Source organism: Staphylococcus lutrae (assembly GCF_002101335.1).
GTDB classification, from domain to species: domain Bacteria; phylum Bacillota; class Bacilli; order Staphylococcales; family Staphylococcaceae; genus Staphylococcus; species Staphylococcus lutrae.
Genome location: NZ_CP020773.1, coordinates 1,440,373 through 1,498,043, shown reverse-complemented (window position 1 = coordinate 1,498,043; position 57,671 = coordinate 1,440,373). Strand labels below are relative to the sequence as shown.

Annotated in this window: 45 protein-coding genes, 1 tRNA gene, 3 rRNA genes, 1 other RNA gene and 3 pseudogenes (2 of these 53 only partly in view); 4 read left to right on the top strand and 49 right to left on the bottom strand. The window is 40.9% G+C overall.

Features of this window, described 5'->3' with window-relative positions; all coding sequences use genetic code 11:
- The 46 genes and pseudogenes from hslO to gltB all read right to left on the bottom strand — a co-directional run.
- Window positions 1–442: the start of an Hsp33 family molecular chaperone HslO gene (hslO, locus tag B5P37_RS06860; protein ID WP_085237529.1), read on the bottom strand. It extends 443 nt beyond the left edge of the window; only the first 442 of its 885 coding nucleotides appear in the window; it begins with the start codon at window positions 440–442; its stop codon lies off the left edge, out of view.
- Between the two features lie 276 nt (window positions 443–718).
- A complete protein-coding gene (ftsH, locus tag B5P37_RS06855; protein ID WP_085237528.1) occupies window positions 719–2,830 on the bottom strand; it encodes an ATP-dependent zinc metalloprotease FtsH in 2,112 nt (703 codons plus the stop codon).
- Between the two features lie 178 nt (window positions 2,831–3,008).
- Window positions 3,009–3,548: a hypoxanthine phosphoribosyltransferase gene (gene hpt, locus B5P37_RS06850; protein ID WP_085237527.1), complete on the bottom strand. Its 540-nt coding sequence runs from the start codon at window positions 3,546–3,548 to the stop codon at window positions 3,009–3,011.
- On the bottom strand, window positions 3,538–4,827 hold the full coding sequence (gene tilS / locus B5P37_RS06845) for a tRNA lysidine(34) synthetase TilS (RefSeq protein WP_085237526.1): 1,290 nt from the start codon (window positions 4,825–4,827) through the stop codon (window positions 3,538–3,540). The genes hpt and tilS overlap by 11 nt, the downstream gene beginning before the upstream one ends.
- 84 nt (window positions 4,828–4,911) lie before the next feature.
- On the bottom strand, window positions 4,912–5,289 hold the full coding sequence (locus tag B5P37_RS06840; protein WP_085237525.1) for a S1 domain-containing RNA-binding protein: 378 nt from the start codon (window positions 5,287–5,289) through the stop codon (window positions 4,912–4,914).
- A gap of 134 nt (window positions 5,290–5,423) precedes the next feature.
- Entirely contained in the window at window positions 5,424–5,813 is a 390-nt protein-coding gene (locus tag B5P37_RS06835; protein ID WP_085237524.1) for an FtsB family cell division protein, read from the bottom strand.
- A 27-nt stretch (window positions 5,814–5,840) separates the two neighbouring features.
- Window positions 5,841–6,098 (bottom strand): RNA-binding S4 domain-containing protein, encoded by a 258-nt coding sequence (locus B5P37_RS06830; RefSeq protein WP_085237523.1) that lies wholly within the window; start codon window positions 6,096–6,098, stop codon window positions 5,841–5,843.
- Window positions 6,085–7,272 carry a MazG nucleotide pyrophosphohydrolase domain-containing protein gene (locus B5P37_RS06825; protein ID WP_085237522.1) on the bottom strand — a complete coding sequence of 396 codons (1,188 nt, stop codon included), beginning with the start codon at window positions 7,270–7,272 and terminating at the stop codon, window positions 6,085–6,087. Before B5P37_RS06825 ends, B5P37_RS06830 begins: the two co-directional genes overlap by 14 nt.
- The gene (locus B5P37_RS06820; RefSeq protein ID WP_085237521.1) at window positions 7,269–8,801 is read right to left on the bottom strand and encodes a polysaccharide biosynthesis protein; all 1,533 of its coding nucleotides are present in this window, start codon (window positions 8,799–8,801) and stop codon (window positions 7,269–7,271) included. The genes B5P37_RS06825 and B5P37_RS06820 overlap by 4 nt, the downstream gene beginning before the upstream one ends.
- Window positions 8,791–12,281, bottom strand: a pseudogene (gene mfd, locus B5P37_RS06815) (transcription-repair coupling factor). Before mfd ends, B5P37_RS06820 begins: the two are co-directional and overlap by 11 nt.
- 17 nt (window positions 12,282–12,298) lie before the next feature.
- The gene (pth, locus tag B5P37_RS06810) at window positions 12,299–12,871 is read right to left on the bottom strand and encodes an aminoacyl-tRNA hydrolase (RefSeq protein ID WP_085237520.1); all 573 of its coding nucleotides are present in this window, start codon (window positions 12,869–12,871) and stop codon (window positions 12,299–12,301) included.
- A gap of 468 nt (window positions 12,872–13,339) precedes the next feature.
- Entirely contained in the window at window positions 13,340–13,990 is a 651-nt protein-coding gene (locus B5P37_RS06805) for a 50S ribosomal protein L25/general stress protein Ctc (RefSeq protein ID WP_085237519.1), read from the bottom strand.
- A gap of 137 nt (window positions 13,991–14,127) precedes the next feature.
- Window positions 14,128–15,093 carry a ribose-phosphate diphosphokinase gene (locus B5P37_RS06800; RefSeq protein WP_085237518.1) on the bottom strand — a complete coding sequence of 322 codons (966 nt, stop codon included), beginning with the start codon at window positions 15,091–15,093 and terminating at the stop codon, window positions 14,128–14,130.
- A gap of 74 nt (window positions 15,094–15,167) precedes the next feature.
- Complete coding sequence (gene glmU / locus B5P37_RS06795) at window positions 15,168–16,532, bottom strand: bifunctional UDP-N-acetylglucosamine diphosphorylase/glucosamine-1-phosphate N-acetyltransferase GlmU (RefSeq protein ID WP_085237517.1); 1,365 nt, start codon at window positions 16,530–16,532, stop codon at window positions 15,168–15,170.
- Between the two features lie 335 nt (window positions 16,533–16,867).
- Window positions 16,868–17,188, bottom strand: a complete 321-nt coding sequence (gene spoVG, locus B5P37_RS06790; protein WP_085237516.1) for a septation regulator SpoVG — start codon at window positions 17,186–17,188, stop codon at window positions 16,868–16,870.
- Between the two features lie 75 nt (window positions 17,189–17,263).
- Complete coding sequence (locus B5P37_RS06785; protein ID WP_085237515.1) at window positions 17,264–17,644, bottom strand: RidA family protein; 381 nt, start codon at window positions 17,642–17,644, stop codon at window positions 17,264–17,266.
- A 23-nt stretch (window positions 17,645–17,667) separates the two neighbouring features.
- Window positions 17,668–18,489 carry a pur operon repressor gene (gene purR, locus B5P37_RS06780; protein WP_085237514.1) on the bottom strand — a complete coding sequence of 274 codons (822 nt, stop codon included), beginning with the start codon at window positions 18,487–18,489 and terminating at the stop codon, window positions 17,668–17,670.
- Window positions 18,490–18,510: 21 nt separating this feature from the next.
- Window positions 18,511–19,359 (bottom strand): 4-(cytidine 5'-diphospho)-2-C-methyl-D-erythritol kinase, encoded by an 849-nt coding sequence (gene ispE / locus B5P37_RS06775; RefSeq protein WP_085237513.1) that lies wholly within the window; start codon window positions 19,357–19,359, stop codon window positions 18,511–18,513.
- A 277-nt stretch (window positions 19,360–19,636) separates the two neighbouring features.
- A complete protein-coding gene (gene veg, locus B5P37_RS06770; RefSeq protein WP_085237512.1) occupies window positions 19,637–19,903 on the bottom strand; it encodes a biofilm formation stimulator Veg in 267 nt (88 codons plus the stop codon).
- 99 nt (window positions 19,904–20,002) lie between these two features.
- Complete coding sequence (rsmA, locus tag B5P37_RS06765; RefSeq protein ID WP_169710829.1) at window positions 20,003–20,896, bottom strand: 16S rRNA (adenine(1518)-N(6)/adenine(1519)-N(6))-dimethyltransferase RsmA; 894 nt, start codon at window positions 20,894–20,896, stop codon at window positions 20,003–20,005.
- A 1-nt stretch (window position 20,897) separates the two neighbouring features.
- Entirely contained in the window at window positions 20,898–21,434 is a 537-nt protein-coding gene (gene rnmV / locus B5P37_RS06760; RefSeq protein WP_085237510.1) for a ribonuclease M5, read from the bottom strand.
- A 38-nt stretch (window positions 21,435–21,472) separates the two neighbouring features.
- The gene (locus B5P37_RS06755; protein WP_085237509.1) at window positions 21,473–22,240 is read right to left on the bottom strand and encodes a TatD family hydrolase; all 768 of its coding nucleotides are present in this window, start codon (window positions 22,238–22,240) and stop codon (window positions 21,473–21,475) included.
- A gap of 201 nt (window positions 22,241–22,441) precedes the next feature.
- Window positions 22,442–24,412: a methionine--tRNA ligase gene (gene metG / locus B5P37_RS06750; RefSeq protein ID WP_085237508.1), complete on the bottom strand. Its 1,971-nt coding sequence runs from the start codon at window positions 24,410–24,412 to the stop codon at window positions 22,442–22,444.
- A gap of 91 nt (window positions 24,413–24,503) precedes the next feature.
- Window positions 24,504–25,337: a 16S rRNA (cytidine(1402)-2'-O)-methyltransferase gene (gene rsmI / locus B5P37_RS06745; RefSeq protein ID WP_085237507.1), complete on the bottom strand. Its 834-nt coding sequence runs from the start codon at window positions 25,335–25,337 to the stop codon at window positions 24,504–24,506.
- Between the two features lie 4 nt (window positions 25,338–25,341).
- Window positions 25,342–25,590, bottom strand: coding sequence for a GIY-YIG nuclease family protein (locus B5P37_RS06740; protein ID WP_085237506.1), 249 nt, complete (start codon window positions 25,588–25,590; stop codon window positions 25,342–25,344).
- Entirely contained in the window at window positions 25,583–26,308 is a 726-nt protein-coding gene (locus B5P37_RS06735; protein WP_085237505.1) for a tRNA1(Val) (adenine(37)-N6)-methyltransferase, read from the bottom strand. Before B5P37_RS06735 ends, B5P37_RS06740 begins: the two co-directional genes overlap by 8 nt.
- 10 nt (window positions 26,309–26,318) lie before the next feature.
- Window positions 26,319–26,684: a DNA replication initiation control protein YabA gene (gene yabA, locus B5P37_RS06730; RefSeq protein WP_085237504.1), complete on the bottom strand. Its 366-nt coding sequence runs from the start codon at window positions 26,682–26,684 to the stop codon at window positions 26,319–26,321.
- 12 nt (window positions 26,685–26,696) lie between these two features.
- On the bottom strand, window positions 26,697–27,500 hold the full coding sequence (locus tag B5P37_RS06725) for a PSP1 domain-containing protein (RefSeq protein ID WP_085237503.1): 804 nt from the start codon (window positions 27,498–27,500) through the stop codon (window positions 26,697–26,699).
- Between the two features lie 5 nt (window positions 27,501–27,505).
- A complete protein-coding gene (locus B5P37_RS06720; RefSeq protein WP_085237502.1) occupies window positions 27,506–28,438 on the bottom strand; it encodes a DNA polymerase III subunit delta' C-terminal domain-containing protein in 933 nt (310 codons plus the stop codon).
- A gap of 261 nt (window positions 28,439–28,699) precedes the next feature.
- On the bottom strand, window positions 28,700–29,029 hold the full coding sequence (locus B5P37_RS06715; RefSeq protein WP_085237501.1) for a cyclic-di-AMP receptor: 330 nt from the start codon (window positions 29,027–29,029) through the stop codon (window positions 28,700–28,702).
- Between the two features lie 38 nt (window positions 29,030–29,067).
- On the bottom strand, window positions 29,068–29,706 hold the full coding sequence (gene tmk / locus B5P37_RS06710; protein WP_085237500.1) for a dTMP kinase: 639 nt from the start codon (window positions 29,704–29,706) through the stop codon (window positions 29,068–29,070).
- A gap of 2 nt (window positions 29,707–29,708) precedes the next feature.
- Window positions 29,709–31,025, bottom strand: coding sequence for an Orn/Lys/Arg family decarboxylase (locus tag B5P37_RS06705; protein WP_085237499.1), 1,317 nt, complete (start codon window positions 31,023–31,025; stop codon window positions 29,709–29,711).
- 203 nt (window positions 31,026–31,228) lie between these two features.
- A 5S ribosomal RNA gene (gene rrf, locus B5P37_RS06700) occupies window positions 31,229–31,343 on the bottom strand.
- A gap of 79 nt (window positions 31,344–31,422) precedes the next feature.
- Window positions 31,423–34,344: ribosomal RNA gene (locus tag B5P37_RS06695) — 23S ribosomal RNA — on the bottom strand.
- Window positions 34,345–34,571: 227 nt separating this feature from the next.
- Window positions 34,572–36,123 (bottom strand): 16S ribosomal RNA (locus tag B5P37_RS06690).
- Together the 16S, 23S and 5S rRNA genes form the textbook arrangement of a ribosomal RNA operon.
- Before the next feature lie 862 nt (window positions 36,124–36,985).
- A complete protein-coding gene (gene recR, locus B5P37_RS06685) occupies window positions 36,986–37,582 on the bottom strand; it encodes a recombination mediator RecR (RefSeq protein WP_085237498.1) in 597 nt (198 codons plus the stop codon).
- 1 nt (window position 37,583) lies between these two features.
- Window positions 37,584–37,904, bottom strand: a complete 321-nt coding sequence (locus tag B5P37_RS06680; RefSeq protein WP_085237497.1) for a YbaB/EbfC family nucleoid-associated protein — start codon at window positions 37,902–37,904, stop codon at window positions 37,584–37,586.
- 94 nt (window positions 37,905–37,998) lie between these two features.
- Window positions 37,999–39,692: pseudogene (gene dnaX / locus B5P37_RS06675) on the bottom strand (DNA polymerase III subunit gamma/tau).
- 66 nt (window positions 39,693–39,758) lie between these two features.
- Window positions 39,759–40,292, bottom strand: a complete 534-nt coding sequence (locus B5P37_RS06670) for a GNAT family N-acetyltransferase (protein ID WP_085238437.1) — start codon at window positions 40,290–40,292, stop codon at window positions 39,759–39,761.
- Between the two features lie 104 nt (window positions 40,293–40,396).
- Window positions 40,397–40,666: signal recognition particle sRNA large type (gene ffs / locus B5P37_RS06665), an RNA gene on the bottom strand.
- 92 nt (window positions 40,667–40,758) lie between these two features.
- A complete protein-coding gene (treR, locus tag B5P37_RS06660) occupies window positions 40,759–41,487 on the bottom strand; it encodes a trehalose operon repressor (RefSeq protein ID WP_085237496.1) in 729 nt (242 codons plus the stop codon).
- A gap of 19 nt (window positions 41,488–41,506) precedes the next feature.
- A complete protein-coding gene (gene treC, locus B5P37_RS06655; RefSeq protein WP_085237495.1) occupies window positions 41,507–43,138 on the bottom strand; it encodes an alpha,alpha-phosphotrehalase in 1,632 nt (543 codons plus the stop codon).
- A gap of 40 nt (window positions 43,139–43,178) precedes the next feature.
- Window positions 43,179–44,618: a PTS system trehalose-specific EIIBC component gene (gene treP / locus B5P37_RS06650; RefSeq protein ID WP_085237494.1), complete on the bottom strand. Its 1,440-nt coding sequence runs from the start codon at window positions 44,616–44,618 to the stop codon at window positions 43,179–43,181.
- A 338-nt stretch (window positions 44,619–44,956) separates the two neighbouring features.
- Window positions 44,957–45,049, bottom strand: a tRNA-Ser gene (locus tag B5P37_RS06645).
- Window positions 45,050–45,115: 66 nt separating this feature from the next.
- Window positions 45,116–46,573 carry a glutamate synthase subunit beta gene (locus tag B5P37_RS06640; RefSeq protein ID WP_085237493.1) on the bottom strand — a complete coding sequence of 486 codons (1,458 nt, stop codon included), beginning with the start codon at window positions 46,571–46,573 and terminating at the stop codon, window positions 45,116–45,118.
- Window positions 46,574–46,585: 12 nt separating this feature from the next.
- Window positions 46,586–51,090: pseudogene (gene gltB, locus B5P37_RS06635) on the bottom strand (glutamate synthase large subunit).
- A 120-nt stretch (window positions 51,091–51,210) separates the two neighbouring features.
- Here gltB and gltC point away from each other — a divergent pair.
- The 3 genes from gltC to B5P37_RS06620 are packed head-to-tail and all read left to right on the top strand — an operon-like array spanning window position 51,211 to window position 53,982.
- Entirely contained in the window at window positions 51,211–52,089 is an 879-nt protein-coding gene (gene gltC, locus B5P37_RS06630; RefSeq protein ID WP_085237492.1) for a glutamate biosynthesis transcriptional regulator GltC, read from the top strand.
- Between the two features lie 13 nt (window positions 52,090–52,102).
- Window positions 52,103–53,212 carry a YibE/F family protein gene (locus B5P37_RS06625; RefSeq protein WP_085237491.1) on the top strand — a complete coding sequence of 370 codons (1,110 nt, stop codon included), beginning with the start codon at window positions 52,103–52,105 and terminating at the stop codon, window positions 53,210–53,212.
- Window positions 53,209–53,982: a YibE/F family protein gene (locus B5P37_RS06620; protein ID WP_085237490.1), complete on the top strand. Its 774-nt coding sequence runs from the start codon at window positions 53,209–53,211 to the stop codon at window positions 53,980–53,982. Before B5P37_RS06625 ends, B5P37_RS06620 begins: the two co-directional genes overlap by 4 nt.
- 278 nt (window positions 53,983–54,260) lie before the next feature.
- Here B5P37_RS06620 and isaB read toward each other — a convergent pair whose 3' ends face one another.
- Window positions 54,261–54,785, bottom strand: coding sequence for an immunodominant staphylococcal antigen IsaB family protein (gene isaB / locus B5P37_RS06615; RefSeq protein ID WP_240622379.1), 525 nt, complete (start codon window positions 54,783–54,785; stop codon window positions 54,261–54,263).
- A gap of 276 nt (window positions 54,786–55,061) precedes the next feature.
- Between isaB and B5P37_RS06610 the strand changes: the two genes are divergently transcribed.
- Window positions 55,062–55,349 (top strand): hypothetical protein, encoded by a 288-nt coding sequence (locus tag B5P37_RS06610; RefSeq protein ID WP_085237488.1) that lies wholly within the window; start codon window positions 55,062–55,064, stop codon window positions 55,347–55,349.
- Window positions 55,350–55,644: 295 nt separating this feature from the next.
- Here B5P37_RS06610 and B5P37_RS06605 read toward each other — a convergent pair whose 3' ends face one another.
- Both B5P37_RS06605 and B5P37_RS06600 read right to left on the bottom strand, forming a co-directional pair.
- Window positions 55,645–56,667, bottom strand: coding sequence for a LysM peptidoglycan-binding domain-containing protein (locus B5P37_RS06605; protein WP_085237487.1), 1,023 nt, complete (start codon window positions 56,665–56,667; stop codon window positions 55,645–55,647).
- Window positions 56,668–57,362: 695 nt separating this feature from the next.
- Window positions 57,363–57,671, bottom strand: partial view of a bifunctional cystathionine gamma-lyase/homocysteine desulfhydrase gene (locus B5P37_RS06600; RefSeq protein ID WP_085237486.1) — the end only. The gene runs 837 nt beyond the window's last position; 309 of the gene's 1,146 nt are visible here — the last part of the coding sequence; the start codon falls outside the window, past its right edge; the stop codon is at window positions 57,363–57,365.

The window sequence follows — 57,671 nt, the reverse complement described above, 5'->3', positions numbered from 1 at the left end:
AGTACGTAAAATCCTCGCCTAGCTCCCCAGAAATAATAGGGCTACTTCCCGTATAGTAATCACGTAGGCCAATGTCTTTGACTACGTTGATGGCACCGCTTGTTCCTACCGCCCGTCGCACATCGAGTTTGCCTTGTTCGTTTAATGGGAAGTGTGTTTGTGGCTGTGTGACATAGCCGCGTACTTTACCTGTCGCATCTGCGTCTGCAATAATTCTTCCAATAGGACCATCGCCATCAACTGTCACTGTTAACTTTTGGTCTCCTTTTAACATGGCACCCATCATCACAGTGGCTGTCATCGTTCTACCTAATGCTGCAGAGGCTGTCGGCCATGTGTAGTGCCTTGTTTGCGCTTCCTGAATCGTTTCGGTTGAATTGACGCTATATGCGCGAATTTCGCCATTAAAGGCGAGTGCTTTCACTAAATAATCATGTGTCATTTTTCTAGCTCACTCCTTAAAATCCCTTAAAGTAATCATATTGATGGATAGCAAAGATTTTGAAGTTCCATCTATGCGTTCTCTACTTTGCATCATCATACGCGTTAGTTAATGCGGACTCAACTAAAATGCCTTGCATACGATTGGCACAATTGAGTCATCGCGGTTTTTAGCGTTTACACGTTAGTGACGTGATCGGTGATGCCTAACATTCCATGAGAAAAGGACCTTTCCTAAAAGTCGATTACTTTCAAGAAAAGTCCTTTTGCTCAATGCCTATTGACGTGGTGATGGGTCGTCACCTGGGCGTTCAATGTTTGGCCCTTGCTCAAAACCTGTTGTATCATTTTGTTCCTCTTGTTTTGATTCTTCATGCCCTTCAGACGAATCATCTTTCGATGGTGCCTCCTGACGACGTTCAGATTGACCACGGTTTGCACGTTCTGTCAACGCTTCTTGCTCGCGTCGAATGTCATCATAAGACTTACCAAATTTGCCATCTTTAAATGCTTCATTTTCTGAATGATTCACCACTTTAGCTTCATCATAATTCACTTCTGGCAAATGCCCTTCATGGAATAATGACTGAATTTGTTCAGCAACTAATGTTTCTTCTGTTAATAGTGTCTCTGCAATTAATCGTAATTGTGATTCATGTTCCAATAAGATTTGTTTACAACGTTCATATTGTTCTTTGACGATACGTTGTACTTCTTTATCAATTTCAAATGCGATTTGACCAGAATATTCCGGCTCACCAGACATATCTTTACCTAAAAAGACTTGTCCGCCACCATGTGAAAATTGTAACGGTCCAAGTTTTTTACTCATACCGTATTTCGTCACCATATCACGTGCAATTTGTGTCGCACGCTCAAAGTCATTCGAAGCACCTGTCGACACTTCATTAAAGATGATATCTTCTGCAACACGTCCACCAAGCAAGCCACAAATTTTATCGAGCAATTCTGGCTCTGTCATTAAGAAACGATCTTGTTTCGGCAACATCATTGCGTAACCGCCGGCTTGACCTCGTGGAACAATCGTCACTTTGTGTACCACTTCTGCTTCATCAAGCACCATACCAATAATCGTATGACCTGCTTCGTGATGAGCGACAATGTTACGTTCTTTGTCAGAAATAACACGAGATTTTTTAGCTGGACCGGCAATGACACGATCGGTTGCTTCTTCAATATCACGCATGTCGATTTTTTTCTTACCACTACGCGCTGCAATTAATGACGCTTCGTTTAATAAGTTTTCCAAATCGGCACCTGAGAAACCAGGCGTACGTTGTGCAATCGCTTTAAGGTCTATTGTCTCATCTAAAGGTTTATTTTTAGCATGAACATGTAAAATTGCTTCACGACCTGTCACATCTGGACGTCCAACTTGAATTTGACGGTCAAATCGACCTGGACGTAATAAGGCAGGGTCCAAGATGTCTGGACGGTTCGTTGCAGCAATCATGATAATACCTTCATTTTCACCAAAACCATCCATCTCTACAAGAAGTTGGTTCAATGTTTGCTCACGTTCATCATGACCGCCACCGACACCCGCACCACGCTGGCGACCTACAGCATCGATCTCATCTATAAAAATGATACACGGCGCATTTTTCTTCGCATTTTCGAATAAATCACGGACACGGCTCGCACCAACACCGACAAACATTTCAACAAAGTCTGAACCACTGATTGAGAAAAATGGCACACCGGCTTCACCTGCAACAGCACGTGCAAGTAAGGTTTTCCCTGTCCCTGGTGGTCCAACCAACAAGACCCCTTTCGGAATACGAGATCCCATTTGCTTGAATTTTTTATTGTCTTTTAGGAAATCGACAATTTCAATGAGTTCTTGCTTCTCTTCATCTGCTCCGGCTACATCTGTGAAACGGACGCGACCTTTTTGACTATCGTACATCTTGGCTTTGGATTTACCAAAGTTCATCATACGACCGCCACCGCCACCACCTTGAGCCTGACTAAGGAAGAAGATAAAGAGTAAAGCAATGACTAAGACAGGAATTAATGTAGAAATAATACTTACAAATACACTCTGCCCCTCTTCTTCTTTAACTGTAAATTCTAATCCATTTTGTTCTTTGGCTGTTTTGGTAACTTTATTCAACTCTTGATCATCATTGAACAGAATTGTTGATGCATAATCGTCATTATTCTTTAACTTACCACTCACTTTATACACATTATTTTCGGGTTGAATTTCTAAAGATTTCAATTCTCCATCATCTAATTTTTGCATAAACTGCGTATAAGTTAACTCTTTAGGTACGTTGCCATTCCCATTAATCCATGAAAACAACCCAAAGATAACAACGCCGACAATGGCTATAAACAGCACATTACGAAAAGCTTTCTGCATGCGTCGTTTCCTCCTACTTCAAATATAAAACTAATAAAAATTTTACCATAATTGTTACATACATGGCTAGTAATTGACTTTTATCGATTCTTGCAACATGCCGCATTCATATGGATTCCACTGTAGGCGCCTCCATCGCATTGACGAAAACACCTGAATCAGATTCAATGTATACCGATTAATCGGCGTATATTTCTGGCTTCAGTGTTCCAATATAAGGCAAATTACGATATTTCTCTTGATAATCTAAACCGTATCCGATGACAAACTCATCAGGAATTTTCTTACCGACATATTTGGCCTCAATATCTGCTTTACGTCGATTCGGTTTATCCAATAATGTGACGATTTCTAAAGAACGTACGCGACGAGATTGTAGCAGCTCTGTAATAGATTTTAATGTTGTTCCCGTCTCAAGGATATCTTCAATAATGAGCACATCTTTATTTTCAATAGACGCACTCAAATCCTTTAAAATTTGAACTTCACCTGTCGACTCTGTTCCCCCGTGGTAACTTGAAACATCCATAAAATCAATCGCTAATGGCAAATCAATCCGCTTAATCAAATCTGTCATAAATAAAACGGACCCTTTTAAAATCCCTACACAGAACAACGTTTTCCCTCGATAATCCTCTGTGATTTGTTGACCTAATTTATGACAAATTTCCTGGATGTCGTCCTCAGTTAATAACACTGCTTTCAAATCATTTTCCATGTATGTCATCTCCCATAAACTGTATCTTGATTACATTTCTAAATTTTTGCTGAATAAACAAGGGACCTACCGCTAAAATATCGCCTTCCATCGTTTCGACAATAGGCATCTGCGCCCTCAAGTATGCAGGCACTTTCTCATCAATCATGAGTCGCGATACTTTTTTATGATGGCCGTGAAGCCACGGCACGCGATCACCTTGTTGGCGCGTCCGAATCCGTAACAAAGGTAAAGCTACATCTGGTGTAGCCGTCAACTGAACGTCATAAAGTCCAAAACGGTAATGACCTGCATCTGTGACTTGCATTGTATGCAGTGTGTGATGCGGTTGTAGCGGCGCCATTATTACTAATTTATCATACACAATATCCGCTTGCCATTGGTTTGTATGCAACAGCTCGGTTTGCGCAATTGGACTCGCTAACTTTTGGAACCAATCTTCGTACGTATGTGCACTCATCGTAACGCTATCCTCATATTCATGCAACAATCTATCCAAAGTCAACATTTTAACATGTGGCGTGAGTGCGTTAAAAGCGTTTCTCTCCAAGATGGTAGAATGTGCGTTTCTTGTCACAAATGATGTAATAAATGCGTCTACTTCACGTTCCATCAAATTCAACGCTTCGTCGTGAAACGCTTTTAATCTTAATAAATGCTGAGGTTGTAGCTGTTGATTCGATGCGATATAAGGCAATAAGCGGTTTCTAATCTGATTGCGTACGTAACTGTCGCTCGCATTGGACCGATCTTCAAAAAAAGGCACGTCATGTTGCTGTTGGTAGGCGCGAATTTGTGCTTTCGTCATATTTAACAGCGGCCTTAACACAGTATAGGACTGCCGATGTGCAACATCAGAAATACCTAAATGATTCCGCGTACTTTTTCCTGTAAACAAACGATAAAAAATGGTTTCAATTTGATCATCTTGATGGTGTGCTGTTAACAAACAATCCGCATGAAGTTGCATCATCATTTCATCAAACCACTTGTAGCGCATGACTCTTGCATCATTTTGTATGCTTCGATTTTGTGCAACTGCCTCAGACAAATCTAAATGTTTCACATAACAAGCAATCTGATGTGCTTCACAATAGTTTTGAATAAATGCCGCTTCTTCATCTGACGCCGTGCGTAAACCGTGATGGACATGCAAGCACGTCAACTGTCGATACGTTGCTGCATAATCATGTAATAAACGATGCAGTAAAACCATGCTGTCTACCCCTGTCGATACCGCAAGTACAAGATGATCGGTCATTTTCCAATTTTGTTGCATGTTCATTGTCACTCCCACATTAAAATAGAGGCTGAGAGTCAAAGTTAGCCTTCGTTTCTCAACCTCTAAGTCATCATGTAATGCTTAACGACGTGAACCTCTGCCACCACGTCTTGATTCTGTCTGACGTTTAATAGAAGTAAGTTTGTCTTCACTATCTTTCAAAAAGTTCGATAGTTTCTTCTCAAAGTCTTCTGGTTTTTGCGCCGGTTTTTGTTTACGTGGACGCTCTTTCGCTTTTTTAATTGATAAACTGATTTTACCATCATCTGCAATTGATAGTACTTTTACTTCTACTTCATCACCGACTGATAAATGGTCTTCTACATTCTCTACATAATTATCCGCTACTTCACTAATATGAACTAGCCCACTTTTTCCTTCAGGCAATTCCACGAATGCACCAAATTTTTTGATACCAGTGACTTTACCTTTTAACTTACTTCCTACTTCGATTGACATTGTTTTAATGCATCCTCCCGCTTTAGTTCAATATAGTTCTATTATACGTTTGTTTGTCTGTTTTCACAACGACAAATTGTAATTCGACTTTTTTATGCGACTTTATATCATCTTTTTCTATATTTAAAAGCACACTACTCTTTTTTAGATTGTTTATTTTGCTTATCATCATTCGGTAATTTAAAAATAATTTCACCGTCATTACTTAGGTAGTACTCGTCCCTCGCGATTTTCTCGACGTAGGCTTCATCATTTAAATTGTTCAGTTGTTCTTTCAATTCAATCTCTTTGTCTTGCAATTTTTGGTATTCTTCTTCTTTTGCTTGACGCTCAACAGAGGCATCGTGATTCCCTTTGAGTTGGAGCACCAACATCACTAACAACAAAATAATGATGCCTAGCAGTATACCACCAAACACTGACACACGTTTTTTAACGACCTTTTTTCGGCGTTCATGGTTCTTTTTCTTGGCATTTTTTTGACTTGTATACTGATTGCCGATATTTTGAATTTTTTCATTCATGAGGCGTCACCTTTCTTTGTATCCCCTTTACTGGATGCGCTCTTCTTTAACCAGTTCAAACATTCCTTTTGCATTTTCCTTTGTGGCATGTTCACTTAACCCCGTGACTTTTACTGTAACATTTTTTTGACCAAACTGAATGACTAATACATCATCAACTTTAACATCTGTACTTGCTTTTGCAGTATGGCCATTGATTGCAATACGCCCTTGATCGCTCAATGCTTTCGCAAGCGTACGTCGTTTAATCAAACGCGATACTTTTAAATATTTATCGAGTCTCATGAGAACCTCCCTTTTCTAAATATGCATATAAGGCTTCTTCCGTTAAGTCTTTATTTTTGACTTCATCATACAGTTTTAAGAAATGTGTCGCAAATACTTTCTCAAATTTCACACGTTCTTTTTTACCTTCTGCTTGTTTTTGCGCTTGCCATATCGTTTTTACATCTTCAACATCGCTTGCATCAGCATCTGCAAAAATGTGCGGGTGGCGTCGAATCATTTTCTCAGTCAAACTCGCGACAACCTCACGTGTATCCATAAAGCCTTCTTTACGCCCAATATTCGCATGAAGTAAGACTTGTAGCAAAATATCACCCAACTCCTCAATCATGTGCCAATCATCTTCATGATCAATCGCCTCAAATAATTCGAACGTTTCTTCTAATAAATAGCGTTTTAATGACTGATGGGTTTGAACTTTATCCCACGGACACCCTTGTACATCATCCACTAATTGGGCAATGACGTGGTCGACAAAATCAAAATCAGCGTAAAAGGCAGTGGCATCCTCTAGTTTAGGGACAAATACACTCGTTAAATTTGAATAGTTGATCTCATGATCCAGTGCATAAATCGGGCAACGGGTGACGTGCGCGCCTGCTTGATGCGCGCCATCTACGACCATCACTTCAAATGCATCGGGATAGCGCTCCATTAAACTTAACTTCAAATCTCCAGCGACCTTATCGCTATACACTTGCGTAATAAGTGTCGCCGTGCGAGGATTGAGCATTGCCACATCTAACGCAGTGGCATCTAACATTGTGAAACCATCATTAGGATCGACATCTACCGCTGCAAAGATGTCATCGATAAAACTTCGTCCCCCTAACACTGTTACGTTGATGTGATGTTTGGGTGCTTCTGCAAGTAATAATTGTGTTGTTGTTTCTGCAACGCGAGGATGGCCCGGCACAGCATACACCACATCCTCATGTTGTGCAGACTGAATGAGTCGTTCAGTTATTTCTGCATACACCGCTTCGAACGTGTCATGGGCTTCATACACCTCATCAAAGCTTTCAATTTCAATTCCATCTAATTGTTCAATGACCGGATGTGCTTGTGTACGGACATAAATCTTGTCTTGTTGTTGAATCAGACGATAAAGACTTACAGGCAATTCATCTAATCCGTAATTTCCTAATCCAATAATCGTAAGTTGTTGTGTCATGATTTCCTTCCTTTCTCCCATGAAATCACCTTATCTCCAAATGGTAAATGTCTCCATTCTTCAGCACTTAATATATTGAGATAAAGCAACATCAACACGATACTCCCTACACCTACTGCCGCAGTAACAAGTAGCGCGATGAGTCCTTCGATACGTGTGACATCAGGAATAAGGTAACGACTTAATTGTACACTAGCCGTCATCACGCATAAAGCCAGAGTCAATTTTAAGTAAAATTTTCTAAGTGCCTTGAGTTGATAAAACTGCATCACGCGGGCATGTAAGAAAATAACAAATACGACTAAAGACATCACAGTCGCGATACTTGCGCCTAAAATGCCAAGCCATGAAATCAACAAAACATTCAGACCCATTTTGGCAATGAATCCAATCATCAACCCTTTTATCACCATGGTGAACTGCTCATGAACTTCTAACAACGCAATATACATCATAATGAGCGACACACAAATAACGGTTAACATATAAATGGATAACGTCACCGTCAAATCATCCCGTTCAAAAAAAACACGATTCAATAACGGCAACAAGTTAACTAATCCAATTCCACTCGCACTGCTTATCACTATCGTCATTTTAAGCGAAGCATTGGCATAACTATGCATTTGTTGGAATTGCCCTTTATTTTTAGTGTCTGTCAATAACGGAATCAGTACAAAGCAAAAAGTCGTCGTTACAATCAACCCCATTTGAATCAATGAAGCGCCACGATCGAAAATACCTTTCTGCATAATCGCTTCACTAAAAGTAAGACCGGTTCCATAACGCAACATGTTGACAACGGTAAAACTATCAATGACTTGCCACAAAATTACGATTAAATGACTGATCGCAAAAATCGCTGTCGCAACGATGAAACGACGCCATGCAACCGTTGAAGGTGGCATGGTGATATCAGGAAGATGGCTCTTAAATCCAAGAAAAATTGTTGCGATAAAAAAGCCCGCTGTAGACGCAACTATCGCCCATGTTCCCGCTTGATAGATCGTTAAGTCCCCCTGTATAAACATCACGATTACGCATCCGATCAGACCGACGCGGACAACTTGTTCCAACACTTGTGAATACGCTGGCATATGCATTTCGTATTTGGATTGAAAATACCCCCGCAATAGTCCTAGTGCACCTATGCATAAGAAACTAAAGCTAGCTGCCCGAATCATCGGAGTGAGGTGAACATCCCCCATAGCCAAAGCGATGCCTTTTGCGCCGATAAGCATCGAAATGCAAATGATTCCACCTATCCCCGTTAAGCGACGGCTCAAACGCCATAAATAAGTTCTCGAAATCTGCTGATGCCCTAAAATTTGTGTATAAGCACTGGGTAAGGCATTGCTCGATAACACCACACCTAATGCAACAATAGGGTAAATTTGTTGGTAAGCATATAACCCTTCATCCCCTAATACATTCTGATAAGGCACACGATAAAGCGCACTTAATATTTTGACGATGATCAATCCTAACGTGAGCACGACGACCCCATTAAATGCTGATTTAGATTTCATGAGGGATTCTCAAACTTTCTTCTAATGTTTTCGCTAAAAATTTAAGTGCGTCTAGCCACTGTTTTCCTTTGGTTAAAGTGACTTTCATACAACCGTCTTGTACGCCCACTTTCATTGCACGGCCGAGCGCTAACGTATTTTTAAATAGGGCTTCACCATCGATATCATTCGTTCCTGCTGGCGTCAGCAAAATTTCTATCGCTTTCCCTGTATCTTTCACTGTTTGCACTCCGACATGTAGTAAATGGACTTTAATTTCTACCGTATCCAACAAGCGTTCGACTTCGATTGGATACGTATTGAAACGATCGAGCAACTCGTCTTTAATATCCATCAGTTGTTCCATTTTCTCTGTTGCTCTTAATTTTTTATAGATTTCGATTTTGGCTTGTTCGTTGCGTATATATGACGCTGGCAAGTATGCATCTAATTTTAAATCGATTTCTAATTGAGGGACGACCACTTCTTCTTTTATGCCCCGTTTTTCATTCACTGCTTCTTCCAACATTTGTGAGTACAAATCAAATCCTACAGAATCAATAAAGCCATGTTGTTGCTTACCGAGAAGATTTCCTGCACCACGAATATTTAAATCTCGCATCGCAATTTTGAAGCCACTACCAAGTTCGGTAAATTCTTTAATCGCCTGTAGACGTTCTTCAGCGACTTCGTTTAATACTTTATTTGCCGCGTGTAGAAAATAGGCATACCCAATTCGACTGGAACGACCGACACGCCCACGCAACTGATACAATTGACTCAAACCAAAACGATCTGCATCTTCAATAATGAGTGTGTTAGCATTCGGGACATCAACACCCGTTTCAATAATGGTCGTTGTCACTAAAATATCATATTCGCCATTAATAAAATCCAGCATCGTTTCTTCCAGTTCCCGCTCTGGCAACTGTCCGTGTGCAATGCCAATCGTTGCATCTGGCATCAACATTTGAAGTTGTTCACGTTTTTCATAAATCGAATCCACACGATTGTATAGATAAAAGACTTGTCCACCACGAGCCAACTCACGTTCGAGCGCCTCTTTAATAAAGTTACTATTTTGTTCCAGTACATAAGTTTGAACTGGAAAACGATTTTCTGGTGGGGTCTCAATCACCGACAAGTCTCGAACGCCCAGCATGCTCATGTGCAGCGTTCTTGGGATAGGTGTTGCCGTTAACGTTAAAACATCGACATTCGCTTTTAATGTTTTAATTTTTTCTTTATGACGCACACCAAAACGTTGTTCTTCATCGACAATCAGCAACCCTAAATCTTTGTATTCCACTGTTTTACCGAGCAATTTATGCGTACCGACAACGATGTCGACAAAACCCGATTTCAAACCTTCTTTCGTCTCACGAACTTCTTTTGCCGTTCGAAAACGACTCATCAAATGAATTTCTACCGGAAAATCACGCATTCTTTCAATCAACGTTTCATAGTGTTGTTGTGCCAAAATCGTAGTCGGCACTAAAAATGCGACTTGCTTCCCAGACATGATCGCTTTGAAAGCCGCTCTTACTGCAACTTCTGTTTTTCCGTAACCAACATCTCCACAAAGCAGTCGATCCATCGGTCTTTGGCTTTCCATATCACTTTTAATCTCTATGATGGACTTCGCTTGGTCATCCGTTAAATCATATGGGAAGTCCATTTCAAATGCATGCTGTTCGGCTGTGTCAGGAGCGAATTGATAGCCGACCGATTGTTCGCGTTCCTTGTATAATGCAATCAATTCATCAGCAATATCCTCGACACTACGTTGCACTTTTGCTTTTGTCTTTTTCCACTCACTTCCCCCTAATTTGTACAGTTTAGGGGTTTTATCTTCAGAGCCGACATACTTTTGTACTTGTTCCATTTGATCAACTGGCACAAACAATTGATCGGTCCCTTGGTACTGGATCTTAATGTAGTCACGATGGACATCTCCAACAGCCAATGTCTCTACACCAAGATAACGACCGACACCATGATGAACATGCACGACATAGTCACCCACATTCAATTCTTGATAAGATTTGATCTTTTCGGCATTGCTAATCATTTTGCGTCGCTTTTTAGATGTTTTTTTCTGTTTAGATTGGAACAATTCACGTTCCGTCACCACGACAAGAGACATGTGTGGAAGCTCAAAGCCTTCTGACAAACTCCCTTCTACAATAGCCGCATGCCCTGCTGCCATTGATGCAATCGTCGGATCGATTAATGTTGGGACATGCATCTCACTCAACATCGCTTGAATGCGTTCTTTTTTCGTTTCCGTTTCTACCATTACAACAATGCGTTCTTCTTGTTTCATATAACGTTGAAATTCCGACGTCATGATGTCGTACTGGCCATAAAATTGTTGAACAGGTTTGCACGAAAACTTGATGATGTCATCTAATTTCAAAGGCATCGACGTAGTGAATAATGTGAAAAAGGTGACTTTAAATTGTTGCAACATCCGTTCGAACGCCTCATCGTCCATGAATCGTTGACCAATAAAACCTCTACCACTTTCAATCAAGTTTTGTAAAAATTCTTCCGACTCTATTGTTAATGACTGTTCCGTCTCACGCACGCGCTGATATTCATCCACCAAAATCACCGCGTTCTCTTTCAAATAATCTAAAATGGTTGTCGTGTCTTCATACATTAATGCCACTAAACGGCGTAAAATTTGCGGATCAAAAGCGGTCTCCTCAACCAACTGAAAACTTTCATATGTCTCTTTCAAATCTTGGCGGACTGACTTATCAATTTTAGGACGTGTGTCCTCATACGCTAACTTCAATTGATGCATCATATTTTGACGTACTGATTCAGTGATGACATAATCGTGTGCCGTCGTAATCTCCGCACGTGTCATATTTTCCAAAGAACGTTGTGTTTCAATATCAAATTGACGAATCGAATCCACTTCTGTGTCAAATAGTTCGATTCTTATCGGTTCACCCAATAAAGGATAGATGTCAATGATTCCCCACGCAATGAAAATTCGCCTATATTAGATACAACAGATTCTCGTTGATAGCCCATACTGACTAATTTTTCTAAAAAGGCATCCACATCGATGTCATCCCCTACTTCGAATGCCATTTGATGTGTACGCCATATCTCTTTAGGGGTTAATAACTTTTTCAACCCATTTAAAGGGACGATAAATAACCCGCGACGTTCATTTGCAAGCGCAGTTAAAGTACGTACACGCTCACTCATTAATTCCGGGCTTTGAGTGGAAAATTCTTCAGTCATAATATCTTGCACAGGATATTTAAACACTTCATCATCTAGGACGAACTGCAACAAATCCGCTTCCAATTTGTCGACCTGATATAAGTTATTCGTAACTAGGACAACTTGACGATGATCAGACTGATACAGTTCCGCAATGATTGCTGCTTTTGCCGCGGGCGTGAGTCCTGTCACAAGCATATTGGATTGTCCCACTTGCGCTGCTAAATCTTTAAATCTTGAGTCTCTATTTATCATTTCATTGATTATTGATTTCACTTAGCCTCACCATTATATTGATTCATTACATTTTCAAATTTTTGATTGCCTATAAATGCTTCTACTGCATGAGCGACATGACGAACGACTGGATTCATTGTTTTCATCTCCTCAGCAGAAAAACGCTGTAACACGTAATCTCGCACAGCCATCCCATTTGATGGACGGTCGATGCCGATACGAATTCGCTTAAAGTCACTTGTCCCTAACATTTGAATGATAGATTTCATTCCATTATGACCACCCGCACTGCCCTTTTGACGCAAGCGCACTTGGCCTTGAGGTAAATCTAAATCATCGTATAAAACAAGGAGCTCATCAATGTTGATATCATAATAATCCATCAGAGGCGCAATCGCCTCACCCGATAAATTCATAAACGTTAGCGGTTCAATAAACATCACTTTTTCGCCTTGTACACGTTCTATCGTATACGCACCACGAAATTTTTGTTTATCTAATTTGATTTGATGTTTCTCTAATAGATAATCGATAACTTCAAAACCAATATTATGTCTCGTATCGTCATATTTTTTTCCTACATTACCTAAACCTACAATGCATTTCATCGTTGACCTCCGTATTATTTTTTAATGATACGATTATCATTGTCATTTGTGTTCAATATCCCTATATTAACACATTTATCCTGTTACTTGGTGAATTCTCCTACTCCTATTATAGTGGTGCCGCACTCTATTTTCTCAACTGATTGAAAATTCAAAACTTAGCAACTGGAAGCTGTGTGATCTATCCACATCTCATCAGCCCTGTGAAAATACGGCTATCACTCGTTATACCTCACTTTAACATCATATGAATGATATTATGCAAAAGCACAAATATTATTTTAATTATTTTTTATTTGTTATAATTCTTTATTTTTATACTTTTGATTGCAAACATAAATAAAGGCAGAGATATGGCACCCAAAAACATGATGCTTGGTTTCACCTATTAGCGCACGACAAAAAACATTGAAAAAGAGCCGAAACGCCTCAGGTTTCAGCTCTTTTTCAATGATGATATCATCATTTTTATTCTTCTTTTGCGTCCTCTTCAGAGTCTTCGCCCACAACTTTAGGCTCTTCTGTTGTAGATTCGCCTTCCATTGCTTGGATTTCTTCTTCAGTTGGCTCTTCTGTTGGTGCAACGACTGAAACGATTGTGTCTTCAGCGTTGTTTTCAATTGTGAAGTCACCAGAAAGTTTAACATCTGCTACAGATAAGCTGTCATTGATGTTTAATTCGCTGATGTCCACTTCAACAAATTCAGGGATGCTGTCTGGTGTTGCAGTAATTTCTAAGTTGAACAATGGTTGTTCCACTACGCCACCTTCTTTAGCACCTGGTGCTTCACCAATTAAATGAACAGGTACTTCTACAGTACGTGCTTCAGACATATTGATTGCTAAGAAGTCAATATGCGTAATTTGGTTTTTAAGTGGATCAAATTGATAATCTGAAACCATGACTTTGATTTCTTTTGAACCGACACCTAATTCGATGACACCGTTACGTCCCACTTCACGAATCAATTTGATGAATTCAACTTCATCTACTTTAACTGAAACATTTTTTGTACCGTAACCGTATACGACTGCAGGAACTTTACCTGCTTCACGGATTTTACGTAAATCACCGCGTGTTTGTTTACCTTGACGAATAATAGACTTTAATGAAGCCATATTCATTTTCCACCTTTCCATTGCACACATTTGTGCAGCACTTGCCCATCAACCTAAGTTGCTTGCAAGTGTGTATTTGTCCGCATTCACACGAACAGACCCATTTTACACGAACCCTTATGAGAAGTCAACACGTTTTAGTCGAACAATACGCTGACTGACTCTCGTTCATATACACGAATAATCGCTTGCGCCAATAACTCCGCAACAGAAAGCTCAGTAATGTTATTTGGCTTTTGTTCTTCTTTAAGTTGAATTGAGTTTGTAACGACTAACTCTTTAATCGCTGAATTTTCGATACGTTCTTTTGCTGGACCTGATAAGACAGGATGCGTACAACAAGCAAATACTTCCGTCGCACCTTTATCTTTCAATGCTTGTGCCGCTAATGTAATCGTTCCCGCTGTATCAATGATATCGTCAATAATAATTGCTGTGCGTCCTTCAATCTCACCGACAATGTTCATCACTTCTGCCACATTAGGTTTTGGACGTCGTTTGTCAATAATGGCAATCGGTGTTTTAAGAATATCTGCTAATTTACGTGCACGTGTCACCCCACCATGGTCCGGTGAAACGACAACGCATTTTTCTGGGTCAATTTCTTTATTTTTTAAGAAATAATCTGCTAAAATAGGTACTCCCATTAAATGATCAATTGGAATATCAAAAAAGCCTTGAATTTGAGGCGCATGTAAATCTAATGCAATCATGCGGTCCGCACCAGCCGTCTCAAATAAATCTGCAACTAATTTTGCAGTAATCGGCTCACGACTACGCGCTTTACGATCTTGACGTGCATAACCATAATATGGAACAACAATTGAAATATTCGCTGCGGATGCGCGTTTACATGCGTCAATCATAATAAGTAGTTCCATTAAATGTACATTCACTGGGTTAGATGTCGGTTGAATAATAAAGACATCACATCCACGAATACTTTCTTCAATATTGATTTGAATTTCACCGTCACTAAAACGTTTTACTGTACATTTACCTAACTCAACACCTACGTGATCTGCAACTTCTTTTGCAAGTGGTTCATTACCTTTCAATGAGAAAATTTTCAAAGACGAATTTTTATATTCGGTGTTTAACATTATTATGAATCCTCCAATTTTGTTTTAATCGCTTAATTTGATGACAACAGACTTTGTCAGTCTTTTTTATGAAACTACTTTTCTTTTTTATTCATGTATCCCGGTTTTGTCACTTGTTTTGAACGTGCGACCGCTAAACTATCTACTGGAATATCATCTGTAATGGTTGAACCTGCTGCGATTAGCGTCCCATCTCCTACAGTTACCGGTGCAATGAGATTCGTGTTACAACCGATAAATGCATCTTTGCCGACAATCGTTTTAAACTTGTTCTCACCATCATAATTGACTGTAATCGATCCACAACCCACATTCGTGCGTGCGCCAATTTCTGCATCGCCAATATAACTTAAATGCGATACTTTCGCTTGATCATCGAGTCTCGCTTTTTTAATTTCTACAAAGTTACCCACTTTTGTTTCTTTACCTAACTCTGAGCCTGGACGTAATTGTGCAAATGGTCCTACCGTTGCGCACTCACCTACGACTGCATCTGTCACTACAGAATGTTTAATTGTCGCATGATTGCAGATTCGACTGTTATGAATTTGAGAATATTGGCCAATCGTTACATTTTCACCTATAACCGTATGCCCCGATAATTGGACCCCTTGTTCAATCACCGTGTCCGGCCCAATTTCGACTTCAGCCCCAATGTATGTTGAATCAGGATCAATCAATGTCACCCCGTTAAGCATATGGAATGTATTCACCCGCTGACGATAGGCCTTTTCAGCACGGCTTAGGGCGATGCGATCATTCACACCCATAATCTCCTCAAAATCATCCGTGTGATAAATGGCAACTTTTCCTTTGTTTTGAAGAATTAATGTTAAAACTTGTGGTAAATAATATTCTCCTTGTGCGTTATTGTTGTCTACATGTTCTAGCAACTCGAACAACGTTTGATTATCGAAAGCAAAAATGCCTGAACTGACTTCTGTGATGGCTTTTTGACTGTCATCTGCATCTTTTTCCTCTACAATTTCTATTAACTGCCCATGGTCCCCGCGAATGATACGACCGTAGCCGAACGGTTGGGGCGCTGTAGCAGATAAGACTGTGGCTTGTGCCTCCTCTTGCGCATGATGTGCGATTAAACGAGATAACGTGTCACTTGTAATTAACGGCGTGTCTCCGCAAACAACCAGTGTCATCCCTTCTTTTGATGCTAAATGCTCTGCTGCTGTCTTTACAGCATGCGCCGTACCTAATTGCTCTTGTTGAAAGCTATATAAAGAAGCATCCGCGAGTGCCTCTTGCACACTTTCTGCCCCGTGTCCCACAATTGTCACAACTTGGTCAACACCTGAAGCACGAACTTGATCAATGACGTGACCAATCATCGGCTTCCCAGCAACATGATGCAGCACTTTAGCTTGCTTAGATTTCATTCTTGTGCCTTTACCTGCTGCTAAAACGATTGCATGTTTTTGCATGGCAATGAACCCTCCATTATGTTATACACTTCTACATAATTATAATTTAACCGTGTGCACACTTTCAAGGCGTAAACCAAGAAAAGCCCGTCCTGTCATAGCAAGCGCTCATTTTGCAATTGTCCCATATCACCGCAATCCACTGATACCACACCGTTCTCTAAGATACATTTTCTTTAAAACAGTGCAAAAAATTATTGAACCCTATCCGTTGCATAATGCAAAAGATTAAAATATATTTGCATGTTCATCCGCATTTCTATCCCCGTTTTGACAGCGCCCATATAAAAAGGGCTTGTCATTCCAATCATGACAAAACCCTATAAAAGCAAAATTTATTCTATTTCTGTTTCTTTCGCTTCTGATGATGCTTCTGACGTTTGATCTTGTGCTGGTAAAACTTCATCAGTCTCATCATATACTTTCATTACCGCATCCTGAATTTCTTGTCTCATTTCTGAATTAATTGGATGCGCAATATCACGGAATTCACCATCTGGTGTACGCTTGCTTGGCATGGCAACGAATAAACCTGAGTTACCTTCGATGACTCTCAAATCGTGAATAACGAACGATTCATCTAAAGTAATAGACACCAAGGCCTTCATTCTACCATCTGTTTGTATTTTTCTAAGTCTAACATCTGTCACTTTCATGTAGTGAGCCCCCCATAGTAATTTAAGTATACTTTGTATTTTGTGATATCAAGAAGTCTTCAGCTTAACTTTTGATTATACCGCTTTAACCTTAGCAATCATTTCAACCTCTATTTTGACATCTTTCGGCAAGCGTGCCACTTCCACCGCACTTCTTGCAGGGCGATGTCTATCAAAATACCTTTCATAGACTTCGTTCACCTTTTGAAAGTTTTCCATATCCGATAAAAAGATTAAAACTTTAACCACGTGATTCAAATCTGAGCCGGCTGCTTCGAGCACCGCTTTAAGATTTTCCATCACTTGTTCGGTTTGTTTTTCTACATCGTCACTCACGATTTCGCCCATTAAATTCAATGGGATTTGACCAGAAGTATAAACTAAGCCGTTAATAATTGAAGCATGTGAGTATGGTCCAACTGCTTGAGGTGCATTGTTCGTATTTATCGTTTTCAAATGATTGAATGCTCCTTTACCTTTTAAAATTGAGATAGAATATTTCCTGACTCGACTTTAAATTCTTGATTGTATTCGTCTACGTCAGACAGGCGCACTAAGGAGGTATAATCTTCAATCAGTCGTTGTTTGACTTCTTTAGATTCTACAAGTACAGATACCCCTTTTACATGTGCTTTAAACTCATTCATTAAATTCATCACGCCATTAATTGAGCCGCCAGCACGCATAAAATCGTCAACAACTAACACATTTGAATGTTCCTTTAATGTGCGCTTGGATAATACCATGGTTTCGATTTTTCTTGTTGATCCTGAAACATAATTAATAGAAACTGTAGAGCCTTCCGTCACTTTATTGTCTTTTCGTATCACAACGACAGGGAGATTGAGTACGCTTGCAACTGCATTCGCAAGTGAAATCCCTTTTGTTGCAATCGTCACAATCGCATCCAACTCTTCTTGCATATAAATCGTTGCAATCAATCGACCTACGCGTTTTAATAATGCCGGATTCCCCATAAGGTCAGACAAAAATAAATAGCCCCCCGGCAACAAACGTTCTTTTTCCTGCAAAAGTGAAATGACCTCATCAATGACTTCTTGCGCTTCTGCCTTTTGCATTTGCGGACGATATTTCACGCCACCACTTGCGCCGGATATCGTTTCAACTGTGCCCAAACCTTCTTTAATTAATGTATCTTTAATGATTTGAACATCTTCACTAATCGATGACTTCGCTTGTTCAAATTTTGTAACAAAAAACGTGAGAGGTACGAGCTTATTCGGGTTATTAATTAAATATTGTGTCATATAAACAATGCGTTCACTTCTTTTGTATCGCACGGTTGTCACCCTTTCTCTGTTTTAACCCAGTGTTCTTACGAGATAGACATCATTACAGCAACCACTCACTGCGTTGAAAATATGGCGCGCTTGTCGTTCTCGTTGTGCAAAACCGTATACAGTCGGTCCACTACCACTCATTAATGCACCGTCCGCACCACTATTTAACATATTAGACTTTATTTTAGCAATTTCTGGTTGAAGACGCATCGAAACAGGCTCTAAACGATTAGATAAGCTTCGACATAACCCTTCATAATCTTGAGTTTCAATGGCTTTTAAACATTGTTGTGTATGAACTGGAAAAGGTTGGCTTAAATCGAGTCCCCCATAGATTTCCGGTGTCGATAATCCTATTTGCGGTTTCGCAACAATCACCCAAGCTGAAGGAATTTTAGGCAGAATATCAAGAATTTCACCACGCCCTCGACAATAGGCAGTCGTTCCATATATGCAAAACGGGACATCTGAACCGATCATCGCACCAAGCGTACTCAACGCTTCATATGAGCGATTCAATTCAAACAAACGATTCATACCACGTAAGGTCGCTGCAGCATCACTCGACCCCCCTGCTAATCCAGCTGCAACAGGAATGTTTTTTTCTAGCGTAATGGTCACACCTTGTTTGATTTGATAGGCTTCTTTCATCAAAAGTGCGGCACGATAAGCTAAGTTGCGATCATCGGACGGAATAAATGTTTCATCCACTTTCAAAACAATACGCCCATCATTCCTCTTTTCAAATGACAAACGATCATTCAAATCAATGGTCGTCATAATCATTTCGACTTCATGATAACCATCATCTCTCTTATATAAAGTATCTAAGGTCAAATTGATTTTAGCAGGTGCTGTTTCATAAATCATTCCAATATCCTCTTTCCAAATGGTATTACTGTGATTTTAACACATAACGATGATAAAATGCGCCTATTCCTTTCAATTTCACTCATACGGGATAAAGGCAACAAAACCAAAATCTTGCTTTTTTACCGCGTAGACACGCGTCCTTATTTTTCTGCACATCAATCTCTCATCCCAATAATCGACATGTGATATGACACGCACTCACATATATGCGTGCAAACAAAAAACCATCCCACCTCAATCAGCAGAATGGCGTTTATGTAGTTGTCTTTATATTTTACTGTGCAATCGGTGTTTGTGTTCGCTCATCCTCTACAAATGATACTTCCACATTTTCAGTCAGTACATCTGCATAAGTATAAGATACACGTTCAAAATTATGTTTCTCTGGGTCCAATTCTACAACAAACACTGAAGGATACGTTTCAGTGAGAACACCGCAACGTTCAATTGTTTTTTTGCGACCTCCATTAGCTTTAAGTACAATACGATTTCCTAATTGACAATCAAGAGAATTTTTGATGTCTCCAATAGATTTTGGCATATTGCTCCACCTCGCTACAAAGGTATGATAACACATATTACAACATTTAGTCAAATAAAATTTTAATTTTAGCAAGGTGTTAAGTCATTGTCAATCAATTTATAATGTCAAATTCGGGAAATTTTTCAATTCTTCATACAAACGTGCATATTCTTGTATAGTTAAGGTTTCACCCCGTCGCTTTGGATCAATTCCTGCTTGTTCAAGCCATGCCATAAGCGTTGTTTTGAGCGCTTTTCCATCTTTAAAAACGCTTTGATAATTGTTGAAAATCGTTTTACGACGTTGACCAAACGCACCTTTCGTCATCTTGAAAAACAGATGCGGTTTGTCGACTTGCACTAATGGATTTTTACGTTTCATCAATTTCACAACGATGGAGTCTACATTCGGTGGCGGCATAAAGACCGTTTTCGGAACAGTGAGTACTTTCGACGTTTCAGTATAATATTGTGCTGCAATCGATAAAGAACCGTATGCTTTTGTTCCCACCTGCGCATTCAAACGTTCACCGACCTCTTTTTGCATCATCACGACATACCCATCAATATTTAAGTCTTGTTCAAGCAACGATAATAAAATCGGTGTCGTAATGTAGTAAGGTAAATTTGCAACGACCATTATCTTTTCACATTGTGATAAATGCTGTTCGATCGCTTCCGCTACATTTGCCTTTAAAATATCTTCATTAATGACTGTGACATTCGAGTGGGGAGATAATGTATCATTGAGCACTGGAATCAGCCGTTGATCAATTTCAAATGCCAATACGTGTTGCGCATGTTTAGCCAACTGCTCCGTTAATGAGCCCATTCCGGGGCCAATTTCGATGACACCTGTCGTTGCGTCAATGCCACTTGCATCAATAATGCGATGAATAATATTCACATCAATTAAAAAGTTCTGCCCTAAACTCTTTTTAAAGCTAAAACCATATTGATTTAAAAGCGCACGTGTTCTTGAAGGTGTCGCAATATCCTTATCATGCATAATTTTACTCCTCTTCTAACGCTCGACGGACATCCGCTTCTGTATATCCGAATGCGTTAAGCTTTTTTATTAATTGTTTACCATTTGAATGACCAATGTGTAGTCGCTTACCGAGCAAATTACGACGATATCTTGCATCAGGACCTATAATGAGCCCTAACTCAATCAACACCGCCTTACTAATACGCTCTTGTGCTTCTGAAAACGGGGTAGATACATGCATTAAAGCTTCACGGATTGCGTCTAAACTCGCATGTTCTACACCAATTTTTCCACGTTTGCTTTTAGCCAATTCACGATCGATAAATGCATGTTTGACACCTGGAACAGCTTCGCGAATGATCGTTCTAATTTTATCACCTGGGAAATCAGGATCTGTGAAGACAATCACCCCACGTGTTTCTTGCGCTCGGCGTATGACATCAATCACATCCTCATCTATCGCACTACCATTCGTTTCGATGGTGTCACAAGTCACCGCACGTTGTACACGTTCAGTATCATCTCGGCCTTCTACTACAATAAATTCATTGATCTTCAACTTCGCACCTTCTTTATGTTTGTTCTCTTTTTATACACTTACAAACCAAATAATCGCTCTGCATTTTCTGTTGTTTGTCGTGCCACTTCTTCATAAGAAATTCCCCGCAGCTTTGCAATTTCTTCTGCTACTAATGTCACACGTGCTGGCTCATTACGTTTTCCCCGATACGGATGCGGCGTTAAATAAGGTGCATCCGTTTCAACGAGCAGACGGTCAAGTGGCACATGTTTAGCAACTTCTTTTGGCTGTTTCGCATTTTTAAACGTCACAGGTCCACCTAATGAAATATAAAAGTTTAACTGCTTCGTTACAATGTCAGCAATTTCTGGAGAACCACTAAAACTGTGCATAATGCCCCCCACTTCTTCTGCATGTGACTCGATCAAAATATCAATACAATCTTGAGTCGCTTCACGATTATGAATGATGATAGGCAATTTCACACGTTTGGCCAAAGCAATTTGTTGACGAAATACTTCTTTTTGTACCTCTTTAGGGGATTTATCCCAATGGTAATCCAACCCCATCTCCCCTATTCCAATCACTTTAGGGTGTGCGGATAATGCCTCTATCCATTCTAATCGTTCTTGCGTAAAATCAATCGCATCAACAGGATGCCAACCAATAATGGCATAGATAAAATCATACGCTTCAATGAGCTGCATCGCACGTTCTATTGTCTTAGTATCAAAACCGACAACAAACATACGATCAACCCCGGCATCTAATGCACGTTGAATGACCTCGTCTAAATCTTTGTCATACTGATCTGCGTTTAAATGTACGTGTGTATCAATTAACATTTGTCTCCCTCCATCTCATCAAACGAACTGCATCGTTTTCATATATATCGCATGTCTGTATAGTCCCTTTACCACGCTTAATATGATGCTACACTTCAATATTTCACACATCTTGTAATAAAAGAGAGTGAGACACCTCTCTTTTGCCGTCTCACTCCCCATTTCAAACTTCAATGCACTTTGTCCTCAAAGTAAACCACTTTATTTGATGACTGCGCCATTCGGTACAGCATTAGGTAAACTGATCAACGTCAACACATCATCTTTTTCAGCCGATAAAATCATTCCTTCTGATTTTTGCCCCATTAATTTTGCAGGCTTTAAGTTCGTGACAACGGCTACTTTTTTACCAATAATATCGTCTGGTTCATAAAATTGTGCAATTCCTGAAATGATTTGACGTTTTTCGTGACCTAAATCCACTTGAATTTTTAGTAATTTATTCGACTTTTTAACTTTTTCTGCATCAATAATCGTTGCTGCTTTCATTTCTACTTTATCAAAATCTTTGATATCAATTTGCGCTTTCGCTACCACTTCTTCAGACGATTCTTGCTTAGGCGGCTGCATCGATGCTTTAATATAACCGACCTCTGCCTCTACATCAAGGCGTGGGAAAATCGGTTGTGGTTTTGCTGTAACCATCGTAGGCTCCGTTAATTGACCGTATTGTGCTAAACTGTCAAAACCATGAAGCTGTTCATCATGAATGTGTAATTGTTCAAAGATTTGATAAGGCGCATGCGTTAAAAATGGACGCAAGAGCACTGCTGCGAAACGAATATTTTCCACCAAATGTGCCATGACATTTCCTAACGCTGCACGTTGTGTTTCGTCCTTCGCTAAAACCCATGGTGCGGTTTCATCAATATATTTATTTGTACGACTAATTAATTTCCATACCGTTGATAATGCAACAGAGAATTGTAATTTGTCCATACTTTCATGATAGGCATGAACCGTATCTAATGTTAATTGTTCTACCGCTTCATCTAGCTCATGTGTTGGACCTTGGTATGCTGGTAACTCACCATCAAAGTATTTATTGATCATCGAAATTGTTCGATTGACAAGATTGCCTAGGTCGTTCGCTAAGTCATAATTCGTCCGCTCTACAAAAGCTTCTGGTGTAAATACCCCATCTGAACCAAATGGCAACTCACGCATTAAATAATAACGTGTTGCGTCTAATCCATAACGATCGATTAAAACGTTAGGATCCACCACATTCCCTTTAGATTTACTCATTTTGCCATCTTTCATAAGTATCCAACCGTGCGCAAATACTTTTTTAGGTAATGGTAAATCCAATGCCATTAAAATAATCGGCCATATAATAGAATGGAAACGTACAATTTCTTTTGCCATGAGGTGAATATCTGCTGGCCAATATCGACGGAATAATGTCTCATCGTCTGTTAAATAACCTAACGCAGAAATATAGTTCACTAATGCGTCTAACCATACATAAACGACATGTTTCGGATTAGATGGGACTTTAACCCCCCAGTTGAATGACGTACGTGATACCGCCAAGTCTTCTAATCCTGGTTTAATAAAGTTATTAATCATTTCATTTTTTCGTGAAGGAGGCTGGATGAACTCGGGATGCGCATCATAAAACGCTAATAGACGGTCCGTATACTTAGACAACTTGAAGAAGTAACTCTCTTCTTTGACGAGTTCCACTTCATGACCGGAATCTGGACTTTTACCGCCTACAATTTTTCCACCTTCATATATCGGGTCAACCAGTTGCGTTTCTGTATAAAATGTTTCATCTGGAACAGAATACCAACCTTCATATTCTCCTAAATAAATGTCACCTTGTGCGAGTAACTTTTCAAATATTTTTTCAACGACTTCCGTGTGACGTCGCTCTGTTGTCCGAATGAAATCATCATTTGAAATGTCTAACTTTTCCCATAGTGCCTTAATATCTTTGATCATACCATCCAAATAATCGAGCTCTGACATACCCGCTTTCTGAGCCTTTTCTTGGATTTTTTGACCATGTTCATCCGTCCCTGTTAAATAGCGGACATCAAAACCTTGTAAACGTTTATATCGTGCAATGACATCCCCTGCAACTGTTGAATATGCGTGTCCAATATGTAAATGACCACTTGGGTAGTATATGGGTGTCGTAATATAAAATGTATCTTTCACCATCAGCGCTCCTCCTCAATTCTTATCTTATCTAATATATCTAAAATCCATTCGATTTTCAATGTTACAATTTCGAGCCCTCAACCGCTCGAGCCTAATCAATCTCATGAAAAATACGATAAACTGTCTTGCTGGATATCTCACGCTCTTGCGCAACTTTTTTAATAGCCGCTTTTGGTTTCATATCTTGCTCAATATAATGACGGACATGTGCGGCGACACTCATACCTTCGAACCAAGCTGTCGTTGCTTTAGGTGCGGCGCCTTCGATAACAATAACAAATTCTCCGCGTAAAGGCAGTGTCTCACCGAGTTGATCTATCAAACTAGCGACCTTACCCGTGACAATCTGTTCAAATTTTTTCGTCAACTCACGCCCTAGCGTCACACGGCGTTCCGCATCTACTTTGGCAATGGCTTCAAGCGTATCTGCCACACGATGCGGTGATTCATATAGCAACAATGTGCTCTCTTGATACATTCTCGTTTCGAGCAATGGTACTTTTTCTCGCGACTTGCGTGGTAAAAAACCTAAAAAGGTATATGTAAATGAAGGCAAGCCACTTGCCATTAAAGCCGTCAATCCGGCATTAGCACCTGGAATCGGAACGACCGCCACACCTTGTTCACGTGCGCGAACGACCAATTCATAGCCAGGATCTGAAATTAAAGGCAACCCCGCGTCTGAAACTAATGCAATATTTTGTCCCCTTACAAGCATGTCGATAAGATTTTCCGTTTCCTGTTGCTTATTATGCTCATGATACGATTTTAAAGGGGTCGTAATCTCAAAATGATGGCATAATTTTTTCGTCACACGTGTATCTTCACATGCAATCAAATCGACTTGTTGCAATGTTTGTATCGCGCGAAATGTCATATCATCTAAATTACCAATCGGTGTCCCGACGAGATAGAGGTGTCCCATTTGACTATCGCTCCTCAATTAATTGGATTTTTTGTTGTCGCGTTAATTTTTTGATTGCGCGCTCTCGCTTCAATGCTTCTGATTTCGTATCAAAAACTTCGTGATAACGCAACCGCACTGGGCGCCTTGCTTTTGTATATTTTGCACCTTTGCCTTCATTATGTTTCATAATACGTCCTTCTAAATCATTCGTATATCCCGTATAAAAGGTCGCATCACTACATTGCACAATGTACGTAAAATATTTAACCATAATAAATCGCCTTCATTTCTTCTGTGTACACATGCTGTGCATCATAAATATAAAAAGGAGGGGCAATGTCTAAACCTTGTCGTCCCCCTTTACGTCCTTCGATAACAATCGTTTGTGCCGCTTTTCCAGGCTTACTATAAATCATGTGTAATCGTTTCGGTTCAATCCGGTAACGACGCATGGATTCAAACACATCCAACAATCGTTCTGCACGATGAACCATAACGATGCGTCCACCTTCTTTTAACAGGTGCTGACTCACACGAAAGCAATCGTCTAACGTACAATAGATTTCATGACGTGCAATTTTATGTGCTTCAAGCTGATGTTGATTCAATTGGTTCGCTTTAAAATACGGTGGATTGCACGTGATTAAATCAAAATGGGCTGGTGCATATTCCTGAATTAATGCATTGATATCCAGTTCACGCATCGTAATACGAGAGGTCAGCTGATTATACTGAATGCTTCGTTGCGCCATATCTACAAGCTGTGGTTGAATTTCAACACCCGTAATCATATTCTCACCTTTTGCTGACAACAAAAGCGGGATGACGCCATTGCCTGCACACATATCTAATATGCGGTCTCTTTTACGAACTTTTGTAAAATGGCCTAATAACAAAGCATCCGTAGAAAAAGAAAAGACCGCATCATTTTGAATAATGCGCAAGTCTTCTCGAATTAAATAATCCAATCGTTCACCTGGCTGTAACATGCCGTCACCTCTATTCTTGTTTCTCATTCAATACATTTAAACAAAACATGCAATCCTCACCATGGCGATGTTTGCCGAACACATCGTGACAAATATGGAACCCTTCATGATACAGTTTTGCAAAATATTCCCGACTTTGACGCGGTTTTTTTGCAGACTTCTGAGGTGACGCCGCCGTTTCTTGTACTTGTGTTTTTTCATTATTTTCCGGTTCAGTTTGCATTAACGTCTTGAAATGATCATTTTCTATTTGAAGTGTCACATTTTCTTCAACGAGCGCTACTGTGAGTACTTTCAACTCTTCCATCGCTTCGTTAAGATATGTGACATGTTGCTCCAACTGCATTAACCGATCAAACAACTCATTTCGATCCAACAGATGTACCTCCTATTTCAATGTTTCTAACTCTTCGATATGGTACTCCATCAATTGTTCCATGCCTTCAAGCCGGACTTGCATGGATACATCTATAATATTAAGGCTCACGACTTCACCTTGACCTTCAGGCGTTTGAATGCGTGTGCCAATATCTGGGAGCTGTTCCCGTGCTGACTCGTAATAATCATTTTCATATTTTAAACAGCACATTAACCGACCACATGCACCAGAAATTTTCGTCGGATTTAATGATAAATTTTGGTCTTTCGCCATTTTTATAGACACCGGTTCAAAATCTCCTAAAAATGTGGCACAACAAAGCGAACGGCCACATGGTCCGATGCCTCCTAATAATTTAGCTTCATCACGTACACCAATTTGGCGTAATTCAATACGTGTTTTTAAACGTTGTGCCAACATGCGGACCAATTTACGAAAATCAATGCGCTCATCCGCTGTGAAATTAAAAATAATTTTAGAACGGTCTAAAATGTATTCACTGTTCACCACACGCATGTCCAACCCCAATTGTTCAACAAATGATTTACATAGCGCCATTGCGCGAGCCGCATCTTCCTCATTTTTTTTATAATGCCGAAGATCTTTATCTGTTGCAATACGTAGCACTGGTTTTAGTGGTAATGTGACATCTTCCTCTGGCACTTCTCTCGGTGCATGTTTGACTACGCCGAGCTCATGTCCTCGCTTCGATTCCACTACAACACACTGTCCCACGTCAAGCGACAAAGTATTCGGCGCATAATACTCTAATGCATTGGCCTTCTCAAAATAGATGCCTACGACAGAACGCATAAGCGTCACCCCTTCACTTTTATTGCAATTTGCTCAAATACTAGCGTAGGATTCACGTTTTGATTGAGCTTTTTATGTGCTTCTGTTATTTGTTCAATCATATATGTTAAGTGGCGATAACTCAATTGTGTGACCAACGTGTCGTATTCTGGTTTCAACTCAGAAAATGTTATGCGTTCCGCCATTCCCACTTTCATGTATAACAAATCTTGAAAATAAGTATTAATTCCTGACAAAGCCAGCAACTGCAAAGGTCTATTCTTCGCATGCTTCATCAACTCGACGACACCGATTAAAGCCATATCCCGTTGTGTGATTAATTTATTACACCATTGTAAAAGCACTTTACGCAGAGGAAGCAACTCATAGTCTTCATACAATTGCGCCGCGACTTCTAACTGTGTCGTATATGTGCTTAACAATGCCGCAATCGGAGCAGTTATCGCCTCATTTTGTTCCGTTAATCGAGATATAAATGTCGTACGAGACATCGGTTTAAAGTACACATGCTGACATCGAGAATGAATCGTATCCAAAATTTGCTCTGGCTTCGTACTCATAATGATGGCGATTGTATTTGACGGTGGCTCTTCTAAAAACTTAAGAATACTATTCTCACCTTGAATCGTTAACTTCTCAAAATCTTGAATAATATAGACTTTGTAACGCCCTTCAATAGGCAATTGATTCATGTGATGCACTAATGTTTCCACACGTTCTTTTTTCAACGTCGTTTCTTCTGTCATCACATATTGAAAGTCCGGATGATTATGTTCCACAATTTTCGTGCGACATCGTGATTCATCTTGACATAAAATCAATTGAGCAAAGGCTATTGCCGTCGTTTTCATTGCTTCCGCATCATCACCTTCAAATAAATATGCATGTGACAATTTTTGGTTATGATAAGCTTGGGTGAGTTGTTCAATGACTTCCATTAACCTTGCGCTCCTTTTGATAAAGATATAACGTCGTACGCCATCAAGATACTATCCCCATTTTACCTTAATCTGTGCGTACATACTATGCTTTTATAATGGAATTTTAACTAAAGTTGCCGACAAAATTGCTTCACCTTTTACTTTGAAGCCTCCCATTTTAAAATCCCGTTTCAACTCAAATCTGATAAAGCATATAAAAAAAGATGCGGCAATAGACAGTTATTTCCCCGTCTTATTACCACAACCTTTCTCACTACTTTAAAATTGATGAAACGATTCAACTGGCATGACAAAGACCGTTGCGCCGCCAACTTCCACTTCAACAGGATATGGAATATAGGAATCTGCGCTCCCACCCATCGGCGTAATAGGAGATACCAGCTGCTCTCGATTTCCACATGAGTTACCAATGAGTTCGAGGATTTCATCCACACGCTCATCTTCGACACCACTTAAAAAAGTGGTATTTCCTGCTCTCAAAAAACCTCCAGTTGTGGCTAATTTAGTCGCACGGAAGTTATTTTCAACAAGTTTATCTGCAAGCTCTTGACTATCTTGATCTTGAACAATCGCTATAACCATTTTCATTTTTCTCACACCTCTTGTTTTTTAGTATAACACACCTGTCATTGTGTACGTTTAGATACGTTTGATTCTTTCATTTTATTTTGAATCGCTTGCATCGTTGCTGAAATCACTTCTGCAATCGGCCGATTCGCATCGATGACCGCAAAACGTCGAGGATTTTGTGCAATGAGTTGATGATATCCCTCAATGACGCGATGATGAAACATCACGCTCTCTTTATCCAAACGATTCTGTGCACGCTGATTACTTTCAATTCGTTCACGCCCAACTTCTGCCGGGACATCTAGATAAATCGTTAAGTCTGGGTAACGATCTTCAATTGCAAAATCATTAATTGCTTGTACTTCTCTTACCCCTATTTCACGCGCATAACCCTGATAAGCTAAAGAACTATCAATGAAACGATCACAAATCACAAGCTTACCTTCCGCTAATGCCGGTAATACTTTCAACACAAGATGCTCTCTTCTCGCCGCCGCAAACAACAACGCTTCAGTACGAGAATCCATGGCGTCACTATCTAACAGAATTTGACGAATCGATTCTGCAGTTTGCACGCCGCCTGGCTCTCGTGTTGAGATGACTTCATACTGCTGAGACAATTGTTCCGTTATTGCTTGAACCACTGTCGTTTTTCCTGACCCTTCTGGACCTTCAATTGTGATAAATAGCGCCATGTTTATTCATCCTTCACTATAATTTTTCCGTTTTTAAGACCTTCAACGTGAAAACCTTTAAGCTGCCAATATTCTATTAATTTTACCATATCTTCTGTTATTTTTTCCCCTTTCAACAAGGATGGAATCCCTGGAGGGTAAGGGGTTAAATGTGTCGCTAATCGATAACCAACTGCTTGATGAAACGGCAGCGCTATGGTCTCTACAATGTTTGATGCTTCATATGAACCTGCTTGCGTATACAAAGGCGCTACATCATCTAACGTCCCTTCCACTGACGGCTTAAACACCATACGCGCTATTCGCTCAAGCAACAACGCAAAGGGAAAACGGTCTTCCCGATGCCACAATGGTAGCACCCACAAAACGGACGCTTCATCCGCCAATTCCGAATAAATATGTTGTGCCTCCATCGCAACTTGTATATCCGAGCCACTTAATCCCTCATAACGGATTAATAGTTTCAATGGATCTTCAGGTATAACGAGGATACATCCTTTGTCTCGAAGTTTTTCAATCAATTGTTGCCGTTTTTCAAAAAACTGATTACTTTGATAAAATTGGTAAAAATGATGCGCGGATTCCAAACTTTCCATTAACAAATATGAGGGACTCGATGATTGAAAAATTTGTAAACCTTGCTCAATCCGATGTCGATTAGGTGCCGCTTTATGTATCCACAATACTGAGCTCATGGTTAAACTGGGTAACGTCTTATGATAAGACTGCACCACATAATCTGCACCTGCTTGCAGACTTGATGAAGGAAACCCTGGAAGGTCAAAATGTGCCCCGTGCGCCTCATCGACAAGGACAGGTACATGATCCCGATGAAAATGTTCAACACTTTGTTTGATATCAAATGTTTCCCCGTAATAATTAGGATAGGTTAACACCGCTAATTTTGTTTGCGGAGTGAGCTCAGGTCCAATGTCAGGCTTCAAATATTGGCCTGTCCGCTCACTCACTGTAGTGGGCAAAATACGTGCATACTGATCCCCTAAATCCAATGCATTAAATACCGACTTATGTACATTTCTCGCAATATTAACGGGTCCCTCTACCCCTGAAAAAGCATGAATGACTGCTAAAATACCACTCGTTGTCCCATTCACCAAAAAATAACCTTGATAATCTGGATGCTTATTTAACTGTGTCATACTCTCATACAACACACCTTCGGCATGATGAAGATTGTCAAAACCCGTAATCTCTGTTGTATCATATGCAGGATGTGTCATTGATAACATGCCAATCGTCCCATTTTTATGTCCGGGTACATGCATCGAAATCGGTTGGTTTTTTTGCCATTCTCGCATTTTTCTCCTTAAAGGTTGTCTTGTCAATTTAACCCCTCCCTTCACTTCATCAGTCACAGTATTTGAATGCAGCGCGATAACACACTGATTTTAACATACTGTCGCTGATGATAATAATAATTTCATTGGCGTCGTCTAGATGCCTCCAAAACTCAAAAAAAGCTCCAAAGCAATAGTAAACCATTGCTTTGGAGCTTTCGATAACCTGGCACCGTCCTACTCTCGCGGAACGTAAGTCCGACTACCATCGGCGCTAAAGAGCTTAACTTCTGTGTTCGGCATGGGAACAGGTGTGACCTCTTTGCCATTGGCACCAGATTCATCATATTGAATGTGTATACATTCAAAACTAGATAGTAAGTATCGTATTTATCAATAAAACCTAATGAACATCATTTTGATTAAGTCTTCGATCGATTAGTATTCGTCAGCTCCACGTATCGCTACGCTTCCACACCGAACCTATTCACCTCATCATCTTTGAGGGATCTTATAACCGAAGTTGGGAAATCTCATCTCGAGGGGGGCTTCATGCTTAGATGCTTTCAGCACTTATCCCGTCCATACATAGCTACCCAGCGATGCCGTTGGCACGACAACTGGTACACCAGAGGTATGTCCATCCCGGTCCTCTCGTACTAAGGACAGCGCCTCTCAAATTTCCTACGCCCACGACGGATAGGGACCGAACTGTCTCACGACGTTCTGAACCCAGCTCGCGTACCGCTTTAATGGGCGAACAGCCCAACCCTTGGGACCGACTACAGCCCCAGGATGCGATGAGCCGACATCGAGGTGCCAAACCTCCCCGTCGATGTGAACTCTTGGGGGAGATAAGCCTGTTATCCCCGGGGTAGCTTTTATCCGTTGAGCGATGGCCCTTCCATGCGGAACCACCGGATCACTAAGTCCGTCTTTCGACCCTGCTCGACTTGTAAGTCTCGCAGTCAAGCTCCCTTATGCCTTTACACTCTATGAATGATTTCCAACCATTCTGAGGGAACCTTTGAGCGCCTCCGTTACTCTTTAGGAGGCGACCGCCCCAGTCAAACTGCCCGCCTGACACTGTCTCCCAGCACGATAAGTGCTGCGGGTTAGAAATCCAATACAATGAGGGTAGTATCCCACCAACGCCTCCACGTAAGCTAGCGCTCACGTCTCTCAGGCTCCTACCTATCCTGTACAAACTGTACCGAATTTCAATATCAGGCTACAGTAAAGCTCCACGGGGTCTTTCCGTCCTGTCGCGGGTAACCGGCATCTTCACCGGTACTATGATTTCACCGAGTCTCTCGTTGAGACAGTGCCCAAATCGTTACGCCTTTCGTGCGGGTCGGAACTTACCCGACAAGGAATTTCGCTACCTTAGGACCGTTATAGTTACGGCCGCCGTTTACTGGGGCTTCGATTCGTAGCTTCGCAGATGCTAACCACTCCTCTTAACCTTCCAGCACCGGGCAGGCGTCAGCCCCTATACGTCACCTTACGGTTTAGCAGAGACCTGTGTTTTTGATAAACAGTCGCTTGGGCCTATTCACTGCGGCTCTTCAGAGCGTGAACCCCAAAGAGCACCCCTTCTCCCGAAGTTACGGGGTCATTTTGCCGAGTTCCTTAACGAGAGTTCGCTCGCTCACCTTAGAATTCTCATCTTGACTACCTGTGTCGGTTTGCGGTACGGGCACCCTGATTCTAGCTAGAGGCTTTTCTTGGCAGTGTGAAATCAACGACTCGAGGAACAAGTTCCTCTCCCCATCACAGCTCAATCTTAAGAGTGCCGGATTTGCCTAACACTCAATCTCACTGCTTAGACGTGCACTCCAACAGCACGCTTCGCCTATCCTACTGCGTCCCCCCATCGCTTAAAGCGAATCATGGTGGTACAGGAATATCAACCTGTTATCCATCGCCTACGCCTTTCGGCCTCAGCTTAGGACCCGACTAACCCAGAGCGGACGAGCCTTCCTCTGGAAACCTTAGTCAATCGGTGGACGGGATTCTCACCCGTCTTTCGCTACTCACACCGGCATTCTCACTTCTAAGCGCTCCACATGTCCTTGCGATCATGCTTCGACGCCCTTAGAACGCTCTCCTACCATTGTCCAAAGGACAATCCACAGCTTCGGTAATATGTTTAGCCCCGGTACATTTTCGGCGCAGTGTCACTCGACTAGTGAGCTATTACGCACTCTTTAAATGATGGCTGCTTCTAAGCCAACATCCTAGTTGTCTGGGCAACGCCACATCCTTTTCCACTTAACATATATTTTGGGACCTTAGCTGGTGGTCTGGGCTGTTTCCCTTTCGAACATGGACCTTATCACCCACGTTCTGACTCCCAAGTTAAATTATTTGGCATTCGGAGTTTGTCTGAATTCGGTAACCCGAGAGGGGCCCCTCGTCCAAACAGTGCTCTACCTCCAATAATCATCACTTGAGGCTAGCCCTAAAGCTATTTCGGAGAGAACCAGCTATCTCCAAGTTCGATTGGAATTTCTCCGCTACCCTCAGTTCATCCGCTCACTTTTCAACGTAAGTCGGTTCGGTCCTCCATTCAGTGTTACCTGAACTTCAACCTGACCAAGGGTAGATCACCTGGTTTCGGGTCTACGACCAAATACTCATTCGCCCTATTCAGACTCGCTTTCGCTACGGCTCCACATTTTCTGCTTAACCTTGCATCAAATCGTAACTCGCCGGTTCATTCTACAAAAGGCACGCCATCACCCATTAACGGGCTCTGACTACTTGTAAGCACACGGTTTCAAGTTCTCTTTCACTCCCCTTCCGGGGTACTTTTCACCTTTCCCTCACGGTACTGGTTCACTATCGGTCACTAGAGAGTATTTAGCCTTAGGAGATGGTCCTCCCAGATTCCGACGGAATTTCACGTGCTCCGTCGTACTCAGGATCCACTCAAGAGAGAATTCGTTTTCGACTACAGGATTATTACCTTCTCTGATTAACCTTTCCAGGTTATTCGTCTAACAAATTCTTTTGTAACTCCGTATAGAGTGTCCTACAACCCCAACAAGCAAGCTTGTTGGTTTGGGCTCTTCCCGTTTCGCTCGCCGCTACTCAGGGAATCGATTTTTCTTTCTCTTCCTCCGGGTACTAAGATGTTTCAGTTCTCCGGGTCTGCCTTCTTGCATGCTATGTATTCACATGCAGATAACACGACATAACTCGTGCTGGGTTTCCCCATTCGGAAATCTCTGGATCAACGCTTACTTACAGCTCCCCAAAGCATATCGTCGTTAGTAACGTCCTTCATCGGCTTCTAGTGCCAAGGCATCCACCGTGCGCCCTTAATAACTTAATCTGTTATTAATTATGTGAGTCGTTTTTCAACGACTAGCGATTCATTTTTTGTTTCAAGCTTTTAAACGCTTGTCACTCGGTTTTGCTTGGTAAAATCAATACTTACTTATCTAGTTTTCAATGTACAAATCATTCTGAATCCTCAAATGGATGAGCATTCAAAACTGAATACAATATGTCACGTTAATCCGCTATCACCTATTGGTGATATTCCGTAATTATCCTTAGAAAGGAGGTGATCCAGCCGCACCTTCCGATACGGCTACCTTGTTACGACTTCACCCCAATCATTTGTCCCACCTTCGACGGCTAGCTCCGAAATGGTTACTCCACCGGCTTCGGGTGTTACAAACTCTCGTGGTGTGACGGGCGGTGTGTACAAGACCCGGGAACGTATTCACCGTAGCATGCTGATCTACGATTACTAGCGATTCCAGCTTCATGTAGTCGAGTTGCAGACTACAATCCGAACTGAGAACAACTTTATGGGATTTGCTTGACCTCGCGGTTTCGCTGCCCTTTGTATTGTCCATTGTAGCACGTGTGTAGCCCAAATCATAAGGGGCATGATGATTTGACGTCATCCCCACCTTCCTCCGGTTTGTCACCGGCAGTCAACTTAGAGTGCCCAACTAAATGATGGCAACTAAGTTCAAGGGTTGCGCTCGTTGCGGGACTTAACCCAACATCTCACGACACGAGCTGACGACAACCATGCACCACCTGTCACTTTGTCCTCCGAAGAGGAAAACTCTATCTCTAGAGCGGTCAAAGGATGTCAAGATTTGGTAAGGTTCTTCGCGTTGCTTCGAATTAAACCACATGCTCCACCGCTTGTGCGGGTCCCCGTCAATTCCTTTGAGTTTCAGTCTTGCGACCGTACTCCCCAGGCGGAGTGCTTAATGCGTTAGCTGCAGCACTAAGGGGCGGAAACCCCCTAACACTTAGCACTCATCGTTTACGGCGTGGACTACCAGGGTATCTAATCCTGTTTGATCCCCACGCTTTCGCACATCAGCGTCAGTTGCAGACCAGAAAGCCGCCTTCGCCACTGGTGTTCCTCCATATCTCTGCGCATTTCACCGCTACACATGGAATTCCACTTTCCTCTTCTGCACTCAAGTTTTCCAGTTTCCAATGACCCTCCACGGTTGAGCCGTGGGCTTTCACATCAGACTTAAAAAACCGCCTACGCGCGCTTTACGCCCAATAATTCCGGATAACGCTTGCCACCTACGTATTACCGCGGCTGCTGGCACGTAGTTAGCCGTGGCTTTCTGGTTAGGTACCGTCAAGATGTGCATAGTGACTTACACATGTGTTCTTCCCTAACAACAGAGCTTTACGATCCGAAGACCTTCATCACTCACGCGGCGTTGCTCCGTCAGGCTTTCGCCCATTGCGGAAGATTCCCTACTGCTGCCTCCCGTAGGAGTCTGGACCGTGTCTCAGTTCCAGTGTGGCCGATCACCCTCTCAGGTCGGCTACGTATCGTCGCCTTGGTGAGCCGTTACCTCACCAACTAGCTAATACGGCGCGGGTCCATCTATAAGTGACAGCAAAACCGTCTTTCACTGTTGAACCATGCGGTTCAACATATTATCCGGCATTAGCCCCGGTTTCCCGGAGTTATTCCAGTCTTATAGGTAGGTTACCCACGTGTTACTCACCCGTCCGCCGCTAACGTCAAAGGAGCAAGCTCCTCATCTGTTCGCTCGACTTGCATGTATTAGGCACGCCGCCAGCGTTCATCCTGAGCCAGGATCAAACTCTCCATAAAAGAAGTAAGCTTGATATAGCTCGTTGATTGTTTAAGTCAATCATTCTTGAAAGTACTGTTGAAGTACTCAAAATTATCGGAATTAACGTTGACATATTGTCATTCAGTTTTCAATGTTCATGTCATTTCTTTTTGACTCGACAAGAATTAATTATACATGAGTTGTCATTTCAAGTCAACAACTTTTTAAAATTAATTTTTGCTTTTATGATGACGACTTGTTTTATGTCGTTCAACAAGATATAACTATACAGCCTTTCAACCCTTTTAACAACAATAAAAATTACACTCTTTTATCCTTTAGTTATTTAAAGCGAATTTTTATGTTTTTTATTGTTCGTTCTTTTTATCATTCTTTTTTTATATGATATGACACTCATCCTGCCACATCTCAAAACGTCAAAATCAAAATTTAATGATGACGGGCTGCCCTCACATTTCACACAATTGATAACACACATCATTGATTAAAGATGCCATGCTACGTGTACCCTTCTTAATCCATCTCGTCATATCATTGAGACTCGGAGACCATGTGCTATCACCTTGTTAGGATTAAGATCATCATGCTTTTTTCATATAGAACGTACATGTGTCGTCAACGTGACATACAATCCGAACGTACAAAAGCGCAATTCATTACAGTCAAATGGGCTCCGTATCCTAGGCAAAGTTTACTCCAGCCCATATGACATAAAAACGCGAGCTACATTCTCTTGATGCGCTCCTTCAAATCCTTCTCATGAAGTACTGTGTCAAACTTTAACGCAACGGGCATCGCCATCAACGCAAACACTATTTTCACTGCACAGACTTTGGACTAACACCTCGGTGACATCAAAAGCCCATCATTCTCTCTCAACTACATTTCAGTACGTCCTGAAATGGCTCTAGAGAGCGTGACTTCATCAGCATATTCTAAGTCTCCGCCCACTGATAAACCTTGTGCTAATCTCGTTACACGAATGCCCAATGGTTTAACAAGACGCGAAATGTACATCGCAGTTGATTCGCCTTCAAGATTAGGATTCATTGCAAGAATAAGCTCTTCAATCTCCTCATCTTTCAAGCGATCTATCAAACTTGGAATATTAATATCTTCCGGACCAACACCATCCATTGGTGAAATCGTCCCATGCAGTACGTGATAAAGTCCTTTGTACTCTCTCATCTTTTCCATTGCAATGACATCTTTATCATCTTCAACAACACAAATGGTTGTACGATCGCGTTGCTTGTCTTCACAAATGTAGCAAGGATCTTGCTCTGTGATATGACCACACGTGCGGCAGTATGTGAGTTCTCGCTTCACATCAACCAATGCTTTAGCAAATTGTACAACATCGTCTTCTTTCATATCTAATACATGAAATGCCAGACGTTGAGCCGTCTTGGGACCAATGCCTGGCAATTTCATGAAACTATCAATCAGTTTCGATATCGGTTGAGGATAATGCATATTACATCATTCCTGGAATGTTAAGACCTTTAGTGTGCTTTCCTAAACGTTCTGCTGTTAACTCGTCCGCTTTATTCATCGCTTCGTTTGTTGCAGCGAGTACAAGATCTTGTAACATTTCTACATCTTCTGGATCTACGACTTCTTCTTTGATGACAACATCTACGACTTCTTTATGGCCAGAAACAACGACTGTCACCATGCCACCGCCGGCTGTCCCTTCAACACGTTCCTCTTTTAATTTTTCTTGTTCTTCTGCCATTTTCTTTTGCATTTTTTGCATTTGTTTCATCATTTGTTGCATATTTCCGCCACCGCGCATAAATTAAGTCCTCCTTATATTCATTCCTGCTATTTCTTCAAGAGTGTATTTCTCTCGGATTCGTTTTCAATTATACATACCTTTCAATGTCTTGTCATGTTTCTTCATCTATGACGTTGACCATCTCTTCACCAAAAATGTCTTTAGCTGTTTGGACGACATTGGCGGATGTTTCAGGTGATTCTGCAGCCTCTGACGCTTGCACCTTATGGCCACGTTTACGGCTAGCAATGTAGTCGCTTCGTACTTGCAACCATTTGTCCGAAGGCACCCCTACAACTTCCACAGTTTTATTGATAATATCTTTAACGACTTTTTCTACACTATGTCGCTTTTCTTCATCTCTTTTTAAAATTTCACAATGAATCTCTTCATCAAATTTAATCAACACTTTATCTTCGCTTGCTGCAACGGGTTCAGAATTTTGCAGTAAACTCACTAATGACTTTTGATTGCGATCTTTAGCATATTGAATGACATCCGCCCATCGTTCTTTTATCAAAGCGACATCTTCTTTATTTGCCTTATCTAACACTTTCGCAATTTGTTCTACAGAGTATATCGAACGCCCCGTGCGACGTCGTGATACTTGTCCTTTTGGTGGTGCGGTCGTTGTTACCCCTTGAGACTTCAACGTTTGGATTTCTGATTCCAATGCTTCCATTCGACGCAGCATCGCATCATGCTGTTCTGTTGGCACATGGTTCACCACGACTTCTCCTGTTTGTCTGACTTCTTTCACCATTTCAGACAATTTGACAAGAAGCACTTCTAAATGGACATTTTGATTCACACTAAAACGAATAGAAACAAGTGTATCATTAATCACATCTATCATTTTATAGAGCACTTGTAAGTCAAACGACAACAACGCATCATATGCCGTTTCCAGTTGTGTAGTTTTTGCCATAATGGTATCTCTTACAAAGTAGATCATATCATTCACAAGGCGATTCACTTCCTTGCCCTCCGCCACAAACTGGTGATAACGTTCAAAAGCATCATAGACATGACCTCGAACGATATCTTGAAATAACGCATTCAAATCCGATTCGTCTAGGCTACCCGTCACATCGAGCGCATCTTTTAAAGTTAAGTGTTCGTCTCCAAATGCGATCGCTTGATCCATAATACTTAATGCATCACGCATCCCACCTTCAGAAACTTTAGCAATAAAAGCCAACGCTGCATCATCAAACTCAATCTGTTGGTGTTGTGCAACAAAGCGCAATCGTTCCACAATACGCTGTGTATCAATCGCCTTAAAATCGAAACGCTGTGCACGAGAGATAATCGTTGGCGGAATTTTGTGCGGTTCTGTCGTTGCAAGAATGAAAATCGCATGTGCTGGAGGTTCTTCCAATGTTTTCAATAAAGCATTGAAAGCTCCCGTCGTCAACATGTGGACTTCATCAATAATATATACTTTGTACTTCGACTCACTCGGGCATATTTCACTTTATCCCGAATATTTCGTATTTCATCGACACCATTGTTACTCGCAGCATCAATTTCGATCACATCTGCATTCGTTCCTTGCGTAATCCCTTTACAGATTGCACATTCATTACACGGCTCACCGTCATCACGCACTTCACAGTTAATCGCTTTTGCAAATATTTTAGCTATACTTGTCTTGCCTGTCCCCCGCGGTCCGCTAAAAATATAAGCATGCGATTGTTTACCTTTAGCAATTGCATTTTTGAGTGTTTTAGTCACATGCTCCTGGCCTACAACGTCAGCAAAACTTTGCGGGCGAAACATACGGTATAACGCTTGGTAATCCAATTTGGCACCTCCGAATTAACAATGATTTCATTATAGCATGTCCCCACTCATTTGTACGGAGACATCTTATTCAAAAAAGACTTCAGGATAGATTACCTTCCCATTTGGCGGGTCTTCGAGACTATCCCATAAAAATTTGACATAGAAGTTTTCGGGCGGTATATCCAACGGGGTAACAATATGGTGATGGCTTGCTTGCTCATAGTCTAATTGTTCATAAAAATCTCCATGACCGTGAGCAACGATAGTTGTATATTCTTCAGACAAAGCACGTTCCTCTAATGCATGTACGAGCGCTTTCCCAATTCCTTTATGACGAAATGACGTTGAAACAACTAAACTATTTAAAGCTAACGCGACATATGTTGTCGTTTCATTTTGGATACGCACTTCTGAACACATCGCATGACCAATGATTCTGCCGTCTTCCGTCTTTGCCACGACTTCTAATTCGTAATGATAATTCGGTGATAAACGCAAACGCTTTACTAAGCAGTGTTCTTGATGATTGGATTCGGGTTGCTCGGCAAAAACATTGGCAATCATTTCATAAGTCGCGTCATAATCATTTTCTGTTGGTGTGCTTAAAAATATTGACATACCTTCCACCTCTTTCCACCTATTGATGCGTATTAAAAAAAGAGCGACTCTACAAAGCCACTCTGCCATCTCTATTATAAGTATCATATTTTTTAAATGAATAACCGTACACCTTTGTGTCGAATGCGCATCATAAACGTTACCAAAGTCGACAGCTAAATCTCGGCTACCCTACGGCACATACGAGGGTCCACTTAATGCTGCTTCCGTCAGGACCTGACATGGTTCATGGGTTCATATTGCATAGGACCAAGATCTTCAAACACCTCGTGCTTTGGGCTGACTCTACAAGTACGCACCCTTCACAAAGGAATTCGGCCTCGCATAAAGCGGATTTCGAGATCAGGGAACCGCTACCTCCCCGCTTAGCACGGTACATACAATAATACTATACTTATGATTTAAAATGCAAGCATAACTCTACGTGATATCACTTAAAAATAGCACAACATGTCGTCCACCATCATCAATGCGAATGTCGTCGTGAAAAATCGATAAATTTAAACTCCGTGGCAATATGTTTAGAAATATTATACTGAAACTTTGTCGTATCTTTCAAATGGACGATACCTCTGACTGTTGCCGAGTATTGAGGTGTCACATCACCAAAAGCTTCACGCTCTTGCGCCCCAAAAGGCTCAAATGTAATAGATTTACTTGAGAAACTGATTTCAAAACCCTTTTGTTGCTCTATATATTCATACAATGAGTTTTGAACAATCGCCTCAGTTAAGTCTGGGAATAAGTCCACTAACACATAATCTTCGTCAACAATTTTTGTCACATGCTCAATTTGTCGATAACGAACAATATGCCATAAGCGTCTTGATGCAGTGAGCTCTAACACTTTTTTAACATGAGGCACCTCATGCGCTTCTATCTGCTCAAAACATGTGACCACTGTTTCATAGTGGCGTCCGAGCTGAGATTGAATTTCTTTAAAGCTTTTCAAATCCGTAAATGGAAACTCTGTAACACCTTGATATATTACGACTGAACCCTTTCCACGAATTTTTTGTATCATGCCTTCAGACACAAGCATGTTCAAACTTTTTCGCACTGTTTCACGTGACACTTGATACATTTCTACCAATTGATGCTCAGAAGGTAATTGTTCACCATATCCATATTCTTCATTTAAAATTGCCAGACGCAGACGCTCATAAATATGCTGAAATTTATTCAAGTTGTTCATTTGGCTTGCCTCACATTTCTTATCTTGCTATTACGATGGCTGCATATGCATCGAGTTCTCGTGCTTCTATTGTACCATTTTGTAGTATTACAGAACCAGAGGCATCTAAATCTTCTGGCAAACGCACTTTTTCAGCTGTCATGTTGGCAATCACCAACCATGTCTCACCTTGATAACGGCGTTCATATACAAATAGTTCCGGGTGATCAAGGTAACGCGGTATCACTTCACCATATGTGATAATGTCATGCTGATGTCTCAGATGAATGAGTGTCTTGTACATATAAAAGATAGACGACGTATCTGCTAAAGCCGCTTCAACATTAATCGTTGGATAATTCTCAGCCACATCTATCCAAGGTGTGCCTGTAGTAAATCCTCCATGAGGCTGCGCATTCCATTGCATCGGCGTTCTCGAATTGTCACGTGATTTTTGACCGAATATCGTTAATATTTCTTCTTCCGAAACGTTTGCCGCACGCAAGTTTCGATAAGCATTCAACGATTCTACATCTCGGTATTGATGAATCGAATGAAAATGTGGATTCGTCATGCCGATTTCTTCACCTTGATATATATACGGCGTCCCTTGCAATAAATGCAACACCATCGCTAAAGTTTTAGCACTTTGTTGGCGCAACGTCTCATCTTCATCGGTACCAAATCTAGATACGACGCGCGGTTGGTCATGATTGCACCAAAAGAGCGCATTCCAGCCGCCCCCTTCAGAAATGCCTGTTTGCCAATCCATCAATATTTGTTTGAGTTGCAAAAGGTCAAATTTTTGATTGGTCCATTTTTCGCCATCACGGTAATCCACTTTTAAATGATGAAAATTGAATACACTGCTCAATTCTTGACGCTCTGGATGTGTATATTGAATACAATGTTCAATCGATGTAGAAGACATTTCTCCTACTGTCATCATCTCTTTATCCCCAAACGTATGTCGATTCATTTCGTGAATATATTCATGAACACGTGGGCCATCGGTATAGAACTCTTTCCCAATCTGTGTTGAATTTTGAAACGCCCCTTTAGAAATCAAATTAATGACATCAAATCGAAAGCCATCGACACCGAAATCAATCCAATAATTAATCATTTCATATAGCGCATGTCTCACCTTTGGATTATCCCAATTCAAATCCGCTTGTGTGACGTCAAACAAATGTAAATAGTAGGCATCTGTCGCTTCATCGTACTGCCAAGCATTACCCCCGAATTTAGAAAGCCAATTGGTCGGTGGCCCCTTTTTTGAACATCGGAAGAAGTAATAATCTCTATATGGATTTTCTGCGGACTGTTTTGCTTGTTGAAACCATTGATGTTCTGTAGACGTATGGTTAATGACAATATCTAGCATGATTTTTAGCCCTTTGGCATGCGCGACGTCAATCAATTCACTTAAGTCCGCTTTACTCCCAAACTGCGCATTCACCTCATAATAATCACGAATATCATATCCATTGTCATTCATAGGGGAATCATAAATCGGAGTGAGCCATAAATAGTCCACACCTAAAAACTTTAAATAGTCCAGCTTCTCGATAATACCTCTTAAATCCCCCTCACCATTGCCTGTTGTATCATTAAAGGACTTCGGATAAATCTGATAAACGACTGATTTCTTCCAATCTTGCTTTACCATGTCAAACCACCTTATTCTCTTTATCTTCTTTTACTTTCCATTATTGTGACTGATTGTCGTCAGCTTTTTTCGATTTTTCACGGCTCAGTTTTGAAAACAAAATCGTTAACACTGCAGGGACAATCATAGAAATCAGCGTAGCAATACTGTAAATGCCCCAGAATTGAGATTGGATGGAAATCATCGCGGGCACACCCCCAACACCGACTTGTCCTAATACACCCGAACCGCCAACCATTGCACCTGTGAACATCGTTGTAATAATCGCCGCAAAAAATGGGTATTTCAACGGCAAGTTCACCCCAAACATCGCAGGCTCAGTGACACCTAAAAATCCTGATATCCCCGATGTCATTGCTAAACCTTGTTCTTTAGTCTTTTTGCGTTTCTTAAAGACAAACCAAGCCCCAAACGCTGCAGAACCTTGTGCAATATTAGAAAGCGCTAAAATCGGCCATAAATATGTACCACCTAAAGAACTTCCCATCAATTGAAAATCTACTGCTAAAAACATATGATGTAGCCCTGTAATGACCAACGGCGCATAGAATAAACCGTAAATGGCACCCCCTAACCAACCTGCGTGACTAAACAAAAACTGAACTGCTGTTGTAATACCCATACCTATCCATAATGCTAGAGGACCGATGAAAAGGAACGCCAAAAATCCAGTTACTAATAACGCAATAGGCCCTACTACAAGCAATTTAATTGAATCATGTACAACCTTATTAAGTCCTTTTTCAATTTGAGCCAAAACGTACGCCGCAAGCAAAACAGGTAACACTTGACCTTGATAATTCAATTGCTTAATTTCCAATCCAAAAATGTGCCATGTTGGAATATGATCCACTTTACCGATATCATATTGTGATAATAATTGCGGGTGCATCAATACTAAACCTAGCACAATCCCTAGTACGGGGTTGCCACCAAAGACGCGCATTGCACTCCATCCCACCAGTGCAGGCAAGAAGATAAACGCTGTTGTTGCGATGACATTGATAATGTTTGCAAAATCAGCGACTTGTGGAAATCGTTCAATAATGGAAGGCGTGTTCCCCAAACCTTTCATCGTTAATACATTATTAATCCCTAATAGCAAACCTGCCGTCACAATTGCCGGTAAGATCGGAATAAAAATGTCCCCTAGGAGCTTAATCAATCGTTGAAGTGGATTCCCCTTTTTGGCTGCCTGTGCTTTTGCTTCATCTTTTGAGACTGCTTGCGTATTGGTTTCTTCTATCAATATTTTATACGCTTCATCTACTGTTCCAGGACCAATCACTATTTGATATTGCTGATCTGCTTTAAATTGTCCTTTTACTAATGGATTTTCACTCAGTCTTTCTTTATCGACCCGATGATCATCGTTTAACACCAATCTCAGTCGCGTCACACAGTGTGTTGCAGACTGAATGTTCTCTTCACCCCCTATTGCTTCAATAATATCTTTAACATCCTTCTTTTTTACAGCCATTTTTGTCACTCCCATCTTAACTTGTATAGACAATTGTATCTTGTACGTACAAGTTTTGTAAAGGCTTACATTTCTATTTTCTTTTTACGCTATAGTCCATCCATCTCCTGTCATAAAATTCGAACACTTCACCTCTACATTTCATACACTCATTTGTAAACACTATAAATCGGTTCAGCAACGGTTTCACTGCAACAGTAAACCCCCACACATCTGTCATACAGACGCGCAGGGGAGATCGATACGTGCGCTATCGACGGCGCACCTAAAAAAAGCCAAGCATTCAATCTCTTGAATGTTTGGCTTTTATATCTATTAGTCTTGGATTTTACTTATAATGGCGGAGGAAGAGGGATTCGAACCCCCGCGAGCCGTTAAGCCCCTGTCGGTTTTCAAGACCGATCCCTTCAGCCAGACTTGGGTATTCCTCCGTGTGACGAGCACATAACATATATTATTATAGCTCGTTCACATTGTCAACAAGAATTTTACAAATTTTATACAAAAACTTTTGTGCTTAAGTATTTATCTACTGATTGTGCCACTTCACGACCTTCTTTGATCGCCCAAACAACAAGACTTTGGCCTCGACGCGCATCTCCAGCGGCAAAATATTTTTGTTGGTTCGTGCGATAATCTGTCGCATTCGCTTCAATTTTTTGACGGTTCACTTTTAGTTCAAGCGCGTGTGTTAATGGTGCGTTGACCCCTTCAAAACCAATTGCTAATAATACTAAATCAGCTGGAATAAATATTTCTCTGTCATCCCCTACAATCGTCCCATCCGCTTTATCTTGTTGGACTTGTGCATATATCCCTTTGACGTGACCAAGATCGTCGACATCAAATCGCATCGTTTGTATTCCATACGCTCGAGGTTCTTGACCGAATTTCGCTTCATATTCTTGATGTGCGTAATCCTTTTTTAATACCGGTTGCGCAAGTGGCCAACTCTCATTAATCTCAAAATGTTCGGGTTTGCGCGCTTTTCGATTGAATTGAACAATAGATTCACACCCGTCACGTAAAGCAGTCGCCACACAGTCTGCCCCTGTATCACCATCACCAATGACCACGACCTTTTTCCCTTTAGCTGAAATCGTTTGTGTTGTCGTTTCTTTTAATAACAGCTGCGTTTGTTCAGTAAGATAATCCATAGCAAAGTGAATCCCTTGTCCCATACGCCCTTCTAATGGCAAATCTCTTGGTTTTTCAGCACCTGTACAAACAATAATGGCATCATAAGCCGCATCTAGCTCACTTTTACTGATGTCTTTCCCAACTTCAACATTACATTCAAACGTAATTCCTGCCTCCTCCAATAAGCGGATACGGCGAAAAACGACTGCTTTATCTAACTTCATATTGGGAATACCATAAGTGAGCAATCCGCCCGGTTTTTCGTTTTTCTCATAAACGACAACGCTATATCCTAATGCATTCAGTTCTTCTGCTGCCGCTAGTCCAGCGGGGCCACTTCCAATAATGGCCACTTTTTCATCACGCTGTGTTGTGGCTATTTTTGGTTTTACCCATCCCTGTTCAAACGCCTCGTCAATAATCGTTCTTTCAATCCCCTTGATTGCAACAGAATCACGATTAATTTTCATTACACATGATGCTTCGCATGGTGCTGGACAGACATAACCTGTAAAGTCAGGAAAATTATTCGTCTCTGCTAAACGTGCATAAGCCGTTTTAAAATCACCTCGATAAACAAGGTCATTCCACTCTGGGATATAATTACCGAGTGGACAACCGACTGTCTCGCGCCCTACCATCTCACCCACCTGACAAAATGGTGTACCACAGTCCATACAGCGTGCGCCTTGTTGTTGCGCCTCTGCTTGAGAAAAGCGTGATTGATACGCCTCGTAATGATGAATACGTGCTGTCAAAGGCATTTCTGCGAGTTGTTGTTTATCATATTTCATAAAACCTTTAAATTCACCCATAGTTAGCCTCCTTTAGTACACAGCAATCGCTTGTACTTGTGATTGTTCTCTATGCGCTCCATCATCGTTAAATGCTGCTAAGAGCGCTTCATCTTGTGACGGGCGATGTTGTTGATAATAATGAATTTTTTGAACCATTTGCTTATAATCTTTTGGAATGATTTTGATACATTGCTGTAATTGCCCTTCAAAGTCTTCAAGAATAGCCGCTGCTTTTTGACTTGATGTATATTCAAGATGGCGTGTGAGCATCCCTTTCAGCATGGCTTTTTCCGCTTCATCTTCTACCGTATCAAAATCCAATGTTGCTAAATGGTTTTGTGCTTTAAATTGTGCAACGTCTGTTGGGAAGGCGTAACAAACACCCCCACTCATACCTTGACCAAAGTTTTTGCCGACGTCTCCTAAAATCACGACACGTCCACCTGTCATATATTCCAAACCGTGATCTCCTACACCTTCAACGACCACATGCACGCCACTATTACGAATACAAAAACGTTCGCCTGCACGACCATTGATATACGCTTCACCCTTTGTCGCACCATAGAAACAAACATTACCGACAATAATTTCATCTTCGCGTTCAACACGCGGCGCATTAACCACAATCTTACCCCCAGATAAGCCTTTACCCACATAGTCATTGGCATCACCTGTATGGTGGAGCGTCATTCCCTGTGGCATCCATGCACCTAAACTTTGCCCAGCATGACCATGAGTTTCAGTCACAATCGTATCTGCTGGCAAAGCCGCCAAACCATGGTGTCGCGTCACTTCACTCCCCGTAACAACACCGACATTACGCTGTTCATTGCCGATTTCAAATCGACCTTTAAACGATGTCCCCGACTGAATCGCCGCTTGAGCTGCCGGAAGAAGTGTCGTTAAATCAAAACCATTTTCCAAGCCATGCTGTTGTTCGATGATTTTCGTACGTGGTCCTTCATGTTGATGTAACAAACGTTCCAATTCCATCTCGCGCGCTTTCGGATGATGATACGCAGCAGAAGAACGTTTGAGCAGATCCGTACGTCCGACGAGCTCATCAACAGTACGAATACCAAGTTCCGCCATGATTTCACGTAATTCTTCAGCAACAAAACGCATGTAGTTCACCACGTGTTGCGCTTTCCCTGTGTACAATTGACGCAAATCCCCATTTTGAGTGGCAATACCCACTGGACAAGTGTCTTTGTGACAGACACGCATCATAATGCACCCTAAGACAACTAAAGGTGCGGTCGCAAAACCAAATTCTTCTGCACCTAAGATACATGCATACGCCACATCTTTACCCGTGAGTAGCTTACCATCTGTTTCAAGACGAACACGTGAACGTAAATTGTTTAACATGAGCGTCTGATGCGTTTCAGCAAGCCCAAGTTCCCATGGCAAACCAGCATGTTGAATACTCGTTTTTGGAGAGGCACCTGTCCCACCATCATATCCACTAATGACAATTTTATCGGCAAAAGCTTTTGCGACCCCTGCCGCAATCGTTCCTACGCCTGATTTTGACACTAATTTCACAGTAATATCTGCGTCTCTGTTTACATTTTTCAAATCATGAATCAATTGTGCCAAATCCTCGATAGAATAAATATCATGGTGTGGTGGCGGTGAAATCAAACCAATTCCAGGTGTTGAACCACGTACTTCAGCAATCCACGGATACACTTTACTGCCTGGCAACTGACCCCCTTCACCAGGTTTCGCACCTTGCGCTACTTTGATTTGTATTTCTTTCGCATGTTGTAAATAATGGCTTGTCACGCCGAAACGACCAGAAGCCACCTGTTTAATTGCACTTTTGAAGTCGCGTCCATCTGCTTGTGTTTCATAACGCGAAAGTGCTTCTCCACCTTCACCACTATTACTTTTACCACCCAATTGATTCATCGCTTCAGCTAACGTTTGATGCGCCTCTTGAGAAATAGAGCCATAACTCATCGCACCCGTTTTAAAGCGCTTCACAATTTCTTCAACTGATTCTACTTGTTCAATATCAATAGCAGTTTGTGATTTAAAAGCAAACAGGTCTCTAATATGACTACTTGTTTGTTCGTTCGCCACTTTTGAAAATGCTTTGAATTGTGCATAGTCATTGTCACGACAAGCATGTTGTAACAAGCGAATCGTCGTTGGGTTAAATGTGTGATGTTGCCCTTGTTGTCGCCACTGGAATGTACTTCCTGGCGCCAATGTATCGCCTTTCACGACTTGACGCGCTTTATTTTCCTTATCTAATGTTTCAATGGAGATGCCCGATAATTTTGAGGTTGTGCCCGTAAAATATTGGTCGATTACTGACGTTGATAGACCTACAGCCTCAAAGATTTGCGCCCCTTGATAACTTTGGACTGTTGAAATTCCCATCTTCGCCATGACTTTAATGAGACCTTCCGATAAGATCGCATTGTAGCGCAACACATTTGCACTCACTTCACCTTCTAATTTTCCGTGTTCCGTCAACTCTGCCACCGTTTCTTGCGCAAGGTAAGGCACTACGGCATTTGCACCATAACCGATTAAACATGCGAGATGATGCACTTCACGCGTTTCGCCTGATTGTGCAACGATGCTCGTTTGCATACGTAAATTTTCACGAATGAGCAACTGGTGAATATGACTGACTGCGAGCAAAGTCGGCATCGCATATCGATCAGGTTGCGTCACATCGCTATCATCTAAGACAATCACCTCAGCGCCTTCACGAACGGCTTGTACAACCGCTTCGCCAAGTGCATCTAGGGCTGCTTTCAATCCATCTGTATAACCTGTTGAAAAATAAGCCGTTTTCAACGCTTGTTGCCCAATAACGTTCAATTGTGCTGGCGTCAGCACTGGATGTTTCAATTGAACGCGTTGCAATGCATCCGGTCCTGGTTGTAGTAAATTCCCTTCTTTTCCTAAATAGCTCAGTTCACTCGTCACTATTTTTTCACGATAAGCATCAATAGGCGGGTTGGTGACTTGCGCAAATAATTGTTTGAAGTAGTTAAACAGTGATTCCGGTTGTTCACTCAACACAGCTAAAGGCGCATCATAGCCCATTGCCCCAATCGGATCTTCCCCCCACTGACAAGCTCCGTTAAATATTTGTCCAATTCTTCTTTCGTATAACCAAAGCGTTGTTGCATCTTAAATACTTGCTCTGATGTCATCTTCCCTTTTTCATAAGGCACCGCTTCTAAATCGAGCTGATATTGATGATTTTCTAACCATTCAAGATAAGGTTGTTGTTCAGCAATGACCGTTTTTAACTCATGGTTTTCAATCACTTTATGCTGATTAAAATCGACAAGCAACAATTTTCCAGGATTCAACTGTCCTTTAAATTTTACATCTGCTTCATCAACATCTACCACACCGACTTCAGAAGAAAAGACGATCTCATTTTGCTTTGTAATTGTATAACGGCCTGGTCTCAAACCATTTCGATCCGTTAAAGCGCCTAATTTATCGCCATCACAAAATGAAATCATTGTAGGTCCATCCCACGGTTCCATTAAATAACTATAAAACTCATAAAACGCTCGTACTTTGGGATCGTTACTTTCGTTATACAACCACGGTTCTGGGATAAGCAACATCGCCGCTTGTTCCGGAGACATCGCCAAACTCAAAAATTCTAAAGCGTTATCAACAATGGCTGAATCACTACCATCTTCATCCAAAATTTGATGCACTTTATGTTGATCATCACCAAAAATCGTCTCTATCAAACGGCGTTGACGCGCTCTCATCCAGTTCACATTTCCACGAATCGTATTAATCTCACCATTATGCATCAACAAACGATTAGGATGTGCACGCTCCCAACTTGGAAACGTATTCGTACTGAATCGGGAATGCACGGAACCAAACTTCGACACGTAAGACGGATGTTGTAAATCTACATATAAAGATTTAATTTGATCAGAGCGTAACCAACCTTTGTAAACGATTGTTCGAGTTGATAAGCTCGTAAAATATAAATCTAATTGATGTGACTCCCCATATTTTTCAATTTGTTTACGCGCCAAATACAGTGCACGTGTAAAGTGGGTTGCTTTTTCATTCGTTACAAAAACTTGTTGAATCACGGGCATCGTTTCCGCAACGTGTGATGCCAGACAAGCTACATCAACGGGCACTTGACGATACCCGAGAACACGGAGCCCTTCCTCTTCAAAGAAAGAGGCAATTGCTGTTGCATGAGGCGTGTCAGAAAGCCATACGTTGGTGAATAACATCCCCACAGCGTATTCACCTTCATTCGGCAAATCAAAATCAACGACTTCTGAGAAATATTGATATGGGACTTCAGTCATAATTCCCGCACCGTCACCCGTAATACCGTCCGCACCAATGCCCCCACGGTGATCGAGACGGCGCAACATTTCTAAAGACTTCTCAACAATGGCATGAGAACGTTCATTATTCATATTGGCATAAAAACCAATTCCACACGCATCATGTTCTTCACGACTGTCATAGAGTCCAATTTTTGAATAAGGATAATTGTTAGACATTTCTGACACCTCTCTTTAGTAATATTTAAACTATACAGCAAACCGATTTATCACATCAATATATACATGAGATGAAATTCATCTCATTTTGAGATAATATAAAGGCGAGGGGGCAGTGATATGGAGCTTAAACAACTAAAGTATTTTGTAGAAGTGGCAAAGCGTGAACATATTTCAGAAGCAGCACTCGAACTGAATGTCGCACAATCCGCAATTAGCCGGCACATTCACAATCTGGAGAATGAGCTCGAAACTTCATTATTTTATCGCCGTGGACGCAATGTCTTTTTAACATCTGAAGGCAAGCAATTGCTGGAACATGCACAACAAATATTAGAACAAGTCGACACCACCTTATCTCAATTTCAGACACAAGTCCACCAAAAGCAGAGCGTCTTTACAATTGGTTATGTCGACGGTTCGATTGGTCAAATTTTACCTCAAGTGATGCAAACGATTGAAAATGAGTTAGCTTTATCAATCATTCCGAGCCTACTTGATGAAGCAACGACGTTACAAGCATTGCAAGCGCAAGAAATTGATTTAGCACTGACGACAGATTTGAGGATGGATCACAGCTATGAAACCATCTCACTTTTTGAGGAGACGTATGTCCTTTATGGAGAAACGCATGCACCGCTCATGAATGTCCCTCATCCACCGCTGTCACATTTATTGAAGCAACCGTTATACGTGCTTGAACCTATACCGAGCGACTTAAAATCATACCTAGTCACGCATGCCGAGATGCCAATCCATACGATAAACAATGTTGCCTTTGCACGATTTGTTTTGCAAAACCAAAAAGGCTTTGTACTTGCACCTGCTTACATCAACTTATATAGTCAAAGTCAGCAATGGAAAAAAATATCATTGTCGCATACCGATTTCAAGAAAACGGTACAACTTGTGTATCGACGAGATTTACAAAAACCATTGCGCAATGATGTCGTTCAAATCATTGTCAATCATATACAACAACGTTCGATTTATCATTAAGGAGACATGTCTTATGAAGCAGCTTTTATATAAAAGAAGCTATTTGATTATTGCAATCAGTGTGACTATTGCAATAATGGCTATTCTGTTCACTCGTTATAACAGCACTTTTTACCATATCCCTATTGGTGAAGTGACTCAAATCGAGACGCATCAACAAGAAAAAACAGTAGATGCACAACACAATCAAGATATTAAATACACCGATACGTTAAACATCAAACTATTAAATACTGAACAAAAAGGAGACACCCTTCACGTTGAGCATCGATATAATGCATCTAAAACCGAAGAACAGGCCTACCATCCAGGTGATAAAGTGTTGCTCCATATCGGAAAAGATAAAACAGATACATATATTATTGAGAAGAAACGAGATACCGTCATCGTCACGATCATCAGTCTTTTCTTGATATGTTTGCTCGTAGTCGGACAACGTATTGGCTTACAATCCATTGTATCTTTACTCATTAATACGATCGCAATTCTTTTGGCGATTCAGTTATACCATACGTATCCCCAATTAGATTTGTTTGTATTGATGATGATTGCTACAATCATTGCCACAACTTTAACTTTATGGCTCGTCATTGGTTGGTCAATGCGTACAGTCATCACGATTGTCAGTACACTTTTAGGGACATTCATTTGCATCTTCATCGCATGGCTCGTCATCACATTAACTGATAGCCAAGGCATTAAATATGAAACGATGAGTTTCCTTACGATTCAACCTCGAACCGTTTTTCTTAGCTCTGTGATGGTTGGAACATTAGGTGCTGTCATGGATGTTGCGATTACAATTTCAAGTGGGATGTATGAAGTGTTGCAACGTACACCACAAATTTCAATCCAGCGTTGGATTCAAGCAGGTCGAAATATCGGTCGAGATATTATGGGTACGATGACAAATATCTTATTATTTTCATATCTCGCAGGTAGCTTACCTTTACTCTTGCTCTATTTGAAGAATGGTAATACCTTAACTTATAGTATTTCTATGAACTGGTCGTTAGAAATTTCCCGGGCAATGACTGGGGGAATCGGTATTGTATTGACCATACCGCTTACGCTTTTTCTCATGCGTCTCTGGTTCAAATGGCAAGGAGGTGACTCACAATGAATGCGATTGTTATTCTCGGCGTCATTCTTTTTATACTCATGTTAGCTTTTGGAGGTAAGACCGGACTTGTTGCGTTTCTCACGCTATTTTTAAACTTTATTGTATTGTTCATTACTGTGATTATCATGCTGTTCGGAGCGCCGATTTATTTGCTCACTTTTCTTTTCTGCATTATTGTTGCGCTCATCAATTTATTTTTGCTCAATCGTTTCAATACGAAAACATTGGCCGCTTTTATCGCAAGTGTGGTAACCACTATACTAATGATTGGCGCAGTATACTTTTCTGTACATTGGGGCCACCTCCAAGGTTTCACCCAAGAAGAGCAAGATGAAACATACATCTTTTCATTAAATATAGGGATGGACATGGAACAATTTATGATTTTCACCGTCCTACTCGCAGTCATTGCAGCAGTGATTGATCTTGCAATTACAATCAGCTCACCTGTTTTTGAATTACATGAAACAAACCCTACCCTAACACAAAGAGAACTGTTTCAATCCGGGATGCGCGTCGGGCGTGAAATATTAGCGACTTCCGCAAATACAATCTATCTCGCATTAATTGGAGGATCTATGACGATTGTATTCTGGTTTTTCAATTTACATTATAGTGTCGCGCATTTACTCAATGCTAAACTCTTCGCACAAGAGTTAATTACGATTGCATTAGGTGGGATTGCCATTGCGATATGTATTCCAATTACAGCATTCATCACCGCGTGGCTCGTCAAACACCGCCATCGTTTACCATTTCATCTTGATTAAGCTGAAAATTGCAGATATCTATAAGACAAACAGAGTCGCCATATTTGTTTGTCAGTAGCAAGTTACAACATATCAAAACGCACGATTTCACATATCATCATATGATGTCATCGCTATTAAAGAAGCTCCAAAATTCATTTTTTCTCATGAATTTTGGAGCTTTTCACAATATCAATCAGACAATCATCGCAAGCACCTGCATGATACAATCCATATAAAGTCATCTCACAGACGCTGTGCTCACTATGGCAAATAGAGACGGACTCAATTGAAGTGAATTACTTACTTTCTTTTGCTTTAATCACAATCGAGTTGCCCGGATAAAATGCGACTTGTGTCGTTTTCGCATCATAAATTTCGCCTTCTTTCACATGTTTGCGAATCGATTGTGCGCTATGATTCACTTTATCAATAAGCAACGTCAAGTTAACTAACTGATTCTTGCTATTAATACCGACGATAACGTCATTTTTTTCATAGTATGTGACGCCTTTTGACACATAGTATTTCTTCAAACCATTGCCAAGCGCTTTTTTGACTTCGTCGTATGTTGACGTCCCGACCTTCAAACCTTCATATTTAAAGTTATCATGTTGCAGTGCTTTGTAGAAGTAAGCATTGTCCAAGGTTGCATTTCCGCTATAATTAAACAAACCACTATATGTGTAATACGGTGTCTGTTGTGCTGACGCTGCATGCGCATTCGTAAGTTGTGTATTTCCTACAGCTGAAGTACCTAACAGCGACCCTAAAGTTAAACTGGCTACGATACCTATCTTTGTCAATTGTTTCAATGATATCACTCCGTTTTTTTGTTATTTTCAAAATTTAGTAATCTAATTCAATTAACTTCTTCAAACTTGACTTCTTAGATTTTTATAACTTATATATCAAGTTGTTTCCTAATTGAATAATAACAAATGACTTCAGTATTTTCACTTATAACCCTCTCATACATTTGACCGATTTATCACTAAGACTCTCGTTCTTCTCACACGAATGATGGAAGCAAATAGCGGTGATTTTCGCCTGAAAATGTTATAATAAATGACATCATGCACTTTATGGAGGGGGATACGATGGCAAAAAAATCAAAAAAGTCTTTAAGTCTTCTATCAGGGGCATTATCAGGTGCAACCTTACTCGTAGACTTCTATAATTCATATGTTTATCGCTCAAAAAACCGCAAATTAAGCTATATTTCTGTCGGTATCGGGGTTACTGATATTTTCCTTGATTTTTATCTATCATTCGGATCTAAAAATAAATTCGTCAAAGCTTGGTCCGTTTTTTCTATGGGTCGTCAAGTACTCGGTGCTGTCAAAAAAGTCAAAGCGATACAAACCCAACACGAAACGTCACGATAGCGTTAAAACAAACGTTTCATCTGCACTTGATAAGATTTAGTAGAAAGTCAGCCACATATGCGCTGGCTTTTTTTGTGTGACGAACTGAAAAAGCCGCTAAAATCCAAAGAATGAATTTTAACGACTTTTTTAGCTCACGCACTCGAACACCCCAGTCCAAGTACATGCTTGTTATTTCGAATCAATGAACGACATGTCATATCATTGCTCGATTCGTATGACTATTTTATATTCATGTCGAAAACATAAGGCGTACGACTTAATTTGGCACACACCACGACATTCAAAATGCAAATTAATGAATATACTTAAATGAATTTACAAGATAGCTTGGCACCGTACGATATGTCAATACACCTGGCGCTGCACTGAAATTCATCTCTGATACTAGGATGCTTCCATCCCAATTAATACGTTCCACATAAGAAACATGTCCGTAGTAGCCTAAATCAGACTGTAAAATTGAACCTACTTCTGGTGAATGATTAATTGTGTAACCGTCACGTGCGGCATTATCGTCCCACGCATTCGCATTCCACCAATACGTACTAATCCCACGACCTGCTTCTTTACGTTTATTAAACACATACCATGTACATTGTCCCCAATCGTAAAGATTCGCATGATTGAACACAGGAGATGTATAACCTGTATTTGTTGTCGTTTTTGCCGTCGTTGATGTTGTAGGCGATGTCTTTTGAGCTGTACCGCTCACTCTAAGTTGTTGACCAGGAAAAATAAGAAAAGAAGTCAACCCATTTAAATCCATAATGTGGCGATATGTAGTGCCGTATTTAGATGCGATAAGCGATAGTGAGTCTCCCGGTTGAACAGTGTAAAAAGTTGTATTTCCTGAAGACGTGTTTGATGTAGAAGCCGGTTTCGACTGTCTTGCAGGTTTGCTTGGTGTTGACGCTGTACCACTTACTTTAAGCTGTTGACCAGGAAAGATAAGGAAAGATGTCAATCCATTTAAATCCATAATGTGACGATACGTTGTCCCATATTTCGATGCAATAAGTGACAATGAATCTCCAGGTCGAACCGTGTAATAGCTTGTACGACTTGAACTTGATGATTGACTTTGTGTACGTGTACTACTACTTCCTGATACTTTCAAAATTTGTCTGGGGAAAATTAAATTAGAAGACAAATTATTATCTGCTTTAAGTTGAGCAATTGTTGTATTGAATTGGTTTGCAATTAACCAAAGTGAGTCCCCGGGTTTCACTTGGTAAGTCGAAGCGTCCGCATGACTTGCTACCAATGTTGCAACAGCTGTTGTACCAACCATGGCTGTCATAATCTTTTTACGCATTCGTTTCCCTCCTTATAAAATAGAAGATAATATTCTTATACAGTTTTATATTATACACCTTTTGTAGTGTGGAAATATGTCTGTTATATAACATTATGATTACAAAATTTTCCCGCAAAAAAAGCGCTACCTTTCCACGCCCTTGATTCGATACTTCCTACACTTTACAGGACAATGGGCTCCAACATTGATTGATAGACCTTTACAATAACATCACAAAAGCGCCCTTTTCTCGCTATTACTCCTGTTATATTGCGAATTACAGCCCATCCCCCCTACTTGTGAAAGTATGTTACATATTGTTATGGAAAAAAAACATCTGAATTGTTGCGATTATCATGGGATGATCCGTGTTGAAAGTAGCGCATAATAGGTTGCAATTGTATTTCAAGATATATTGAATTTTAGAAAATCTAAATGATACGTTTTAAATTCTATCAAGCTTTATTTTTAAAGTCCATCCATTTAAATAACACTTCCACACGATGACGTCCTGTGCTCTGAAACTTCAGTAAGACGGTACACCCCACTCTCTCCATATAAAAAAGCACCTCAAAGCTGCGTGTTAACGCCAACTTTTGAGGTACATATCGACACAAGTTTAAAAACGGCACTGATACAATACATGTATCATGCTATGCGTAGCCTTCTGTTTCATCGTTTTCAGACACCACGGCCAATTCCATTCTGTCTTATTATACCAACGCATCTAACGCCTGTTTCAAATCTGCAACTAAATCATCCGTATCTTCTATTCCTAATGAGACTCTCACCAGGCCATCTACAATGCCTTCTTTGGCACGGATTTCTGGTGGAATAGAGGCATGTGTCATTAAACTCGGTACAGAAATTAAACTTTCAACTGCACCTAAGCTTTCTGCCAAGGTGAAATACTTCGTTTGCTTGACAAGACGCTTTGCTTTGTCAACATCTGCAACCACAAATGATACCACTCCTGTCGTTCCTTCAGCTTGTGCTTGGTGAATATCATAATTGTAATGTGA

Bases quoted from the DNA above. Each gene is read 5' to 3' on its own strand.
- B5P37_RS06715 (WP_085237501.1), bottom strand. From the start codon at position 29,029: ATGAAAATGGTTATAGCGATTGTTCAAGATCAAGATAGTCAAGAGCTT.
- B5P37_RS06840 (WP_085237525.1), bottom strand. From the start codon at position 5,289: ATGTCAATCGAAGTAGGAAGTAAGTTAAAAGGTAAAGTCACTGGTATC.
- treR (WP_085237496.1), bottom strand. From the start codon at position 41,487: ATGAACAACTTGAATAAATTTCAGCATATTTATGAGCGTCTGCGTCTG.
- B5P37_RS06720 (WP_085237502.1), bottom strand. From the start codon at position 28,438: ATGGAAGTCATTGAACAACTCACCCAAGCTTATCATAACCAAAAATTG.
- B5P37_RS06670 (WP_085238437.1), bottom strand. From the start codon at position 40,292: ATGTCAATATTTTTAAGCACACCAACAGAAAATGATTATGACGCGACT.
- B5P37_RS06620 (WP_085237490.1), top strand. From the start codon at position 53,209: ATGAATGCGATTGTTATTCTCGGCGTCATTCTTTTTATACTCATGTTA.
- B5P37_RS06605 (WP_085237487.1), bottom strand. From the start codon at position 56,667: ATGCGTAAAAAGATTATGACAGCCATGGTTGGTACAACAGCTGTTGCA.
- ispE (WP_085237513.1), bottom strand. From the start codon at position 19,359: ATGATTTATGAAACAGCACCTGCTAAAATCAATTTGACCTTAGATACT.
- B5P37_RS06740 (WP_085237506.1), bottom strand. From the start codon at position 25,590: ATGGTTAAATATTTTACGTACATTGTGCAATGTAGTGATGCGACCTTT.
- B5P37_RS06625 (WP_085237491.1), top strand. From the start codon at position 52,103: ATGAAGCAGCTTTTATATAAAAGAAGCTATTTGATTATTGCAATCAGT.
- B5P37_RS06835 (WP_085237524.1), bottom strand. From the start codon at position 5,813: ATGAATGAAAAAATTCAAAATATCGGCAATCAGTATACAAGTCAAAAA.
- tilS (WP_085237526.1), bottom strand. From the start codon at position 4,827: ATGCAACAAAATTGGAAAATGACCGATCATCTTGTACTTGCGGTATCG.
- pth (WP_085237520.1), bottom strand. From the start codon at position 12,871: ATGAAATGCATTGTAGGTTTAGGTAATGTAGGAAAAAAATATGACGAT.
- hpt (WP_085237527.1), bottom strand. From the start codon at position 3,548: ATGGAAAATGATTTGAAAGCAGTGTTATTAACTGAGGACGACATCCAG.
- spoVG (WP_085237516.1), bottom strand. From the start codon at position 17,188: ATGAAAGTGACAGATGTTAGACTTAGAAAAATACAAACAGATGGTAGA.
- recR (WP_085237498.1), bottom strand. From the start codon at position 37,582: ATGCATTATCCTCAACCGATATCGAAACTGATTGATAGTTTCATGAAA.
- B5P37_RS06825 (WP_085237522.1), bottom strand. From the start codon at position 7,272: ATGACACAACAACTTACGATTATTGGATTAGGAAATTACGGATTAGAT.
- B5P37_RS06725 (WP_085237503.1), bottom strand. From the start codon at position 27,500: ATGCGTTCTGTCGTAGGCATCTATTTTGAGAAGGCCAATGCATTAGAG.
- metG (WP_085237508.1), bottom strand. From the start codon at position 24,412: ATGGTGAAAGATACATTTTATATTACGACACCCATATACTACCCAAGT.
- treP (WP_085237494.1), bottom strand. From the start codon at position 44,618: ATGGCTGTAAAAAAGAAGGATGTTAAAGATATTATTGAAGCAATAGGG.
- glmU (WP_085237517.1), bottom strand. From the start codon at position 16,532: ATGCAAAAACATGCAATCGTTTTAGCAGCAGGTAAAGGCACAAGAATG.
- B5P37_RS06735 (WP_085237505.1), bottom strand. From the start codon at position 26,308: ATGTTACAGCCAGGTGAACGATTGGATTATTTAATTCGAGAAGACTTG.
- gltC (WP_085237492.1), top strand. From the start codon at position 51,211: ATGGAGCTTAAACAACTAAAGTATTTTGTAGAAGTGGCAAAGCGTGAA.
- treC (WP_085237495.1), bottom strand. From the start codon at position 43,138: ATGGTAAAGCAAGATTGGAAGAAATCAGTCGTTTATCAGATTTATCCG.
- veg (WP_085237512.1), bottom strand. From the start codon at position 19,903: ATGCCAAAATCTATTGGAGACATCAAAAATTCTCTTGATTGTCAATTA.
- B5P37_RS06830 (WP_085237523.1), bottom strand. From the start codon at position 6,098: ATGAGACTCGATAAATATTTAAAAGTATCGCGTTTGATTAAACGACGT.
- ftsH (WP_085237528.1), bottom strand. From the start codon at position 2,830: ATGCAGAAAGCTTTTCGTAATGTGCTGTTTATAGCCATTGTCGGCGTT.
- B5P37_RS06800 (WP_085237518.1), bottom strand. From the start codon at position 15,093: ATGTTAAACACCGAATATAAAAATTCGTCTTTGAAAATTTTCTCATTG.
- B5P37_RS06640 (WP_085237493.1), bottom strand. From the start codon at position 46,573: ATGGGTGAATTTAAAGGTTTTATGAAATATGATAAACAACAACTCGCA.
- B5P37_RS06680 (WP_085237497.1), bottom strand. From the start codon at position 37,904: ATGCGCGGTGGCGGAAATATGCAACAAATGATGAAACAAATGCAAAAA.
- B5P37_RS06805 (WP_085237519.1), bottom strand. From the start codon at position 13,990: ATGGCTTCATTAAAGTCTATTATTCGTCAAGGTAAACAAACACGCGGT.
- tmk (WP_085237500.1), bottom strand. From the start codon at position 29,706: ATGGCGCTATTTATCACAATTGAAGGTCCAGAAGGGTCAGGAAAAACG.
- B5P37_RS06705 (WP_085237499.1), bottom strand. From the start codon at position 31,025: ATGCGAGAATGGCAAAAAAACCAACCGATTTCGATGCATGTACCCGGA.
- B5P37_RS06610 (WP_085237488.1), top strand. From the start codon at position 55,062: ATGGCAAAAAAATCAAAAAAGTCTTTAAGTCTTCTATCAGGGGCATTA.
- rsmI (WP_085237507.1), bottom strand. From the start codon at position 25,337: ATGGGACACCTCTATCTCGTCGGGACACCGATTGGTAATTTAGATGAT.
- B5P37_RS06820 (WP_085237521.1), bottom strand. From the start codon at position 8,801: ATGAAATCTAAATCAGCATTTAATGGGGTCGTCGTGCTCACGTTAGGA.
- B5P37_RS06755 (WP_085237509.1), bottom strand. From the start codon at position 22,240: ATGTTAATTGATACACACGTACATTTAAACGCAGATCAGTATGACAAA.